This is a genomic window from Mycobacterium sp. 852002-51057_SCH5723018 (assembly GCF_001667035.1).
Taxonomy (GTDB): Bacteria; Actinomycetota; Actinomycetes; order Mycobacteriales; family Mycobacteriaceae; genus Mycobacterium.
This window is the reverse complement of record NZ_LZIR01000098.1, coordinates 1-56,190: the sequence shown is the minus strand read 5'-3', so window position 1 is coordinate 56,190 and position 56,190 is coordinate 1. Positions and strand designations below refer to the sequence as shown.

The window sequence follows — 56,190 nt, the reverse complement described above, 5'->3', positions numbered from 1 at the left end:
CGCCTTCAGCGCACTAAGAGTGTCGTCATCGCCGGCGTCGCGGGCGGCCTGAAGCAGGTCGGCCTTGTTCGCCGGAAAATCCACGTCACTGAGGGACTGCTCGAGTTGCTTGCGGGTGGTGGACGCGACCATGGCCCTCGGAATGCCCAACGGGCCTCGATCCAAACGGGCCTGAACGCCCCCACGCCTTCGCGCGTCAGCGGCCCCGGACCCGCCGGTTTTCTTTCTTGATGGCCTCGACCAACTCCGACTTGCTCATCGTCGACCTGCCGCGCACGTCGAGCCGGCGCGCCACGTCGAGCAGATGCTTCTTGCTGGCGTTGGCGTCGACACCCTCGGCCGACCGGCCGCTGCTGCGCGGGCCGCCGCCCTCGGCCAGCTCGTCCGACGGACCCTTCTGCTCTTTGGGCTCCCAGTGATTGCCGACCTTTTCGAAGCTGTGCTTGACCGCGGAGTAGGCGACCCGGTGGGCGCGCTCCTCGCTGCCGTACTGTTCGGCGGCCGAGTCATGTGCCTTGGCGAACGTGCGTTGCGCCTTGGCCTCGGAACGCTGCAGGGTGCTCGGCAATTCGCTTTGCTTGGGCTTGCCGCCTTTGGTTGTCTTGGGCATCGAACCTCCTCGCTTTGTCAGCCCTCGGCCATCTGCTGCGCCTTGGCGTAGGCGAGCTGCAGAAAGTCCGCGCCGGCCAGGGCGGTAAAGGTGCCCGCGACCAGGCGGGTGAACCTGGGCACGAAGATCAGGCCGATCACAAATCCCGTGGCCACCCACATGTCCAGGCAGAAGGGGCAGGTCAACAGCTCGCCCACGCTGTGGCGTAGCGCGCTGCCCTGCCGGGTTTCCTCCATCACCTCGGCCGGACCGCCCGTTCCCGAGTAGTGGGCGAACGGCGCCCGCAACGGACTGGTCACCGCGTCCTTGGAGATCGTGCGCGCCAACTTGTGGGTGCCGATGGTGACGGTCAAAAGATCCTGGATGCCCCACCGCTGGGGCAGCTTTCGTCCGGTGGCCGCGACGACCATGCCCGTCAGCGCGACCAAGAGGCCGTAGATCGCCAGGACGACCGAATAGCCCTCCAACGGCCGTGGGTTGTCGCCGCGGTATGCGTCGGCTTCGCGCCGCGCACGCTCTGTCACCCCTTCGGTGAGTTGCGTTGCTTCGCCCATGGGCGCTCCTTTACGTCTGGATCCCTTGTGGGTTACCCCTTCGGGCGCTTGGAAATCATGACGGCCGGCCAAACGAGGGGGCCGCGCCGCCGGAGGTGCACCTGCAAGGGCCCCGGATATGTCAAGATCGTTGACATGATTCAGGCTGCAGACCCTCCCCTCGGTTACCTGCTGTACCGGGTGGCAGCCGTTTTGCGACCGGAGGTTTCGGCCGCGTTGAGCCCGCTGGGCCTGACGCTGCCCGAATTCGTGTGCCTGCGCATTCTTTCCGCCTTCCCGGGACTGTCCAGCGCCGAACTGGCGCGGCACACCAACGTCACGCCGCAGGCGATGAACACGGTGCTGCGCAAGCTGGAAGACGTCGGCGCGGTGGAACGGCCCGCATCGGTGTCCTCCGGGCGCGCGCTACCGGCCACGCTGACCGGTCAGGGCCGCGCCCTGCTGAAGCGGGCCGAGGCCGCCGTGCGGACGGCCGATGCCCGCATCCTGAGCAAGCTGACCGCAGCACAGCAGCGCGACTTCAAACGCATGCTCGACAAGCTGGGATCCGACTGACGGATCAGCTCGCGGCTTGGATCCGCGCCCACGGCCGGGCCGCTTCCAGCTCAAAGGCCAGTTCGAGCAGCAGCGATTCCTGCCCGAGGTCGGTAGAGAGCATCATGCCCACCGGCATGCCGGTCGCGGATTGGGCCACGGGCAGCGAGATCGCCGGCTCGCCGGTGACGTTCTGCAGCGGGGTGAACGCCACCCAATCGATCAGCCGGTCCATCACCTGCCGGTAGTCGGTCGGCGCCAGGTACCCGATCCGCGGCGTCTCGTCCGCCAGCGTCGGGGTGAGCACCGCGTCGTAGGTGCGGAAGAACTCCGCGGTGCGCCGCCGCAGCCTGCGCAGCCGCATGATTGCCATAGGCAGGTGGTGGATGTTGCGGCCGCTGTATCGCTCCAGGCCGAGAGTCAGGCTGTCCAGCCGGGTGCGGTCGAAGGTATTGCCGAACAGGCGCCGGCCGCCCCGCACCTGGGCCAACGCCAGGAAGCCCCAATACAGCACGAAGTCATCGACGAAGCTGGCCGGCACGGGGGGCTCGTCGAGGTGTTCGACGCGGTGGCCCAGCTCCTCGAGGAGCCCGGCCGATTTCAAGGCCAGTTCGCGCACCGCGGGGCTGCATTCGCGCTGGACCGAGCGGGTGAGGACGGCGATCCGCAGCCGCTGCCTGCCGGGGCCCGTCACGTCGCCGATGGGCGCCAGCTTGGGATTGCGCCAGATTCGCTCGGCCTCCCGGTAGAACGCCGCGGTGTCGCGCACCGAACGGGTCAGCACGCCGTTGGCGACGATGCCCACGGGCATCCGGCGGTGCGCCGGGTCCAGGGGCAACCGGCCGCGCGACGGCTTGAGTCCCACCAGCCCGTTGCAGGACGCCGGAATCCGGATCGAGCCGCCGCCGTCGTTGGCGTGGGCGATCGGGACCACGCCGGCGGCGACGAACGCCCCGGATCCCGACGACGACGCCCCCGCGGTGTATTCGGTGTCCCACGGGTTGCGGACCGGCCCGAGCCGCGGGTGCTCGGCGGACGCGCTGAAGCCGAACTCCGACAGCTGCGTCTTGCCGAGCGAGGTCAGGCCGGTGCCGAGATACAGCGTGGTGAAGACGCCGTCGGCGGGGGCGTCAAAGGGCGCCCACGCGTCGGCGCCGTGCATGCTGGGCTGCCCGGCGACGTCGATGTTGTCCTTGACGAACGTCGGGACGCCGCCAAAAAAACCGTTCGCGGGGGCCGAGGCGGCGGACCGCGCCTGATCGAACGCGGCGTGAGCCAAGCCGTTGAGGGCCGGGGTGACCGCCTCGGCGCGCGCGATGGCCGCCTCGACCAGGTCGGCCCTGCCAACCGAACCGGCCCGGATGGCGCCGGCCAGGCCGACGGCGTCGAGGTCACCGAGGGCATCGTCGCCGAAAGCGTGCACGCGTCGCATAACTGTGACGCTAGCCGCTTCCGGGGTAGGCCGGGGCTAGGCCTGGCCCACCTCGAAGCGAACGAACCGCGTCACCGTCACACCGGCCTCGTCGAGCAGGGCCTTGACGGTCTTCTTGCTGTCGGACACCGACGGCTGCTCGAGCAGCACCGTGTCCTTGAAGAAGCCGTTCAGCCGGCCCTCGACGATCTTGGGCAGCGCCTGCTCGGGCTTGCCCTCCGCCTTGGCGGTTTCCTCGGCGATGCGGCGCTCAGTCGCCACCACGTCCTCGGGCACGTCCTCGCGGGACAGGTAACGGGCCTTGAGCGCGGCGATCTGCAGCGCGGCGGCGTGCGCCGCGTTCTTGTCGTCACCGGTGAACTCGACCAGCACCCCGACGGCCGGCGGCAGGTCGGCAGCGCGCTTGTGCAGGTAGGTCTCGACGTTGCCGTCGAAGTACTGCACGCGGCGCAGTTCCAGCTTCTCGCCGATCTTGGCCGACAGGTCGGCGATGGCCTGCTCGACCGTGGTAGTCGCCGAATCTTGGCTAATAGGGGAAGCCTTGAGGCTGTCGACGTCGGTGGCCTTGGCGGCCAGGGCGGCGTCGACGACCTGGTCGGCCAGGGCCTGGAACTCGGCATTCTTGGCGACGAAGTCGGTCTCGGAGTTCAGCTCGATCAGCGCGCCGTCCTTGGCCGCGACCAGGCCTTCGGCGGTGGCCCGCTCGGCGCGCTTGCCGACGTCCTTGGCGCCCTTGATCCGCAGCGCCTCGACGGCCTTGTCGAAGTCGCCGTCGGTTTCGGCCAGCGCGTTCTTGCAGTCGAGCATGCCGGCACCGGTGAGTTCCCGAAGCCGCTTGACGTCGGCGGCGGTGAAGTTCGCCAATGGTCAGCCTTCCTAAGAGGGGTCAGTGGTCGATTCGGATGCGCCCAATGCGGCGTCTTGAACAGGGGAGCCAGCAGCGGGGGCGGCACCGGCGGCGACGGGAGTTGTTGCAGCGGCCAGCAGTTCCTGCTCCCATTCGGCGAGCGGCTCGGCGGCCTCGACCTCGGGCTTGCCGTCGCCGCGGCCCAACCCGGCGCGGGCCTGCAGGCCCTCGGCGACCGCGGAGGCGATCACTTTGGTCAGCAGCGCGGCCGAACGGATTGCGTCGTCGTTGCCCGGGATCGGGTAGTCGACCTCGTCGGGGTCGCAGTTGGTGTCCAGGATCGCGATGACCGGGATGCCCAGCTTGCGGGCCTCGCCGACGGCGATGTGCTCCTTGTTGGTGTCGACGACCCAGATGGCCGACGGCACCTTGTTCATGTCCCGGATGCCGCCGAGGCTGCGTTCCAGCTTGTTCTTCTCGCGGGTCAGGCCCAGGATCTCCTTCTTGGTGCGCCCCTCGAAGCCGCCGGTCTGCTCCATCGCCTCGAGCTCCTTGAGGCGCTGCAGCCGCTTGTGCACCGTGGAGAAGTTGGTGAGCATGCCGCCCAGCCAGCGCTGGTTGACATACGGCATGCCGACGCGGGTCGCCTCGGCGGCGACGGATTCCTGCGCCTGCTTCTTGGTGCCGACGAACAGCACCGTGCCGCCGTGGGCGACGGTCTCCTTGACGAACTCGTACGCCTTGTCGATGAAGGTCAGGGTCTGCTGCAGGTCGATGATGTAGATGCCGTTGCGGTCGGTGAAGATGAACCGCTTCATCTTGGGATTCCAGCGACGGGTCTGGTGCCCGAAGTGGGTGCCGCTGTCGAGCAGCTGTTTCATGGTTACAACAGCCATGGTCGGCCATTCCTTTGTTGTCGGTTGTCGCCCGGCGTCGGGTGAAGCCGGGCCCTGGCGTCTGCCGATGCCGCGCCCGGCTCGGACTCCCCGAAGGGAAACCCGGACACGGGACCGCACGGCAATCGGTTGGCTGCAGACGCGCGAAGTCAGCCCGCTAGCGAGCTGCGACCAGCAGTTTACACCGACTCAGCAGGTGGTTTTTCCACAGCACCGGCGGTGGTGAGTGGTGAGGGCGTCGGCGTGCCACTGAACTGAACCGGTGCGATGGGCGGGGCTGATTCTGTGCTTGACGCTGGCCGGCGCGGCCCCGGCGGCCGCCGACGACGTGCGGTTGGACTGGCCGATGCGGCCGGCCCCGGCCGTGACCCGACGGTTCGACGCCCCCGCACCCGACTGGAATCCCGGCCATCGGGGCGTTGACCTGCCCGGCTCCCCCGGTCAGCGCGTGTATGCGGCGGGCGCGGCGACGGTGGTGTTCGCCGGGCTGCTGGCCGGGCGGCCCGTGGTGTCGCTGGCCCATCCGGGTGGATTGCACACCAGCTACGAGCCGGTCCGGGCGGCGGTGCGGGTCGGTGAGGCGGTGACGGCCGGGACGGTGATCGGCGAGCTGGTGGCCGGGCATCCCGGCTGCCCGGCCGCGGCGTGCTTGCACTGGGGCGCGATGTGGGGCCCGGCGTCGCGCGCCGAGTATGTCGACCCGCTGGGGCTGCTGAGGTCGACGCCGATCCGGCTCAAGCCGCTGTACGGGTGAGGCGCACCGCGTGTGCATCCATGGCGATCTCCCACGGCGTGTCGTCACCCAGGCTGCACACTCAAGGCCCTGACTGCACACCCCGCGGAATTCAGGCCCGCGGGTGGGCCTGGTCGTGCACCGCGCGCAACCGGGACACCGCGACGTGCGTGTAGAGCTGAGTGGTCGCCAGGCTGGAGTGGCCGAGCAATTCCTGGACCACCCGCAGGTCGGCCCCGCCCTCCAGCAGGTGCGTGGCCGCGCTGTGCCGCAGCCCGTGCGGCCCCATGTCGGGCGCACCGTCGACCGCGGCGACGGTCTGGTGCACGACGGTGCGCGCCTGGCGCACGTCGAGCCGGCGGCCGCGGGCACCCAGCAGCAGCGCCGGGCCCGACTCCGCGGTCACCAGGGCGGGACGACCGTCGGCCAGCCAGGCGCTCAGCGCTTCGGCCGCCGGCGTCCCGAACGGCGCGGTGCGCTGCTTGTTGCCCTTGCCCAGCACCCGCACCAGCCGATGCCCGGTGTCCACGTCGTCGACGTCCAGGCCGCACAGCTCGCTCACCCGGATGCCGGTGGCATACAGCAGCTCGACGATCAACCGGTCCCGCAAGGCCAGCGGATCACCTTGCTGCGCACCGGATTTCGCCGCGGCCATGGCCTGCAGCGCCTGGTCCTGGCGCAGCACGGACGGAAGGGTGCGGTGGGCCTTCGGCACCTGCAGCCGGGCGGCCGGGTCGTCGGTGAGCAGCCCCCGCCGCGCCGCCCACGCGGTGAAAGCCTTGACCGCCGAGGTGCGCCGGGCCAGCGTGGTGCGGGCCGCACCGGCGCCGGCCGCCGTCGCCAGCCACGCCCGCAGGACCGGCACGCTCAGTCCGTCGAGGCCGATCCCGCGGGACTCGAGAAAGGCGAACAGCGAGCGCAGGTCGCCCAGATACGCCCGGCGGGTGTGCGCGGAACGGCCGCACTGCAGGTTCAGGTACTGGTCGAACTCGGCGAGGATCGCGTCCACGCCCTTACGTTGGCAGGAGCCGCAGGGCCGGCTCAGTCGACGCGCCGAAGCGTGTCCGGGGTGAGATCTTTGAGCGCGGGATAGCCGTCGACGGCCATGATCAGGTCCGCTTCGGCGAGCAGCATGCGCAGCACGTGGACGATGCCGTCGACGCCGCCGAGCGCCAGGCCGTAGGCGTACGGACGGCCCACACCGACCGCGGTCGCGCCCAGCGCCAGCGCCTTGATGACGTCGGCGCCGCTGCGGATGCCCGAGTCGAAGAGCACGGGCAGCCCGTCGGCCGCCTCCACCACCGCGGGCAGGCAGTCGATCGCGGGCAGGCCGCCGTTGGCCTGCCGGCCGCCGTGATTGGAGCAGTAGATGCCGTCGACGCCGCCGTCCCTGGCGCGCCGGGCGTCGTCGGGGTGGCAGATGCCCTTGACCAGCAGGGGCAGGTCGGTCAACGAGCGCAGCCAGGGCAGGTCGTCCCAGGTGAGGGCGTTACCGAAGACCTGCACCCAGCGCAGCACGGCGGATTGCGGGTCCTCTTCCGGCGGGCGTGCCAGGCCGGCGCGGAAGACGGGGTCGCTGGTGTAGTTGGCCAGGCAGTGCCCGCGCAGCTGGGGGAAGTTCGACGTGCCCAGGTCGCGCGGGCGCCAGCCGGTGACCCAGGTGTCGAGGGTGACGACGATGCCCTTGAAGCCGGCCGCCTCGGCGCGGTGCACGAGGCTGGCGGCCAGATCGCGGTCGTTCGGCGTGTACAGCTGGAAGAACCCCGGCGTGTCGCCCAGGGCGGCGGCGACGTCTTCCATCGGATCCACGGTCAACGTGGAGGCCACCATCGGAACGCCGGTGCGCGCGGCCGCGCGGGCGGTGGCCAAATCGCCGTGGCCGTCCTGGGCGCAGATGCCGATGACGCCGATCGGCGCCATGAAGATCGGCGACGGCAGGGTCATTCCGAACAGGTCGATGGAAAGGTCGCGCTGCGCGGCGCCGACGAACATGCGCGGGATGAGGCCCCACCGCTCGAAGGCCGTGCAATTGGCCCGCTGCGTGCGCTCGTCACCGGCCCCGCCCGCGACGTAGGACCAGACCGACGGCGGCAGCGCCGTGGCGGCCTTGGCCTCCAGCTCAGTGAAGGCCATCGGCCACGGCGGCACCACCCCTGCGAGTCCCTGCAGGTAGATCTCGTTCTGGTAGTCCCCAAAATGAGCCATGCGACGAGCATGCCAGCCGGGCGAAGGTCGGCCCCTAAGAAGCCCCGGCAGCCCCGGTCTCCGCCTCGGCCAGTTCCTTCTTCCACTGCCGGAAAGTCTCTTCGGTGCGGCCGCGCCGCCAGTAGCCCGAGATGGACGACGCCCACTTCGCGTCCACGCCGCGCTCCTTGCGGATGTACGGCCGCAGGTTGTGCATGACGGCCTGCGCCTCGCCGTGGATGAAAACGTGCACCTGCCCGGGCAACCACAGGGTGGTGGTGACGGCCTCGATCAGCGGCGCGAAGTCGCCCGCGCGGTCCTCGGGAACGAGGTCCGCGCGGCCACCCCGATAGACCCAGTTCACCTGCACCGATTCCGGTGCGGTCAGGGGGATTTCGTCGGCGGGGCCGGCCACCTCGATGAACGCCTTGCCGACAGCGTTGGGGGGCAACGCTTCGAGCGCCGCGGCAATGGCCGGCAGCGCCGACTCGTCGCCGGCCAGCAGGTGCCAGTCGGCGGCCGGGTCGGGGGTGTAGGCGCCGCCGGGGCCCATCAGGTAGATCGGCTGGCCGGGCTCGGCCTCCGTGGCCCAGATGCCCGCGATCCCGTGCTCGCCGTGCACGACGATGTCGAGGGTGAGCTCGCCGGCCGCGGGGTCGACGTGGCGGACCGTCATGGTCCGCACCGAAGGCCTTTTCTCCGGGGCGAGATCGGCGAAGCTGTCCAGCGTCAACGGCTGGGGCAGCCCGGCGACGTCCACGTCGTCCGGGACGAAAACCAGCTTGACGTAAGAGTCGGTGAATTTGCTCGGCACGAAGGTGTCGAATTGACTGCTCCCGAGCACGACTCGGACCATGTGGGGTGCGAGTTGCTTGGTGCGGACAACTTCGAAGAACTGCAGAGGTCGACCGGCCACTTATCCTCCTGTCCAGACCCGACCCCCCGTCGACTATACGAGCTTCCCCGATTGCGCAGTTTTGCGCGTTGGGCGGTGCGGCGAATCCGATACGGGAGAATGAACGAATGAGTGAGGCCGAGGGCTTGGCTGTTCCACCGTTGGCGCCATCGTCGCGGCCGTTGTCACCGGGCATCAAACCGCTGCTGGTTTTGGTGAAGATCCGCGGCATCATGGACGCATTCACGCTGTCGGAGCCCGAGTTGACCCTCGGCGAGATTCGTGCGCGCACCGGCTATCCGACGTCGACGGTGCAGCGGCTGGTGGCCAATTTGGTGGCCGAGGAGTTCCTCGACCGGGTCGGCGACCGCTTTCGGATCGGCGCCCGCGTCGCCTACTGGGCGGCCCCCGTCGCGAGCAGCATGGACATCTTGCAGGCGGTGTCGCCGGCGCTGGAGTCGCTGCGCGACGCCAGCGGTGAGACGGCGTGCTTCTTCCGCCGGGAGGGCCCGTTCCGGGTGTGCGTCGCCATTGCCGAGACGCGCCATGCGATCCGGCGTGAGATGCACGTGGGAAAGGTGGTCCCGCTGCACGTCGGGTCGGCGGGCCGGGTGTTGATGGCCTGGGACGACGAGGCCTTGGACGACGTGCTGTCGGAGGGCCTGGACCGGTTCACCGATGCGACCATCACCGATCCAGACTTGTTGCGCGCCAAGGTAGAAGACACGCGGCGCATGGGGTTCGCCGTTACCTCCGGGGAGCGTGACGAGGGCGCTACGGGGGTCGCAGCGCCGGTGTTCGATTCTCGCGGCAGGGTGGCCGGTGCGCTGATGATCAGCGGACCGAGCTTTCGTCTGCCACACGAGCGCGCCGAGCTGTGGGCCGAAAACGTGGTCGGGGCCGCCGATCAGGTGACGCGGACACTCGGCGGCCGCCTTCCCTATTGAGGCGGCGCGAGGGCGCTACCCGGCGGCCGGTGGGCGGGGCATGACGGTGAGACGCATGCCGTATCGGGGTCCCCTGCCGGCGCCTCCGTCACCTGCCCCGGCCAGCGGCATGCCGCCGAACATGTTTCCCGCCCGTGCGTCCGGGGCTTCCCTGATATTGCTGACCGGCAGAACCGCCCCGTGGTGTGGCTGCCCCAGCATGTTCTCGCCCCAGACCGGCGGGACCGACAAACGACCGACGGAGGTCGCGTGGCCCAACGCTCCCGCAACCGAAGCCCCGCCATGGGCCAGCCCTAGCCCGAGTGCCGGTGGGGCTACGACCGCCAAATGAGCCCGCGGTTTTCGCGATCGTCATAAAGGTGTTGGCGATGCCAGCGGAGAAGAAGGGCAGGCCCTCAGTGTTGTAGAACGTGGTGGAAAACGGTGCGTAGAAGGTGAAAATGTCACCGAGGTATCCCACCAACCCCGAGGACAGCACGCTCTTCACCGGATCCGCCGGCGGGGCCGCCGCTTCGGCGGCCACCACACCGGTGGACAGCTTTCCCAGCGCCGAGGTGACGTTGCTCATAGCATTGTGCAACGTGTTTTGCGCCGTGCCCGCCGAGGTACCCGTGGCCGCGGTGACCGAGGCGGTCTGATGGGCCATACCTGCGGGGTTGGTCGTGTGGGGTGCCGAGGCGAAGGGTTTGACCGCCGAGATGCTCGCCGATCGGCCCGCATAGTTATACATCGTGGCCGAGTCGATTGCCCACATTTCCCCATACTGGGCTTCCAAAGCTGCTATCGCCGCGGTGTTTTGGCCCAGCACGTTGGTGGACAGCAGCTGCGCCAGATTGAGACGGTTGGCCGCGATCACGGGCGGCGGCACGATCGTGGCAAGCGCCGTTTCGAAAGCTGTCACAGCGGACATGGCTTGACTGGCCGCATGCTCAGCCGCAGCGGCAGTGGTTCTCATCCATTCCACATAAGGGGTGACGGCCTCCGCCATCGCTGCCGAGGCCGGCCCTAACCACTCCTCGCTGGACAAGGTGTTCACCACCCTGTCGTAGGCTACGGCGGCCGAATTGAGCTCAGCGGCAAGGATATTCCACCCAGAAGCCGCCCCCATCATCGAAGTTGAGCCTGGACCCGCATACATCAGCCCCGAGTTGATCTCCGGTGGTAACGCCCCAAAGTCGAGCATCACGGGCCCCTTAACCTGCCGCGATCGCATTAGCAGCCTCAGTGGCCGCATACGATCCCGAGCTGAAATCCAATGCGTTGACAAACATCTCGTGAATAGCCGTGGCTTGCTCACTGACCTGCTGATACAGGTGTGCATGGACTGCGAACTGCGCCGCGGTCAGTATTGACACTTGGTCTGCTGCGGCGGGCACCACCCCCGTCGTCGGCGCCGCCGCCGCCGCGTTCTGAGCCGCAAGCGCTGCGCCGATAGCCCGCAATGCGCCGGCCGCTGCCGCCAACGCTTCTGGTTTCGCAGTAACAAAGGACATATGGTTCTCCTTTCTCATAACCTTCCGGCTCAAGAGCCTCGAGGCTTTCGGTACCGACAACGATGGGATCGCACTCTGGACGATCACATTTGAAGGCTTTGATGTTCGAATTGTGTTCGGGCCATTGCGCTATCCGGCCGATGGTGGACGAGCAGTAAAGCGGGGGCGAAATCCGTATTCGCGGGGCGGCCAGCCGCTGCGGTCACGTCTGCCGCGACCCGGCGGTATTTGGCGGAGCAGTGTCTCTGGTCCGTCCGACGGGGCGCCGGCACCCTCGATGCCGATCCCCTCGACGAGTGACTTTTGTGCCGCATTCGGTGCTGTCGCGGCCCAGCTCCTTGGAACTGATAGCGGACCGATCTTGGTGGACGAAGCCAAGTTTGCCGAGAACAGCCCACTGCCGAGGTTGGCCGGCGCCGCGAGGGCGGGCGGCGCGGATAACGCAGCTGCGGCCCCGCCGGCGAGATGCTCGGGCCACAGCGCACCCATCTGCGCAAAAATCAGAGATCCCACATAGATCATCGGCCAGTAAATAACGTCCAGGGGACTGAACAGGATTCCTTTTACCTGACTGGCCAAGTTGTTGACGATGTCGTTGATCGCTGCCTGCGTCGCCGACGGTGCGGCCGCGGCCTGAGCGACCGCAGCTTGCTGTTGAGCCAGTCCGGCTTGGTCGGTGGTCTGGGTCGGCTCGGTGAACGGGGTCAATTGCGAAGCGGTCGCAGCGGAACCTACATAGGTGTACATGGCGACGGCGTCTTGGGCCCACATTTCGGCATATTGGACCTCGGTTGCCGCGATCGCGGGGGTGTTCTGGCCGAAGAAGTTCGTCGCGATCAGCGCCATCAACAACGTGCGATTGGAAGCGATCACCGGCGGCGGAACACTCATCGCGAACGCGGCCTCGTAGGCCGCCGCGGCCGCCCTGGCCTGCATGCCGGATTGCTCGGCCACTGCGCCCGCCGCGCTGAGCCACGAGATGTAGGGCGTGGCCGCGGCCACCATAGACTGCGCCGAGGGACCCATCCACGAGCTGGTCAGCTCCGAAATCGCTGACATATAGCCCGACGCGGTCGAACTCAATTCTGCCGCCAGCCCGTCCCACGCCGCCGCGGCTGCCATCATCGATCCCGACCCCGCCCCGGCATATATCCGGCCCGAATTGATCTCCGGCGGTAACGCCCCGAAGTCGAACACCACCACTCCTCAGCCGATTGTGTGCGCATCAGGCATCTGGATCCGTCGAGCCGTCATGCCGGGTTGATCTCCTCGAGGCTGCGGCGCGACGTCCGCGGCCCCAGGGCCAGTACCGCGACGACCACTACGACCAGTGCCACTGCAACCACGCCGAACATCGCGCCCGCACCATAGGTGTGCAGGACGGGAATCAAGATGAACGGCGAGGCGCCGCTGGAAAGCCGCGACAACGAGTAGGTCCAGCCGACCGCCGTCGCGCGCACGGCCGTTGGGAAGATCTCGGCCTGGTACACGTGGTAGACGTTGGAGAAGACATTGCCGGTCGCGGTGGTCAAGAAGCCGAACGAAACGATCAACGGAACCGACGACTGGGTTGCGAACATCAAGCCGAACACGGCGATCGCCACCGTCGAGCCGACGAGCAGAAACTTGCGCTCGAATCGCGCCATCAGGGGGATCGCCAGCGCGGACCCGATCGGATATCCGAGAAACGACAGCGCACTGAACAGCATCGACGAGGCGACGTCGTAGCCGCGGCTGACCAGGACCAGCGCGGCGAGCGTGCCGAAGCCGTAATAGCCGAACGTCTGGAACAGGTGGAACAACGCCAGCATCACCATTCGGCGGTGGTAAGGGGCGCGCCGAAGGCGGGTCAGCGCGGGCTCGTGGGGATCGGGCCGCGCCGCGCCGTTGCGCTGTGCGTCGACAGCGGAATTGATCGGTAGCGCAGGGACATTCGACCCGGCCGCGAATCGCTCCAGTGCCCGCTGCGCCTCCTCGGCCCGTCCCGTGTCGGCGAGCCAGCGCGGTGACTCCGGCAACCATCGGTTCAGCAGAAAGACGATCACGGCGCCCGAGGCGCCGATGGCCAATAGCCAGCGCCAGCCGGCGACGCCCAGCGGCGAATGCTGGGTCAACCACACCGCGAGAAACCCCGCGAACGGTACGGCGAGGTACGAGCACGTGTAGGCGTAGGAGGCCAGCCGGCCGCGGCGTTCCTTGGGTAGGACATCGGCCAGGTACGTGTCGGCCACCGGATATACGGCTCCCACGCCGACGCCGGCCAGGAAACGCGCGACCACCAGCAACCCGGGCGACGGTGCGAACGCGCCGGCCAGTGAGCACACCGAGAACCAGGTGAGACCCAGCAGGAACGCTTTGCGGCGTCCTATCCGGTCGGCGAGCCGGCCGAAAAGCGCTGCGCCAAAAAACATTCCGACGAACGACGAGGCCAGCACCAGCTTGAGCCCGGTGCCATGCACGCCGAAATCGTGTCGAAGCGCGGTGCTCATGGTACTGGCCAAGAAGATCTCGTACATCTCGAAGAAGAGGCCGAGCCCGACCGCCACGATCACCTTGCGGTGCACCGTCCCTACCGGCATGCGATCCAGTTGCTCGCCGACAGAGGTGGTCGTTACGGGCATGGCTGCTGATGTTGTCATTCCTGCTCTCTCGTCCCCGCGGGTCCGCAGACCTCGCCTACTGAGTAATCTGTCGCTTGCAATGTGAGTTTCACGACACCTGGCCGACTGTAGCGGTTCGCGTCACAGCTGTGAAGACCTTCTTGCCATATTGTGGGTATAGATGCACGATGTGGGTAAAGAGAGGGGATTCGGTGGACAGGTTCAACGGCGGCCCACTCGACGGTGTGCGCGTCCTCGAGCTGGGCAATTACATCGCGGCGCCAACGGGGTCGCGGCTCTTGGCGGACTTCGGCGCCGAGGTCATCAAGATCGAAAGGCCCGGCACCGGCGACGAATTGCGCACCTGGCGTCTCTACTCCGGCACGACCTCGATGCTCTTTCACACGATCAACCGCAACAAGAAGTCCGTCGTCCTGGATCTCAAGACCGAAGAGGGTCAGGCCGCGGTGCGTGAGTTGGCGCGCTCCTGCGACATCGTGATGGAGAATTTCCGGCCGGGAACCCTGGAACGGTGGGGCATCGGCCCTGCCGAGCTGAGCGCGCAGAACCCGGATCTGATCATCGTGCGCGTCTCGGCCTTCGGGCAGACCGGACCGCGTGCCCACCAACCGGGCTTCGCCGCCGTTGCCGAGGCGATGGCGGGCCTTCGTGGCCTGACCGGCGAACCGGACCGTCCGCCGTCACGGGTGGGTGTGTCCATCGGCGACTCCATCGCCGGTATTTACGCCGCCTTCGGCGCGCTGCTGGCCTTGCAGCAACGCCAAAAGGACCGTGCCGCAGGTCGATCCACGCCATTGCCCGACCGTACCGTCGACGTCGCGCTGACCGAGGCGATCTTCTCGGTGATGGAATCGTTGGTCCCCGAGTACGACGCTTATCAGGTCACCCGAACCCGCACCGGCGGCCGCATGGAGGGCATCGCGCCGTCGAATGCCTACCTGTGCGCGGACGGCCGGTGGGTGGTCATCGCTGGCAACGGCGACGCCATCTACCGCCGGTTCATGAGTGCGATCGGGCGGCCCGACCTGGGCGACGATCCACGGCTGGCCAACAATACGCAGCGCTGGCAGGCGCGCGACGAGCTCGATGAAGCGATCGGCGCGTGGGCCGCGACGATGCCCGCCGCCGAAGCGCTGGCCGCCCTCGAGGCCGCCTCGGTTCCGGCCGGGCCCATCAACACCGCCGCCGACATCAAGACCGACGAACAGTTCCTGGCGCGCGGCATGATTCAGCGCCTGCCGGTCTCCACCGGCACCGAGATCCTGCCCGACGTAGCGTTCCCCGGCATAGTCCCGCGCATAGGCGACGCCGCGCGCGCGATCGGAAGCCTCGGACCGGAGCTCGGTGCGCACACCGAGGAAATACTCGGCCCGTTCCCAGGCCGGCACCCCGACCCCCTCGACATCAAGGAGCTCATCGGATGACGCCCTCGGTACACCTGCGCGACGTGACCCTGCGCGACGGCTTGCAGCTCACCGGCAAAATGCTCGATACGGCCCGCAAGGTCGAGTTGGCGCGGCGGCTGCTGGGCCTGGGTGTGGACGCGGTGGAAATCGGAGCGATGGCCCGGCCCGACCTGGTGCCGCCGATGGCCAACACGCTGGACGTCATCGCGGCGCTGACTCCCGAAGAGCTGCAACGCTGCTGGGTGTGGGCGGCTACGCCGCGGGGCATCGTCCGGGCGATCGAGGCCGGGGCCCGCAATTTCCAATACTGCCTGTCGGTCAGCGACCAGCACAACATGGCCAACGTCGGGCGCACCACCGCCGAGAGCATGGCGGCCCTCCCCAATGTGGTCGACCTCGTCATGATCGCCGGTGGCCGCCTGGAACTGACCCTGGCGACCGCCTTCACCTGCCCGTACAGCGGTCCCGTCGACCCACAGCGCGTCATCGACCTGATCACCGACGGCCATGCTGGGGCCGTCTCGAGCGTGGTGCTGTGCGACACGCTCGGGCAGGCCACGCCCCAACAGGTGCGGGGGCTCATCGAGCGGGTACGCACCGTCGCGCCCGACCATGAGATCGTCTTCCACGGCCACGACACCTGGGGCTTGGGGGTCGCCAACACCCTCACCGCCATCCAGGCCGGCGCCACCATGGTCGATGGGGCGCTCGGCGGCCTCGGCGGCTGCCCCTTCGCGCCGGGGGCGAGCGGCAACACCGCCACCGAGGATCTGCTGTTCGCGCTGCAACCCCGCTGGCTGACCCCCGGGGTGTTCGCCGACATCGTGCGCGCCGGGGAACAAGTCCTGGCCGTGCTCGGCGAGCCGAACCGGTCCAAGGCTGCCCAAGGCGCACGGTCCACCGCGCACGCGCTGGAATGGCTGATCGGCGAGCGGCTTCCCGCCTGACCCGGCTCATCGGGCACCGGCGCGGACGATGCGCCACCGCCCGTCGTCGCGCCTCGCCAACCCGGCCAGCTCCAGCATCGCCAGCGGCCCGAGGACGTGTTCGGGCGGCAATGCCGATGAGATCGCGATCTCGTCGACCGTGGCGGCGCCGCGCCCCGGCAGCGCCTCGTATACCCGGCGCTCGGCGTCGCTCAACCCGTCCAGCTCGGTGGTCGGCCGCGGTTGTTCGGGCGCGAATTCGCCGATGCGGCCGACCAATTCGACGATGTCGTCGGCGCGCGTGACGAGCTCGGCGCCATTGCGCAGCAGCGCGTGACACCCTGCCGACGCCGACGACATCACCGGTCCGGGCACGGCGGCCACCACCCGCCCCAGGGCCCGCGCCCAGGCGGCGGTGTTGGCCGCGCCGCTGCGTAGCCCCGCCTCCACCACCACGGCGGCCCCCGCGACGGCGGCCACCAGGCGGTTGCGGGTCAAGAAGCGGTGCCGGGCCGGGCGCACCCCGGGCGGGTATTCGCTGAACAACAGCCCATGCCTGCCGATGCGGTGCAGCAATGTGGCATGGCCGGCCGGATAAGGAATGTCGATCCCGCCCGCGAGGACGGCCACCGTGATGCCGTCGCATTCCAGCGCGGCTCGGTGCGCCGCGCCGTCGATTCCGTAGGCGCCGCCGGAGACCACCGCGACCTCGCGCTCGACCAGACCGGTCGCCAAGTCGGTGGCCACCTGCTCGCCGTACACCGTGGAAGCCCGCGTTCCCACCACGGCCGCCGCGCGCCGTGCCACGTCGTCGAGGCGTTGAGGACCCTGCGCCCACAACACCATCGGAGGCCCCCCGCGAGCCTTGACCTCGGCTCCGGCGAACGCGGTGAAAGCAAGCAGCGGCCACTCGTCGCCGTCGGGGGTGATCAATCGGCCGCCGCTATGCGCGAGCAGCTCGAGATCGGCTGCGGCCCTGTCTATTCCACGCCTTGCTTCGGTGTGCCGCGCCACGGTGTCGTCAACTGCGCCGCGCCGGACCCGGTCGGCCGCCTCCACCGGCCCGACCCGAGCCACCAGGTCTGACAGCTCCGCGCACGGTGGTTCGGCCACCCGGGACAGGTATGCCCACGCCAGCGCCACGGGATCCGCCGGCGTCATCGCTGCGCTCCCGGCTGCCGGAAGCTCAACGCGGCGGCGACCTCGCCGGGGCCCGGCGCCACCCGGCCGGCCAGGTCGGCCAGGCTCCACGCGACCCGTAGCGTGCGGTCCAGGCCGCGGATGCTGAGCAACCCGTTGTCCAGCGCTTTACGCAGCGGGTCCATCGCGGCGTCGCCGGGACGAAACTTACGCCGCAGCAGCGTGCCGCTGACCTCGGCGTTGGTGCGAACCCCGTATGGCCGCCAGCGCTCGGCGGCCGCGTCGCGCGCCGCGGCCACCCGTCGGCGGACCTGCGCCGTCGATTCGCCGGCGGTGACCGAGATCGCGCCCGCACGCACCGGGTTCATCTGCACCCGCAGGTCCACCCGGTCCATCAAGGGCCCCGACAGCTTGCCCAGGTAGCGCCGCTTGACCGCCGCCGCACAGACGCAGTCGCGCGGGTTGCCCGGCGCGCACGGGCACGGGTTGGCCGCCAGCACCAGCTGGAAGCGGGCCGGGTAGGTGGCCACCCCGTCGCGGCGGGCCAGCCGAATTTCCCCGTCCTCCAACGGAGTTCGTAACGCCTCCAGCGCGCGAACGCTGATCTCGGCGCATTCGTCGAGGAACAGCACGCCGCGATGGGCGCGGCTGACGGCGCCCGGACGGGCCATCCCAGAGCCGCCGCCGACCAGCGCCGCGACGCTGGAACTATGGTGTGGCGCCACAAACGGCGGCCTGGTGATCAACGGGGTATCGGCCGTCAGCAGCCCGGCCACCGAGTGGATCGCGGTCACCGCCAGCGATTCATCGTCCGTCAGCGGCGGCAGCAGGCCCGGAAGGCGTTGGGCCAGCATCGTTTTGCCCACCCCGGGCGGACCGGTCAGCATCAGGTGATGCGCCCCGGCGGCGGCTACCTCCACCGCGAACCGCGCCTGCGACTGCCCGACCACGTCGGCCAGATCGGCCGCCGGCTCGGGCTCGGGGGCGCGCGCGCTGATCCTGGGTTCCAGGCCGCCCGCGCCGCCGAGCCAGGCCTGCAGCTGACGTAGCGTGCGCACGCCCCAGACGTCGATCCCGTCGACCAGGCCGGCCTCGGCCAGGTTGTCGACGGGGACGACGACGGCCGGCCAGCCCTCCCGCTTGGCGGCCAGCACGGCGGGCAGCACTCCACGTACCGGCCGCACCCGTCCGTCCAGCGACAGCTCCCCCAGCAGCACCGTCTTCTCCAGGCGCTCCCACGGGTGCTTTCGCTGCGCCGACAGCACGGCCGCCGCCAGGGCGATGTCGTAGACGGACCCCACCTTCGGCAGCGTCGCCGGCGACAGGGCGAGCGTCAGCCGGGACATCGGCCAGTCGTTGCGGCAGTTGGTGACCGCCGCCCGCACCCGGTCGCGAGACTCCTGCAGGGCTGCGTCGGGCAGGCCGACCAGGTGCACGCCCGGCAGGCCGGAGCTGATGTCGGCCTCGATCTCGACGATCTGGCCGTCCAGCCCGCACACCGCGACCGAGAAGGCACGCCCCAGCGCCATCAGCCGATCCCCTGCAGGTGAGTGAGCTCCGGGGTGCGGCCCGAATTTTTAGGCCGCACGCGCACGCCGATCACGTCGAGCCGCAACGCCGCCCAACGCCGGTCCTGCCCCGCGAGCCACAGCCCGGCCAGCCGGCGCAGCCGCTGGACCTTGCGTGGCGTCACCGCGTGCGCCAGACCGCCATAACCGTCGCCGGTGCGCGTCTTCACCTCGACGAACACCACCGTGCCGGTGGCCTCGTCGCAGGCGATCACGTCCAGTTCGCCGTAGCGGCACCGCCAATTGCGGCCCAGGATCCGCAATCCCATCCGCGTCAGGTAATCAACGGCGAGTGCCTCGCCCATCGCCCCCAGCTGGACCCGGGTCATCGTCGTTTGGGTCGTCATGCCGGCAACCGTGCCCGGCAACCCCGACACGGCGCTGCGTCGTCGAGGCCGAAGGGCGGCCGAAACAAGCGGTTATCCCCAGACGGGGGTTCGTCCACAACCGGGATCAGGTGATGCGGTCGGCCCTGGTGTAGACGTTCATCGAGTCCTGCCGCAGGAACGCCACCAGCGTCATCCCGGAGTCCTCGGCCAGCGACACGGCCAGCGACGACGGCGCGGACACCGCCGCGAGCACGGGGATCCCGGCCATCACCGCCTTCTGCGTCAACTCGAATGACGCCCGCCCGCTGACCAGCAGCACCGAAGCGCGCAGCGGCACCCGCTCGCGTTCCAGCGCCCAACCGATGACCTTGTCGACGGCGTTGTGCCGGCCGATGTCCTCGCGCACCACGAGCATCGTCCCGTCGACGCCGAACAACGCCGCGGCGTGCAGCCCGCCGGTGGTGTCGAACACCTTTTGCGCGGCGCGCAGCTGGGCCGGCATCGCCTTGAGCGTGGCCGCGGCGACGCTCGCCGGATCCGAACCGGGCGAGAAGCGGCTGATCAGCCGGACCGCTTCGAGCGATGCCTTGCCGCAGACCCCGCACGACGAGGTGGTGTAGAAGTTTCGCGTGACGTCGAGGCCGGGCGGGTCGACGCCGGGGGCCAGGGTCACGTCGAGGACGTTGTAGCTGTTTGCGTCGTCGTCGCCGCGGCCGCCGCAGTAGCGAATGGTCAGCACGTCCTCGCGGGCTCCGATCACCCCCTCGGTGAGCAAAAAGCCCTGCGCCAGTTCGATATCCGAGCCGGGCGTGCGCATGGTGACCGTGACCGGCGCCCCGTTGACTCTGATCTCGAGCGGCTCCTCGACGGCCAGGGTCTCGGGCCGCGTGACCGCGCGGTCCGCGCTGAGATGGTGTGCGCTCCGGCGCGCCGTGACATGACCCACGCAGGCCAAACTACCTTCGTTGGCGCCCGTCACACCGCCTGAGCCAGCGCCGCCAGGGTGTCCGCCGAGGAGTGGACCGGTCGCCAGCCGAGTTGGTTGCGCGCCTTGCTGGTGTCCATCACCACCGACGTCCGCGCGACGTGCAGCCATTCGAGCATCGACGGAACGAACGGCACCTTCGAGATCGCCGCCGACGCCGCGGAGGCGGCCACGGCCGGAACCCGTACCGGCCGGCCACCCAGCGCCCTGGCCACCTCCGAAACCGTGACCAGCCCGTCGCCGGCGATGTTGTAGGCGCCCGGCGGGGCGGGTGCCGTCGCGGCCAGCGCGACCGCCTCGGCGACGTCGTCGTGATGGACCAGTTGCAGCGGGAAACCGGGGTCCGGCACCACCGGCTTCAACACCGGCGCCACCTTGGCGACCGCGCGCAGCGGCCCGGGCAGCTGGTTCCACGGCATCGCGTCGGCCAAGGCGGTTGCCTTGGGCCCGGCGACGATGCAGGGCCGCAGGACGAACACCTCGAGCGATGAATCCTTGGTGATCTCGGCGAGCAGCGCCTCGCACTCCGCCTTCTGCGCGGAGTAGTAATGCTCGGCGGAACCCCGCGTCGGCACGTCCTCGGTGAGCGGCACGGGATTGTCGGCGTGGTAGCCGTACGCCGCCACCGACGAGGTGTACACCAGGCGCCGCGGCCGCTCGGCGGCGACGGTGGCCTCGAACACGTTTCGTGTGCCCTGCAGGTTGATGCGCGAGCTCTCCTCGCGCGAGCCCATGATGATGAACGCCAAGTGGATCACCACGTCGGCCTGGGCCACCAAGGCGTCGACGGCCTCGCGGTCCAGGATGTCGCCCTCCTGGTAACGGGTCTTCACCCAGCCGCGTGAAGACGGGTCGAACGGCCGGCGGGCCATCCCGATGATGCTGTCGACCGTCGGTTCGCCCTCCAGTGCCGTCACCGCGGAGATGCCGATCTCTCCGGTTGGCCCGGTCACCGCCACGGTCAGTCCCACCTCGATGTCCTTCCCTCCCGCCCCCCGTCGGAAACAACGATCGCAGAAGTCCCGCGGTACCGCTTGATCCGTGGTGGTCCATGCCGTCGGGAATCTTTCGGCAAATAAGGAGGAGATACCGTATACGTCCAGTGGTGGCGACCGATAATCTACGGCGATTGCACGCGGGTCTAACTATCGACACCGCAGAAATGGGGCACCACATGGCAGACGAATCGATCGCCGACGCCGGCGGTTCGATACCCGGCGGTGAGACGGCCGACCCGGCCACCGTCTTCGCCGCCCTGGCCGAGATCATCTACCAGGGGTCGGACGCCAAACAAATGTATGCGGCGATCTGCGTCGCGGCGACCCTGACCGTGCGGGGCTGTGACCACGCCAGCCTGATGGTGCGCGAAAACGACCGTTACATCACCGTCGGCGCCAGCGACCGGCTGGCACAGCAAATCGACGAGCTGGAGCGGCGCGCCGGCGACGGCCCGTGCATCGACGCGATCGAGGAGGAGACCCCCCAGATCGACACGGACCTGACCACGCCGTCGCTGTGGCCGAAGTTGGCGTCCATCCTCGTTGAGGAGACACCGGTACGCGGGGCCATGGGCTTCCGCCTCCTGGTCGACAAGCGAAAGGGGGCCGCGCTCAACCTCTTCAGCGACACGTCGAACATGTTCGACGCCGAGTCGGCCGGGCGGGCCGCGGTGCTGGCTTCGTTTGCCAGCGTGGCCATCAACGCTGTCGCGAAGGGCGAGGACGCGGCGAGCCTGCGGCGCGGGCTGCTCAGCAACCGCGAGATCGGCAAGGCGGTCGGCATGCTGATGCTGCTGCACGACATGGGCGAAGACCACGCGTTCGACCTGCTGCGGCGACACTCCCAGGCCCTGAACATCAAACTGGCCGACGTGGCGCGGGCCGTCATCGAAAACCGCGGGCAACTGCCCGCCAATGACGACGACCAGCCGCTGGCGGCCACCTAGGGCTCCGACCCGTCCGGGTTATTCCGGCAGCCGCAGCTCGGGCTTTTCGACTTCTTCGATGTTGACGTCCTTGAAGGTGACCACCCGCACGTGCTTGACGAACCGCGCCGGCCGGTACATGTCCCACACCCAGGCGTCGGACAGCCGCAGCTCGAAGTAGACCTCGCCGTCGGCGTTGCGCGGCATCATCTCCACGCTGTTGGCCAGATAGAAGCGCCGCTCGGTTTCCACGACGTAGCTGAACTGGCCGACGATGTCCTTGTATTCGCGGTACAGCGAGAGCTCCATCTCGGTTTCGTACTTTTCGAGATCTTCTGCACTCATCTGCCACTCATCTGCTCAGACGTCCTTCTCCCCTAGAACCTGGTCCCATCTTTCCTCACGGGTATCCGGAACGCTCGGCCGGAGGGTCCGGTTTGCATTCGGCCACCAGCCGCGCGCCCGCGCCGGTAGCCACCCGCCGCACGTTGATGAACGAATAGCGGTGTGCGGGCGAGGGCCCCAGCCGGGTCAGCGCGGTCGAGTGCGCCGGCGTGCTGTAGCCCTTGTGTTCGGCGAAGCCGTAGCCGGGGTGCTCGGCGTCCATCGCGACCATCAGCCGGTCGCGGCTGACCTTCGCGAGCACGCTGGCCGCCGCGATGCAGGCGGCAACCGCATCTCCCCCGATCACGGGCAGCGACGGCATCGGCAGGCCGGGCACGCGGAAGCCATCGCTCAGCACATAACCCGGGCGCACCGACAGCCCGGCCACCGCGCGGCGCATGCCTTCGATGTTGGCCACGTGCACCCCGCGCCGGTCGACCTCTTCGGACGGGATGAACAGCACGTGGTAGGCCAGGGCATAGCGCCGGATCAAGGGGAACAGCTTCTCCCGCACCTTCTCGGTGAGCTTTTTCGAATCATCAAGGGCCGCAAGGCTTTCGAATCGGCCAGGTCCCAGGACGCAGGCCGCCACCACCAGCGGGCCCGCGCAGGCGCCGCGGCCCACTTCGTCCACACCGGCCACCGGGCCCAGGCCGCTGCGGTACAGCGCCGACTCCAGGGTGCGCAACCCCCCAGCCTTGCGGATCACCGTCCGCGGCGGCCACGTCGTGGCCATGGCTACTGGCTCTGCTGGGGGTTCACCGAGCCCACGCCACCCCACCGCGAGGGCGGCCAGACGATGAACCTCGCCTTACCGATGACATTGGATACCGGCACCGTCCCCGACATCGGGTCGCCGGTGCACAGGATCCCCTTGAGCGCCTCGGCCGGGACGCTGGTGCAGTGGGCCCGCGAGTCCGCGGAGTGCGTCCGGTTGTCGCCCATCACCCACAGCCGGCCGGCGGGCACGGTAACCGGCCCGAACTCGCTGCCCAGGCACGGGTACACCGACGGGTCGGCCATCATGGTGGCCGGGTCCAGGTAGGGCTCCTTGAGCGGCTTGCCGTTGACCGTCAGCCCGGTGTCGGCCCGGCACTGCACGGTCTGTCCCCCGACCGCGATCACGCGCTTGACCAGGTCGTTCTCGTCGGGTGGCACGAAACCGATGAACGACAGACCGTTCTGCATCCAGCGCAGCGCGGTGTTGTTCGAGCGGATGGACTTGTACCCGAGGTTCCACGAGGGGGGTCCCTTGAAGACGATCACGTCGCCGGGATGCGGTGAGCCGAAGCGGTAGGTGATCTTGTCCACCATGATCCGGTCGCCGACGCAGCCGGCGCACCCGTGCAGCGTGGGCTCCATGGATTCCGAGGGGATCAGGTAGGGGCGGGCGACGAACGTGAGCATCACGTAATAGAGCACCACCGCGATGAGCGCCAAGATCGCGAGCTCGCGCAGCGTCGACTTCTTCTTGGGCTCCGGCTCGACCGCTTCGGGCGGCACGGGGGGCTCGACCGTTTCTGGGGGCTGCAGCCCGTCGGCGGGCACCCCGGTGTCCCTGGGGTCGCGGGTGGAAACCTTCGGCTCTGACTGGCCAGCGTCGGACGGGGGCTCAGGTGAGTCCGGGTTGTCGGTCACGAGATCAGCGTAGCCAGCACGGTATGTGGCTTTGGCAGACCTAGCCCGACGGCGTGCGCCGATGCGGCGCGAACAAGGAGTCGGGCGATCAGACCTAGCCCGACGACGCCGAGCGCCGATGCGGCGCGAACAAGGAGTCGGGCGATCAGACCTACGCGCACCGGGTCAGCGCTTTTCCTTGATCTTGGCCTTCTTGCCGCGCAGTTCACGCAGGTAGTACAGCTTGGCGCGCCGGACGTCGCCACGAGTCACCACCTCGATGCGGTCGATGTTCGGCGAGTGCACCGGGAAGGTCCGCTCGACGCCGACGCCATAGCTCTCCTTGCGCACGGTGAACGTCTCGCGGATGCCTCCGCCCTGACGGCGGATCACCACGCCCTTGAACACCTGGATACGCTCCTTGGCGCCCTCGATGACCTTGACGTGCACGTTGATGGTGTCACCCGGGTTGAAGGCCGGGATGTCGTCGCGCAGCGACGCCTGGTCGACGAAGTCCAGCCGGTTCATTTCTAAGAACTTCCTTGCGGTCGCGGCTTGCGGCAGCTGCCCACACGCAGGCGTGGGACGTGGTCAAGCCGATGGGTTTCGGGCTTCTAGCGCGTATCTCGCAGCAGGCGGGAAGCTGCCCGGCCCGCTGACACGTTGGAGACAACTGACCAATTGTGCCAGACGGCCCGGGTGCTTTGAAAATCACATGTAAACGTCGCGGTTCGGAGCGCGCCGAAAGCGCTGGTGGATGGTACACATGACTCGGGTCAAAACGCGCTGGTCGGGCCCGGAAAACTCGGGTGCCCGGGCAGCTGGCGATGCGGCCCGCCCACATGCACGTTCGGCGTCGGAGGAGATCGAGGAATGCGCGCCCGCCCGCTTACCATGCTCGCCGCCATGGCGGTGGTCACGCTGGTGCTGGCCGGGTGCGACGAGGCACTGATCGAGCCGCAGCTCCAGGCGAAGGAATCCAGCAAGCCGGTACGCAACACGCCCGCGCGCCTGCTGCCGGCGCAACAGGAGACGGTCCAGCTGCTGCTCGACGCCGTCAAGGCACCCGCGCCGCCGCAGGCACTGTCGGGCCCGATCGGCGGCCTACCGGCACGGATCCAGCAGGCGATCGACGAAGCCGCCGCCGGCGGGGCCGCGCTCTCGGTGGCCGTGCTCGATCGCAAGACCCACGAGCTGGTCTCCAACGGCAACACCCAGATCATCGGCACCGCCTCGGTGGCCAAGCTCTTCATCGCCGACGACCTGCTGCTGCACCAAGCCGGGGGCAAGACCACCCTGTCTGCCGAGGACCGCCAGGCCTTCGATGCCATGCTGCAGTCGTCCGACGACGGGGCGGCCGAGAAGTTCTGGGATCAGGGCGGTGGCGGCGCCATCATCACCCAGGTCGCGACCCGCTACGGGCTGTCGTCGACCACCCCGCCCAGCGACGGGCGCTGGTGGAACACCACCAGCACGCTGACCGATCTGATCCGCTACTACGACGAGCTGCTCGACGGGTCGGGCGGGCTGTCGGCGGAGCGGGCGCTGTCCATCGTCAACGACCTGGCCCAGTCCACCCCGACCGGCGTCGACGGCTACCCGCAGCGGTTCGGCATTCCCGAGGGCCTGTTCGCCGAACCGGTGGCGGTCAAGCAGGGCTGGATGTGCTGCATCGGCGCCGACTGGATGCACCTGTCGACCGGCGTGATCGGCGCCGACCACCGCTACGTCATGGTGGTGCAGTCGCTGCAGACCACCGACGACGCGACCGCGCGGCAGACCATCACCCAGGCCGTCAAGACGATATTTCCCAACGGCCGCATCTGAGCTGGGCCGGTTCCTGCGCGAGCAGACGGGGCATTAGTCCAGCAGATCGGGGCGGCGTTCGCGGGTGCGCTGCAGCGAGACCTCGCGGCGCCAGGCGGCGATTCGCGCGTGATCACCCGACAGCAGGACGTCGGGGACGTCGAGCCCGCGCCAGCTCGGCGGCCGGGTGTAGCTGGGCCCCTCCAGCAGCCGGTCCAGCGCCGGCGAGTGGGAATCGTCGCGATGCGACGCGGGATTGCCGAGAACGCCGTCGAGCAGCCGCAGCACGGCCTCGATCATCACCACGGCCGCCGACTCGCCGCCCGGCAACACGTAGTCGCCGATCGAGACCTCCTCGACCCGCATCCGCCGCGCGGCGTCGTCGATGACCCGCTGGTCGATGCCCTCGTAGCGGCCGCACGCGAACACCAGGTGCTGCTCGCCGGTCCAGCGCTGCGCGGTCGCCTGCGTGAACAGCGCCCCGGCCGGGGTGGGAATAACCAAAAGGGTTTCGCCGGAACAGATTTCGTCCAGCGCCTCACCCCAGACCGGCGCCTTCATCACCATCCCGGGGCCGCCGCCGTAGGGCGCGTCGTCCACCGAGTGGTGCACGTCGTAGGTCCACCGGCGCAGGTCGTGCACCTGCAAATCGACCAGGCCCGACGCAATCGCCTTGCCGGGCAAGGATTGCCGCAGGGGATCCAGATAGGACGGGAAGATCGTGACGACGTCGATTCTCATGCCAAATCCAGCAGGCCGTCCGGCGGGTCGATCTCGACCAGCCGGTCGTCCAGCGACACCGAGGTGACGATCGCGCTGACGAACGGCACCAACACCTCGCCGGAATCGCTTCGCACGGCCAGCAACTCGCCGGCCGCGGTGTGCAGCACCTCGGCAACGACGCCGACGTCCTGCCCCGCCGTTGTCCGGACCTGCAGGCCCTCGAGCTGGTGGTCGTAGTAGGTGTCCGGCTCGTCGATGGGCGGCAGGTCGTCGGAGTCGACGACGAACACACTGCCCCGCAGCGCCTCGGCGCTGTCTCTGTCGTCGACCCCGGCCAGTCGCAGCAGCAGCCGCCCACCGTGCTCGCGCGCATCGGCGACGACGTAGCTGCCTTCAGCGCCGGTGCGAAAGTTCTTGGTGCGCAACGTGTTACCGGGCGCGAACCGGGCGGCGGGATCGTCGGTGCGGATTTCCACCACCACCTCGCCGCTGATGCCGTGCGCTTTGACCACGCGCCCGACGGTCAACTCCAAGGGAGCCCCATGATCAGCTATTGGTCGGTGTCCACCACGTCGACGCGGATGCCGCGGCCGCCGATCCCGGCGACCAGTGTGCGCAACGCGGTCGCGGTGCGTCCCCCGCGACCGATCACCTTGCCCAGGTCGTCGGGATGGACGTGCACCTCCACGGTCCGCCCGCGCCGGTTGGTGACGAGGTCCACCCGGACATCGTCGGGGTTGTCGACGATCCCGCGGACCAGATGCTCGACAGCGTCGACGACGACCGTGCTCATGTCGGTCAGCCCTCGGTCGCCGGCTCGGACTGCTCGCCACCCGCCGCCGGTGCGGCGTCGGTGGTTTCAGTCGCTTCGGTGGCGGCTTCGGCACCGGCCTCTTCGGCCTTGGCGGCCTTCTTGGCCCCTGAAGTTGAAGCCTTCTTCTTCGGCTTGGCCGCCTCGGTGGTGGGCGCGCCGTCGGCCTCGGCCAGCGCGGCGTTGAACAGCTCCAGCTTGGAGGGCTTCGGCGCGGCGACCTTCAGGCTGCCCTCGGCGCCGGGCAGGCCCTTGAACTTCTGCCAGTCGCCGGTGATCTTCAGCAGCTTGAGGACGGGCTCGGTGGGCTGAGCCCCCACCGAAAGCCAGTACTGAGCGCGCTCGGAGTTGATCTCGATGAGGCTCGGCTCTTCCTTCGGGTGGTACCGGCCGATGACCTCGATCGAGCGGCCGTCGCGCCGGTTACGAGCGTCGGCGACGGCGATGCGGTACTGGGGATTGCGGATCTTGCCAAGCCGGGTGAGCTTGATCTTGACAGCCATGGTTAAGCGATTTCTCCTGCGGGTGTCACGCTGCAATTCAGCGATCCGGGCGGGTTGCCCGGGTCCGGTTTTGCCTCGCGTGTGTGACCGGGCGAACGAGCACCCGAATCACGGGTGGGTCGCTCGGCGGACAGCCGCCCATTGTGCCAGAGCCAGGCTCATCGGCGGAAATTGCGGCGATCGCAAGCGCGGTGGAGCCGGGCGCCGCGGGTCGCCGCTATCTATCCGCACCGCCTCACATCACCTTCTGGAAGACCTTCGTCTCGACGCGCCGCGTCATCCGCCAGCCCTGGGGGGTGCGCACGAATTCGTCGTCGTACCACAGGCCGCAAAAAAGCACTTGGTCTTTGTTACTGGGTGAGCCGCCGGGCAGCACCATCGGGTTGAAGCAGATGACCCGCGAGGACGCGGAGTCGCCGTCGATGCGCACCGAGAAGTTGCCGAGCATGTGGGCGTAGACCGGGAAGCCGGGCAGCACCTCCGACAACCACTTCTTGACCTCCGGATAGCGGCCTTCGATCCCGCCTAGCGCCGTGTAGTCGATGTACGCGTCCTCGGTGAACACCTTGTCCAGGTCGTCGAATCGGCGGTTGTCGATGGCGGTGGAGTAGTCCACCAGCAGCTGCTGGATCTCCAATCGGTCCGAGATTTCCTCCAGGCTCAACATGCGTCGATTCAACACGATGAGTTTCGTCGGCCGGGTCGGTCTATCCCGTCATGACGCAAAGCATCCGCGGAAGGGAGCGCGCATGACCGGGGTTCGGTTGCTGGTGGGCACGCGCAAAGGCGCGTTCGTGCTCACGGCCGACGGCACCAGGCAGGACTGGCGGGTCTGCGGGCCCTACTTCGCGGGGTGGGAGATCTACCACATGGCCGGCTCGCCGGCCGACCCCGACCGGCTGTACGCGTCGCAGTCGACCAGTTGGTTCGGGCAGCTCATCCAGCGTTCCGACGACGGCGGCGCGACGTGGCGGCCGATGGGCAACGAGTTCCGCTACGACGGGACGCCCGGCACCCACCAGTGGTACGACGGCACCCCGCATCCCTGGGAGTTCGCCCGTGTCTGGCACCTCGAGCCGTCGCCCACCGATCCGGACACGGTGTATGCGGGCGTCGAAGACGCCGGCCTGTTCCGCACCACCGACGGCGCCCACAGCTGGCAGGAGCTGCCCGCCTTGCGGAGCCACGCGTCGGCGCCGTCCTGGCAGCCCGGCGCCGGCGGGATGTGCCTGCACACGATCGTCCTGGACCCGAAAGACCCGCTGCGCATGTTCACGGCGATCTCGGCGGCCGGCGCGTTCCGCAGCGACGACGGCGGCACCACTTGGCGGCCGATCAACCGGGGCCTGCATTCCGACGGCATCCCCGACCCCGACGCCGAGGTCGGCCACTGCGTGCATCGCATCGCGATGCATCCCTCCCGGCCGCAGGTGCTGTTCATGCAGAAGCACTGGGACGTGATGCGCAGCGACGACGCCGGCGAGTCCTGGCGCGAGGTCAGCGGCAACCTGCCCACCGACTTCGGATTCCCGATCGCGGTGCACGCCCACGAGCCCGACACCGCGTACGTCGTCCCGATCACCAGCGATTCGCTGCACTATCCGCCCGACGGCCGGCTGCGCGTGTACCGCAGCAGGACGGGCGGGGACGAGTGGGAGGCGCTGACCGAGGGCCTGCCGCAGAGCCACTGCTACGTCAACGTGCTGCGCGACGCGATGGCGGTCGACGCGCTGGACTCCTGCGGCGTGTACTTCGGCACCACGGGTGGCCAGGTGTATGGCTCCGCGGACGCCGGGGAAACGTGGGCGCCCATCGTGCGCGACCTTCCGGCCGTGCTCTCGATCGAGGCGCAGACCCTTGAGTGACGCCGCGGTGCGCGTGCTGCTGCCGTATCACCTGCGAAACCTCGCCCACGTCGACGGCGCGGTGACGGTTCCGGTCGGCACGCCCGTCACGCAGCGGGCCGTCTTCGACGCGCTGGAGCGCCGCTATCCCGTGCTGTGCGGCACCATCCGGGACCGTTCGACGGGTCGGCGGCGCGCGTTCGTCCGCTTGTTCGCCTGCGAGCAGGACCTGTCCCACGACGCGCCGGACGACCCGCTGCCCGACGCCGTGGCCATGGGCCTCGAGCCGTTGCTGGTCGTCGGGGCGATGGCCGGCGGCTGACCGGTGGCCCGAAGTTGGGATCGGTAGCGCTGCGGGCGGGGTTGACTTGCCTCTGGACCGCCAGCAACGAAGGAGCCCCACGTGAACCGAGCGCGACGATTCCGGCCGAGGAAAGCTGTGATCGCGGGATTGGCGACGACGCTGCTGATGTTCGGCGGCTCGGCGCTGGCCGCGCCTTCCGCGCAGGCCGACCCGTGCCCGGCCGGAAAATCCTGCCAGCACTGGTGCCCGGGCGACCCCAACCCGGCTGGCAGGCCCGTCCCGTGGGACGGCAATGTCTGCCACGACTTCTTCTGGGACTATTACGGCGTCCACGACATCGGCACCGGCGCCTTCTACTCCTGGCGGGACATGCCCTGGCGGTAGCGGCCTCGACGTAGTCGTCACGCGGGTGCGGAAGTTAAACTGTGCGCCCATGCGAAAGCTCATGGCCGCCCTCGCCGCCGCGCTGGCGTTCGGCGCCAGCGCCACCGTCGGCGTGGCAACCGCCCCCGCTTCCCGCGCCGACAGTGCGCAGCCCGCCGGCTCGGTCCCCATTCCCGACGGTCCGGCCCAGACCTGGATCGTCGCCGACCTCGACAGCGGCCAGGTGCTGGCCGGTCGCGACCAGAACGTGCCCCACCCGCCGGCGAGCACCATCAAGGTGCTGTTGGCGCTGGTGGCCCTGGACGAGGTCAGCCTGGACTCCACCGTCGTCGCCGACGTCTCCGACACCCAGGTCGAGTGCAACTGCGTAGGCATCAAGCCGGGTCGCACCTACACCGCCCGCCAGCTGCTGGACGCACTGTTGCTGGTCTCGGGCAACGACGCCGCCAACACGCTGGCGCACCTGCTGGGCGGCGCCGACGCCACGGTGGCCAAGATGAACGCCAAGGCCGCGTCCCTGGGGGCGACGAGCACCCAGGCCGCGACCCCGTCCGGGCTGGACGGGCCTGGCGGTTCGGGGGCGTCGACGGCGCACGACCTGGCCGTGATCTTCCGGGCCGCGATGGCCAACCCGGTGTTCGCACAGATCACCGCCGAGCCGTCGGCGATGTTCCCCGGCGATAGCGGCGATCACCCGATTACCAACCAGGACGAGCTGTTAGCGCGCTACCCCGGCGCCATCGGCGGCAAGACGGGCTTCACCAACGCGGCCCGCAAGACGTTCGTCGGCGCTGCCGCTCGCGGTGGCCGCCGGCTGGTGATCGCGATGATGTACGGGCTGGTCAAGGGGGGCGGTCCGAGCTACTGGGACCAGGCCGGCAGCCTGTTCGACTGGGGTTTCGCCCTCAATCCCGAGACGAGTATCGGCTCGCTATAGCTCAGCCGTGCTCGGCAGTGCCGCCGTCAGCAGCGCCGTCAGGACCGGAATCCGCCGCTCGGCGATCTCGGGCTGCGGCAGCACGCTTTCCACCACGGCTGCCCCGTCGAACACGTTGGTCAACAACGCCACGACGACCGGGAACGTCTCCGCCGGGAAGCCCTCGGCGCCGGGCAGCGCGCGGGCGGCCTCGTGGATCTTCGCCGAGTACTGCCCGAGCTCGTGTTGCAAAGTCTCCCTGAGCTTTTCGTCGGTGCGCGCGGCGACCAACAGCTCGTAGAGGACGGCGTTGGTGGGGCCGCTGGTGATGTCGCGCAGGATGGCCAGCGCCGCCTCCAGCGCCGGCCGGGAGGCCGGCATTGCTGGTATTTCGGTGACCCGCTTGGTGAACGACTCCAGCTGGCGGCGCAACACCTCCGACGCCGTGGCCGTCATGAAGTCGCCCATGGTTTCGAAGTGGCGGAACAGGGCGCCGACGGACACCCCGGCGCGCTTGGTGATCATGGCGGCCGACGCTCGCGCGTAGCCGACCTCGACGATGGTGGCGATGCAGGCCTCGAGGAGCCGCCCGACGGTCTCCTCGCGACGCTGCTGCTGAGTTCGGGCCATGTCAGGTGCCGACTTTGACGGCGCTGCGGCCCCGGTGCCGCTCGCCCGCCCGCAGGTACCGGCCCGACTTCACGGTGTCGCCGTAGCCGTCCCGGAAGTGGCCCCCGCGGAAGACGACGGCGCCACCGACGCCGGTCGCGACGACGGCGTGGTCGTTGCGATTGACCATGCGCCGCAGGCCGCCGTAGAACGGCACCTCTTCCTCGTAGTAGCCGTTTACCGACTCGTCGAGGCCGGCCGGGTCGATCACGACGAAGTCCGCCCGATCGCCCTCCCGCAAGGTGCCGGCGTCGATGCCGAACCATTCCGCCAGCTCCCCGGTCAGCCGATGCACCGCGCGTTCGGTGGACAGGAACGGCGCGCCGGCACGGTGCGCGTCGCGGGCGCGCTTGAGCAGCTTCAACGGGAAGTTGTAAAAGGCCATGTTGCGCAGGTGCGCGCCGGCGTCCGAGAAGCCCATGTGGATGCTCGGCTCGGTGGCGAGCTTGTTCAGTTGCTTGGGCCGGTGGTTGGCCACGATGGTCGTCCACCGGACGTTGCGCTCTCCGTTTTCGACGAGCACGTCGAGGAAGGCGTCGAGCGGGTGCAGCCCGCGCTGGTCGGCGATCGCGCCAAAGCTCTTGCCGATCAACGAGGAATCCGGGCATTCGACGATGACGGCGTCGTGGAAGTCGCGGTGCCACAACGACGGTCCCAGCTTGACGCGGTCGAACTCGCGCCGGAACCGCCGGCGGTAGCCCTCGTCGGCCAGCAGCTCGTTGCGCTGCAGCTGGTCGCGCAGGTGCAGGGCGGCAGTTCCCGCGCCGAACTCTTCGAAGACCGGCAGGTCGATCCCGTCGGAGTACAGCTCGAAGGGCACCGGCAGGTGCTGGAACCGCACCTGGGAGCCCAGGATCTTGTTCAGCAGGCGGGTGCCGAGCCCGAAGGTGTGCACGGCCAGCGGCATCGACTTGGCGTCGGCCGACACCAGTAGGCTCATCCGAACCCCGTTGCGCCACCCCAACATCCGGCTGCTGGCCAGGAAGAACAGCAGCCCGGACGTCGGGTTGTCCACGTCGGGGGCGCTCTGCAGGATGCGGCGGCGCTTGCGCAGCACCTTGATCAGCCGGCGCCGCTCTCGCCACGTCGCGAAGGTGGACGGCAGCGCGCGCGACCGGAACCGGTCGCCGTCGAGCTTGTCGATGGCCGCGTCCATCCCGGACATGCCCAGCATCCCGGCCTCGAGCGCCTCGTCGAGCAATGCGGCCATCTTCTCCAGTTCGGCGCCGGTGGGCTCGACGGTGGGGTCGGTGGCGCGATCGAGTCCGAGCACCGCGGTCCGCAGGTCCGAATGGCCAACCAGCGAACCGATATTGGGCCCGAGCGGCAGGGAGTCGATCGCCTCGATGTATTCGGCGGCCGTGGACCACGTCTTGTTGGATTGCAAAGCGCCATGGACGTATTCGCGCGGCACGGCCTCGACCCGGCTGAACAGGTCGGCGGCGTCCTCGGCCGCGGCGTAGACCGTCGACAGCGAGCAGTTGCCCAGCAGCAACGTGGTGACACCGTGGCGCACCGACTCGCGCAGCCCCGGGTCCAGCAGCACCTCGGCGTCGTAGTGGGTGTGCACGTCGATGAAGCCGGGAACGATCCACTTGCCGGCGGCGTCGATGACGTCGGGGCAACCGGTCTCGTCCAGCGGCCCGTCGGAAGGTCCCGCGACCGCGGCGACCACGCCGTCGCGGATGCCGAGCGTGCGGGTCTTCGGCGCACCGCCGGTCCCGTCGAACCACAATCCCTGGCGAATGATCACGTCGTAGGCCACCGTTTTTCCTCCACGTCATTGGGTAGCCACGAGCCTAACCAAGATAGCAAGTACTCGCAATCTTTTGCTTTGCACGCGTCGGTTCATGCAAAGTGCTGGTCAGCCAGCTCAGCGAGCGGGCCCGACCGGTGCGGCCGGGTCGGGCACCACGACGTCCGGCGGTGTGTCGCCGCTGCGGCTGGCCACCGCCGGCGCCCGCAAGACCGCCCCGCGCTGGCCGCACTCGTCGCTTTGCGCGGTGACCGTCAGCTCGCCCACCAACTCCCCTTGGGGCCGGGGTCGCAGCGACAGCACCTGCGTGGTGGCGTGCGTCGCTTCCACCCCGTTGCGTCCGACGCAGGGGAACGTCGACTGTTCCGGCCGGGAGAGCCAACGACCCTCGCGGAAGTCCAGCACGACGGACTGGCCGCCGGGCGACTGCGGCCGTGCGTGTTCGGTGTCGTCCAGCAGCACGCCGACGGCCGCGCACGAGCCGGGCGCGCAGGACGACCGGAAGGCCCACCAGGTGGTCACGTCGGGCGGCTGAGGATCGGGCTGGGAGTCGAACGTCTGCTGGGTGCGCTGCACCTCGAGGCGGTAGGTGCCCTGGAGCGGGACCGGCGGAACCGGCGGGGCGACCGCACCGCCGGGCGCCTCCGTCGGGCTCGTCGTCGGCCGGGCGGCCGGGCCAGCGGTGGTGCCGGCCTTGCGGCCGGCGACGAGGGCCACGGCGAACAGCGCGACGACGACCGCGACCGCCGCGGCGCCCAGCAGGATTTTGCGCCGGCGCCGCCCCCTCGGCGCGCGCACCGCGGGCACCCGCGGGTGGGCGGGCGCCACCGAAACGCCTTGGGACACGGGTCGACTGAGCGCGCGCCGGACCTTGGCGGCGACCCTGCGGTCGTCGATGTCCTCCCGGGAGGGCCAAGCGTAGGCCTGATTTTCGGCCACCAAGACGGGTTCGGGACTGTGGTCGCCGCCGGCGACGCCCGCTTGCTCGTTGGCCGCCTCGGCGAAGTCGCCGCAGGTCTCGAACCGATCGGCCGGTCGTTCCGCAAGCGCCCGGGCGAACACACCGTCCAGGCGCGCCAGCTCCGGACGTTGGTCGCTGAGCCTGGGCGGCCCATCGTCGAACGGCGGCGGCGCACCGGTCAACAGGTGAAAGGCGGTGGCCGCCAGCCCATACTGGTCGGCGCGCCCGTCGGCGTCTGCGCCCAGCAATCGTTCGGGCGCGGCGTAGCCGAACGTGCCGGCCTGGCGGGCTATCCCGAAGTCGGACAACAGGATCCGCTGCTCGCGCTCCCCCCAGTCCGGCAACAAGATGTTGGCCGGCTTGACGTCGCCGTGCAGCACTCCGCGGTGGTGGGCGTAGTCGAGGGCTCCCGCGACGGCCGTCACGATGGAAAGCACGTCGCCCACCGGTGCAACCGCCGGGAATCGATCGGTGATGAGCCGCGCGGCGTTGATCCCATCGACGTAGTCCATGACCACGTACAGCTGGTCGTCGAATTCGCCGCGGTCACTCCCCCCGACGATGTGCGGGTGGCAAAGATTTGCCGCGATCGGTGCCTCGGCCAGGAATCGCCGTCGGAATTCGCCGTCCGCGGAAAGCGCAGGCGAAAGAACCTTCAGCGCCTGCCAGCGCGACGATCGGGGGTCCTGGACGAGGTAGACCGCACCGGTCCCTCCAGAACCCAGCCTCCGCGCGACGATGCATCCGGCAAACGTCGCGCCGCTGGCCAACGCCATTCGAGCAATCCTATCCGCGATCGCGACGCCGCGCCCGTCTAAGCCTGCGGCCGAAAGACCTTGCCGCGCAGTATCACAAGATCCGGCCGGTTCAGCACCGCGGGACCCAACCGCGGGTCCTGCGAGTAGCACAACAGGTCGGCCGACGCGCCGTATTCCAGGCAGGGCCGGCCCAGCCAGCGGCGGGCATCCCAGCACGCCGCGCCCAGCGCCTCCGTCGGGCTCATCCCGATGCCCTTGAGGGCCTCGACCTCGTCGGCGATCCGCCCGTGGACGACCATGCTGCCGGCGTCGCTGCCGGCATACAGGGGCACGCCGGCATCGCGCGCGGCGGCGATCCGCTCCGCGCTGCGCGCGTACAGGTCGCGCATGTGGGCGGCGTAGGTCGGGTAGCGCGCCGCGGCCTCGGCGATGCCCGGAAAGTTCTCGGTGATGTTGACCAGCGTGGGCACCAGCGCGGTCTTGTGCTCGACCATCAGGGCGATGGTGTCGTCGGTGAGCCCGGTGCCGTGCTCGATGCAGTCGATGCCGGCGTTGATCAGGCCGGGCAGCGCGTCCTCGCTGAACACGTGGGCGGTGACGCGGGCGCCGTGGGCGTGCGCGGTGTCGATGGCGGCCTTGAGCACCTCGTCGGACCACAGCGGCGCCAGGTCGCCGACGCTGCGGTCGATCCAGTCGCCGACCAGCTTGACCCAGCCGTCGCCGCGCTTCGCCTCCTCTGCGACGGCGGCAGGCAGTTGGGATTCGTCGTCGAGCTCGCGGGAGAAGCCCGGTGAGTACCGCTTGGGCCGGGCCAGGTGCGTTCCGGCGCGGATGATGCGGGGCAGGTCGTCGTGGTCGTCGAGGCTGCGGGTGTCGGTCGGTGAACCGCAGTCCCGCAACAGCAGCGCGCCCACGTCGCGTTCGGTCTCGGCCTGGGCGATCGCCTCGTCCAGCGGGATCTCGCCGTGGTCGCCGAGCCCGACGTGGCAGTGGGCGTCGACCAGCCCGGGCAGGATCCAGCCTTGAAAACCAGATGAGCCAAAAACGGTGTCGGCCCCCGCGACCGGTTCGGGGCTGATGCGGCCGTCGACGATCCACAGCTCGATCTCGGTTCCGTCGGGCAGCGCCCGACCTCGCACATGCAGGCGCACCGTGCGGCTAGTTTCTTCCAGGGTTGCCCGGGAACTTGAGCTTGGACAGGTCGAAGTCGGCCAGCCCGGGCGGCAGTTCGTTGAGGCCTTCGGGCATCTGCGACAGGTCCGGGAACCCCGCCGGCATGCCCGGCATCCCCGCGCCGAGCGGATTGCGAGCCTTCGGTGGCGTCGGGCCGCGGGCGCCCTTCTTGCCCTTCTTGCCCTTCGCGCCTTTGGCTTTGCGCGAGGAGGACTTGCGGCCAAACCCGGGCAGGCCCATCGATCCCATCATCGACGACATCATCTTGCGGGCCTCGAAGAAGCGGTCGACCAGCTGGTTGACCTCCGACACCGTCACCCCCGAGCCGTTGGCGATGCGCAGCCGGCGCGACGCGTTGATGATCTTCGGGTCGGCTCGCTCCGCGGGCGTCATCCCCCGGATGATGGCCTGCAGCCGGTCGAGTTGCTTGTCGTCGACCTGGGCCAGCGCGTCCTTCATCTGGCCGGCGCCGGGCAGCATGCCCAGCAGGTTGCCGATCGGACCCATCTTGCGGATGGCGAGCATCTGTTCGAGGAAGTCCTCGAGTGTCAGCTCGCCGGTGCCGATCTTGGCGGCGGCCTCCTCGGCGCGCTGGGCGTCGAAGACCTGCTCGGCCTGCTCGATCAGCGTCAGCACGTCGCCCATGCCCAGGATGCGGCCGGCCATCCGGTCGGGGTGGAAGACGTCGAAGTCCTCCAGCTTCTCGCCGCTGGAGGCGAAAAGGATTGGCACGCCGGTCACCTCGCGGACCGAGAGCGCCGCGCCGCCGCGGGCGTCGCCGTCGAGCTTGGTCAACACCACGCCGGTGAAGCCGACGCCCTGGCCGAACGCCTCGGCGGTGGTGACGGCGTCCTGGCCGATCATCGCGTCCAGGACGAACAAGACCTCGTCGGGGTTGACGGCGTCGCGGATGGCCGCGGCCTGTGCCATCAGCTCCTCGTCGATGCCCAGCCGGCCGGCGGTGTCGACGATGACGACGTCGAAGTGCTTGGCGCGCGCCTCGGCAAGCCCCGCCGCGGCGACGGCCACCGGGTCTGGGGGCCCGGGGTCGGGCCCCGGTGCCCCAGCGCCCGGATGCGGCGCGAACACCGGCACCCCGGCGCGCTCGCCGACGACCTGCAGCTGGTTGACCGCGGCGGGCCGCTGCAGGTCGCAGGCCACCAGCAGCGGCGTGTGCCCCTGGCCGCGTAGCCAGGCGGCCAGCTTGCCGGCCAGCGTGGTCTTACCGGAACCCTGCAGGCCGGCGAGCATCACGACCGTCGGCGGGGTCTTCGCGAAGGCGAGCTGACGGGTCTCACCGCCGAGGATGCCGATGAGTTCCTCGTTGACGATCTTGACGACCTGTTGGGCCGGGTTCAGCGCACCCGAGACCTCGGCGCCCCTGGCGCGGTCCTTGATCCGGCCGACGAACGCGCGCACCACGGGCAGCGAAACGTCGGCTTCCAGCAGCGCCAGCCGGATCTCGCGGGTGGTGGCCTCGATATCGGCGTCGGTCAGTCGACCCTTGCCGCGCAGTCCCTGTAGGGCACCGGTCAACCGGTCAGACAGCGATTCAAACACCCCGCCAGCCTAGTGGTGCCGGCGAGCCGCTTAGCCAGCGCGGGCTCCGCGACACATAAATCGCGCACAAGACACGCCGACGAGCGTCGCTGTCGTTTATGTTTCGGCGAGGCCGATAGCGAAGAGGGGTTAGCTCATGCTCGAGGTGATCGAGAAGGGGTCGCGTAGCGACGCGCATGCCGTGCCGCTGCTCTTCGTCCACGGCGGTTGGCATGCCGCGTGGTGCTGGGAGAACTTCCTCGACTATTTCGCCGACGCCGGCTATCGCGCCGCCGCGATGAGCCTGCGCGGGCATGGCACCAGCCCCACCGACAAGCCATTGCCGAAGGTTTCCGTCGCCGACTACATCGACGACGTGCGTTCGGTGGTCGACGAGCTGGGGGGCGCGGCCGTGCTGATCGGCCATTCCCTCGGCGGCTACGTGCTCCAGCGCTATCTCGAGGACCGAACCGCCCCGGCCGCGGTCCTGGTGGGCTCCCTGCCGCCGTCCGGGGTGCTCGGGACGGCGCTGCGCGTCTGGCGCCGCCGCCCGCAGATGACGGTGAAGTCGTTCAACGACCCCACCTTGGTCAAATTCCTCAGCTCCTCGGCGCTCGCCCGCCAATACCTCTTCTGCGCCGACACGCCCGAGGCCATCGTCGAATCCTGCTGGGAACGCGCCGGGGCCGAGAGCATCCGCGCGGCGATGACCGAGCCGATGTTCCGCCGGGTCAAAACCCGGCAGGTGACGACCCCGATGCTGGTCCTCGGCGCCGTGCACGACGGCTTCGTCAGCGTGGGCGCGGTGCGCGCCACGGCGCGTGCCTACCGGACGCGGCCCGAATTCTTCTCCATGGGACACAACATGATGCTCGAGCCCGGATGGGCTGACGTCGCCAGGCGAATCGACGAGTGGCTGAGCGCCCGCGACCTGGCGAGCCACGCACGCTAGTCGCTGCTGCACCGAAAAGCATTGGCGTGCTACATTTTACCGCCGCCACTCAACGGAGCCGGCCGCGTCGGAGACGCTACTACGGGGGGAGCCCAAGTCGATGCAGTCGGGCAGCGACATGGGCCTGCCGTTGCGGGGCTGGCAGCGCCGGGCGCTGGTGCGCTACCTCGCCGCCCAGCCGCGCGACTTCCTCGCGGTGGCCACCCCGGGTTCCGGGAAGACGACGCTTGCGCTCCGCGTGGCGGCCGAACTGCTCGGCCAGCGAGCCGTCGATCAGATCACGGTCGTGGTGCCCACCGAGCACCTCAAGATCCAGTGGGCGCTGGCGGCCCAGCGGCACGGCCTGGCCCTGGATCCGAGATTCTCCAACACCAGCCCCCAGACGTCACCGGAATACCACGGCGTGATGGTCACCTACGCCCAGGTCGCCGCGCATCCGACGCTGCACCGGGTGCGCACCGAGCAGCGCAAGACGCTGGTCATCTTCGACGAGATCCATCACGGCGGCGACGCCAAGACCTGGGGCGAGGCCATCCGCGAGGCCTTCAGCGACGCGACGCGCCGACTTGCCTTGACGGGCACGCCCTTTCGCAGCGACGACAGCCCGATCCCGTTCGTCACCTACGAGGGCGGCGCCGACGGGGTGCTGCGGTCGCGGGCCGATCACACCTACGGCTACGCCGAGGCGCTGGCCGACGGCGTGGTCCGGCCGGTGGTCTTCCTCGCCTACTCCGGTGAGGCGCGCTGGCGGGACAGCGCCGGCGAGGAGCACACCGCGCGACTGGGCGAGCCGCTGTCGGCCGAGCAGACCGCGCGGGCGTGGCGCACGGCGCTGGACCCGGCAGGCGAGTGGATGCCGGCGGTGATCGCCGCCGCCGATGAGCGACTACGCCAAAAACGGGCGCACGTGCCCGACGCCGGCGGCATGATCATCGCTTCGGACCGAACGGCCGCGCGCGCCTACGCGGCCCTGCTGAAAAGGCTGACCTCCGAGGCGCCGACGGTCGTGCTGTCCGACGATCCGGGTTCGTCGGCGCGCATCACCGAGTTCGCCGAGGGCACCGGCCGCTGGCTGGTCGCGGTGCGCATGGTCTCCGAGGGCGTCGACGTGCCCCGGTTGTCGGTCGGAATTTACGCCACCAGCGCCTCCACGCCGCTGTTCTTCGCGCAGGCCATCGGCCGGTTCGTGCGGTCGCGCCGGCCCGGGGAAACCGCGAGCATCTTCGTCCCGTCGGTGCCCACCCTGCTGCAGCTGGCCAGCGAGCTCGAGGCCCAGCGCAACCACGTGCTCGGTCAGCCGCACCGCGACGCCGAGGACCCCCTGGACGGCGAACCGGCCGTCCGGACGCAAACCGAGAAGACCGACACCGACAAGGCCTTCACCGCGCTCGGGGCCGACGCCGAGCTGGATCAGGTCATCTTCGACGGATCGTCGTTCGGCACCGCCACCCCGGCCGGAAGCGACGAGGAGGCCGACTACCTCGGTCTGCCCGGGTTGCTCGACGCCGAGCAGATGCGCGCCCTGCTACACCGGCGCCAGGACGAACAGCTCCGGAAGCGGGCTCTGCTTAACGACCGGGCGGGCCACGGGGCCCCGGCTGCGGCGCCGTCCATGCATGGCCAGCTGCGCGAGCTGCGGCGCGAGCTCAACACCCTGGTCTCGGCCACCCATCACCGCACCGGCAAACCGCACGGCTGGATTCACAGCGAACTTCGCCGCCGCTGCGGCGGCCCGCCGATCGCCGCGGCGTCTCGCGAGCAGATCCAGGCCCGCATCGAGGCGTTGCGCCAGCTGAACTCCGAGCAGGCCAAATGGGCCTAGCCCGTCTAGCTCAAATGGTGGCGACCCGCCGCGCCCGGCTACGCCGCGCTTGCGATCACCGCTAGCCCAAATGGTGGTGACCCGCCGCGCCCGGCTACGCCGCGCTTGCGATCACCGCTAGCCGAAGGTCACCTCGCCGGGCTCGCCCAACACGGCCAGCAGCTGCTTTTCCACCGCCGCCTGCGCCCCTCGCTCTTCGGGGACCTCGGTGGGCAGCTCGACGCAGAACACGTCGGCGGCCGTCGACCCGAACGTGTGGACCTTCGCCCACCCGATGTCGGCTCCGGCGCGCTCCAGCGCCCGGGTCAGCAGCGCCAGCAGGCCGGGCCGGTCCGTGGCGCGGACCTCCAAGATCAGCCGGCCTTCGGCGGCGCTGTCGAGCCACACGATGTGGGGCGGCGCGGTCGAGCGCGTCACGGGGACCCCCGCCTGCACCTCCCCCGCGCGAGAACCGGCGGCCTCGCCGGAACGCTTCTCCACCATGGCCAGGACGTCGATATCGCCGGCGAGCGCCCCGACGAACTGCTGGCGCAGCAGCTCGACCGCGGCCGGGGAACCGAAGTGCGGTGACACCACGAATTCGGTGATCGCGACGCCTTCATCGCTGTTCACCGTCGCCGAATGGACCCGCAGCGAGTTCAGCGCCAGCACGGCGGCGGCCTTCGACACCAGTCCCCGTTGGTCCGGGGCGACCATGACGACGCGATACGTGCGCGCGCTGTCACCCGGCGTGATCTCCACGTGCACGCCGTGGTCGGCGGCCAGCGAAAGGTAGTGCGGCGCAGTCGGATCCGCCTGCGGCAGCGGCTCACCGGCCATCACCATCCGGCAGCGCCGCACCAGGTCGTCGATCAGCAACGCCTTCCATTCGCTCCATACCCCGGGCCCGGTCGCCTTCGAGTCCGCCTCGGTCAGCGCGTGCAACACCTCGAGCACGAGCGGGTCGCCGCCCAGGGCCTCCGATACCCCCTCGATGGTTTTGGGATCGTTCAGATCGCTTCGGGTGGCCACGATCGGCAGCAGCAGGTGGTGGCGGACCAGCTTGGACAGCAGCTCGACGTCCTTGGGCGCGACGCCCAGCCGGGGACCGATTTCGTGGGTCATCTTCGCCCCCAGCACGCTGTGGTCGACGCCCCGGCCCTTGCCGATGTCGTGCAGCAGCGCGCCGAGCGCAAGCAGGTCGGGTCGCGCCACGCGGGTGGCCAGCGGCGCCGCGTTGACGGCGGTCTCGACCACGTGGCGGTCCACCGTCCACGTGTGCGCGATGTCGCGGGGCGGCAAGTCGCGGATGGCAGCCCATTCGGGCAACAACCGGCCCCACAGCCCGGTGCGGTCGAGCGCTTCGATCGTCGCCACCGCGGTGGGGCCGGCGGACAGCACCACCAGCAGGTCGTCCAATGCCTCACTGGGCCACGGGGTGGGCATGTCGGGTGCGCTGGCGGCCAGGCGGTTCAGCGTCCCGGCGCTGATGGGCAACCCCGTGCCGGCCGATGCGGCGGCCACCCGCAGCACCAGACCGACGTCGGTCTCGGGCGCGACGTCGCGGGCGAGCACGATTTCGCCGGCATATTCGACGACGCCCTCGTCGAGCGGTCGCCGCTTGGGCCGGCGCACCAAGGCTGTCACCCCCCGCCGGGGCAGCGCATTCTGGGCGGTGCGCAGCCCGGCTTCGGCGTGGTAGGCGATGGTGCGCCCGGCGCCGGACAGCTTGCGCGATAGGTCGAACCGGTCGCCCAAGTGCAAGGCCGCGCTGATCTCGTCGGCGTATTGGGCCAGCAGCAGGTCACGCCCGCGGCCCGACACCCGGTGCAGCTCGGTGCGCACGTCGAGCAGCGTCAGATAGGCGTCATCCAGTGAACCCCCCGGCGCTTCCGGGCGGGCCATGCCGTGCCGGTCGATGAGCTGTGCCACCCCCAGCGCGTCGAGCAGTTGCACATCGCGAAGCCCGCCGCGACCGGATTTCAGATCGGGCTCGGCCCGTTGCGAGATCCGGCCGCAGCGCCGCCAGCGGGCATTCGTGATGTCGACGAGCTCGTCCATTCGTGAGCGAATCGCGCTGCGCCACTGCCTTCTTGCGCCGGTGATCAATTCCTCCGACAGCCGCGTATCGCCGGCGACATGGCGCGAGTCCAACATGCCCAGAGCCGCGATCAGGTCCGAGTTGGCGACACCGAGCGCCCCGGCGACGGTTCGCACGCTGTGGTCAAGCCGAACGTTGGCGTCCCACAAGGGATACCAGAGTTTGTCGGCGACCCGCTGCAGCTCGTCGTCAGACTTGTTGTCGTGCAACAGCATCAGGTCCAGATCGGAATACGGCAGCAGCTCGTGGCGCCCCAGCCCGCCGATCCCTACGACGGCGAAGCCACTGCTATCGGTGATCCCGATCTCGGCCGCCTTGGCGGTCAACCACGATAGGTGCAGATCCAGCCACGCGTGCCGCAGCTCCGCCGCGTGCAGCCCGGCGCCATCGGACAGCAGAGCGCGCCGGGCGGCAGCCAAATCGATTGCCGCGCCGGCGCTTTCCGTTCCCGTCAGATCCCCGGACGGGTCGGGTGGGTCTGGATTCATACCCTCCCGGCCCGCCGGGGCTCGCTCAGCAATTTTCGATCAGCGTCATAGCGCATCGGTCCCGCGTTCACCGGTGCGCACTCGCACAATGGTTTCCACGGGGCTGACCCAGACCTTGCCGTCACCGATCTTGCCGGTGCGCGCCGCCCGGACGATGCTGTCCACGACCTTGTCAACGATCGAGTCGTCGACGACGACCTCGATGCGGACCTTCGGCACGAAGTCGACGGAGTACTCCGCACCGCGGTAAACCTCGGTGTGGCCCTTCTGCCGCCCGTAGCCCTGGACTTCGCTGACCGTCATCCCAAGGACGCCCGCCTCCTCGAGGCTGGTCTTGACGTCATCGAGGGTGAACGGCTTCACGATCGCCGTGACTAGCTTCATGACTGCTCTGCCTCCACTTTGTCGGCCATCCGGTCGTCGAGACCGTTACGGTCATCCACGGGAATCCGCGCCGCCGGAAGAACCGACCCTTGCCCGCCGATCACGCCAAAATCGTAACTGCTCTCAGCGTGCTCAGCCTCATCGATACCGGTGGATTCCGCCTCGGGGTTGAGCCGCAGCCCGATGGTGTACTTCAGGATCAAGGCCAATATGAGAGTGACGATGCCGGAGTAGAAGAGGACGGCGAACGCACCGACCGCCTGCCGCTCCAGCTGCGCCCAGCCGCCGCCATAGAACAATCCCTTCGACACACCGGTCACGCCGCTGATCGCCGTGCTCTCCGGCGCGGCGAGCAGACCGACCAGCAGCGTGCCCGCCAAGCCGCCGACCAGGTGCACCCCGACCACGTCGAGCGAGTCGTCGAAGCCCAACTTGAATTTCAGACCGACCGCCAGCGCGCACACCACGCCGGCCACAGCGCCGACCACGATCGCGCCCAGGATGTTGACCGACGAGCACGACGGGGTGATGGCCACCAGCCCGGCGACAATGCCCGACGCCGCTCCCAGCGTCGTGGGTTTCCCGTCGCGGATGCGCTCGGTCAGCAGCCACGCGAGCATGCCGGTGGCCGTGGCGACCGTGGTCGTCATGAACGTCGATCCGGCGGAGCCGTTGGAGCTGGTCGCCGACCCGGCGTTGAACCCGAACCAGCCGAACCACAGCAGCCCGGCGCCGAGCATCACGAACGGCAGGTTGTGCGGGCGGAACAGCGTCGTCGGCCAGCCCCTGCGCTTGCCCAGCACGATCGCCAGCATCAGGCCCGCCACACCGGAGTTGATATGGACCGCGGTTCCACCTGCGAAGTCGATGGCGTGCAGCTTGTTGTTGATCCAGCCGCCGTGCTCCGAGGCGAATCCGTCCGCCGCGAAGACCCAGTGTGCGACCGGGAAGTAGACCAGCGTCGCCCATAGTCCGGCGAACACCAGCCACGCGGTGAACTTCAGCCGGTCCGCCACGGCGCCCGAGATCAGGGCGACGGTGATGATCGCGAACATCAGCTGGAAGGCCACGAAGACGGTGGCGGGCATGGTGCCGGCCAGGGGGATGTCGACCTGAGCGGTGCCCTTGGACGGATCCGCCTTGACGGCATTCCCGCCGATGAGTTTGGCCAGGCCCCAGTAGTCGGTCGGGTTGCCGACGACGCCACCTTTGTCGTCACCAAACGACATCGAGTAGCCGTACAGCACCCACAGCACCGTCACCACGCCCATCGCGCTGATGCTCATCATGATCATGTTGAGCACGCTTCTGGTCCGGACCATCCCGCCGTAGAAGAAGGCAAGACCGGGCGTCATCAACAGCACCAGCGCGGAACTTGCCAACATCCAGGCGGTATCGCCGGTATCGGGTTGGCCCAATTGCGGGAAACTCACTCGCTTTCACCTCCGGTCGGCATGCGCAGGCCGACAGGCAGGTGCCTGTGGCCTGCGAGAACCATGCTCAATTGTTGTTTCGGCAATGGGGCCGCCATGTTTCGGCGTTATTAACGTCGCGCGCGCCCTGTAAGGGGTGTTCAGCCCAGCAGGGCGTCCACGAAGGCGGCGGGTTCGAAGGGCGCCAGGTCGTCGGGGCCCTCGCCGAGACCGACCAGTTTCACTGGCACCCCCAGCTCCTGCTGGACGCGGAAAACGATGCCGCCCTTGGCCGTTCCGTCCAGCTTGGTCAACACCGCGCCGGTGATGTCGACGACGTCGGCGAACACCCGGGCCTGGGCGAGCCCGTTCTGCCCGATGGTCGCGTCGAGCACCAGCAACACCTCGTCGACTTCGGCGCGCCGGGTCACCACGCGCTTGACCTTGTCGAGCTCGTCCATCAGCCCGACCTTGGTGTGCAGCCGTCCGGCGGTGTCGATGACCACGACGTCGGCGCCGCACGCGATGCCCTTGTCGACGGCGTCGAACGCCACCGACGCCGGGTCGGCGCCTTCGGCGCCGCGCACCACCTCGGCGCCCACCCGCGAAGCCCAGGTCTGCAGCTGATCGGCGGCCGCGGCCCGGAACGTGTCGGCGGCGCCCAGCACGACGCGCCGCCCGTCGGCCACCAGCACCCGCGCCAGCTTGCCGACGGTGGTGGTCTTGCCGGTGCCGTTCACGCCGACGACCAGCAGCACCGAGGGATGATCGGGGTGCGGCAGGGCGCGGATCGAGCGGTCCATGCCGGGATGCAGCTCGGTGATCAGCACGTCGCGCAGCACGGCCTTGGCGTCGGCCTCGGTGCGGACGTTGGCGCTGGCCAGCCGGCTGCGCAGCTGAGCGATCACCGACTCGGTCACCACGGGACCCAGGTCGGCGACCAGCAGCGTGTCCTCGACGTCCTGCCAGGAGTCCTCGTCCAGGTCGCCGCCGCCGAGCAGGCCCAGCACGCTGCGCCCGAGCGCGTTCTGCGAGCGGGCCAGCCGGCCGCGCAGCCGCTCCAGCCGGCCGTCGGGCGGGGCGATGGCCTCGATCTCGGCGGCCAACGGTGCCCCCGCGGCCACGGAGGTCTCGGCGACCTCGGCGGGAGCCGGGGCCGGTGGGACCGCCGTGGGTGGTTCCGGCGGCGCGATCGTCTCGGGTTCCGGCAGCTGAACGTCGGCGATCGTGCGCCGCGGCGCGTCCCGGGGAACTGCAGCGTCGTCGCCTACCCCCGGCAGCCCGGCGGTGTCGAGCCGATCTTCGGTCGGGGTTCGGCTGAACGCGATGCCCGACGACGCGGTGTAACCGCCGGAACGGTCGAGCGCGCTTGACTCGGGCCGGGCCAGCCTGATCCGGCGCCGTCGGTACCGCACCAGGCCTCCGACCAGCGCGGCGATGACGACCAGAGTGGCTAGAACGATCAGGACCGCGAGGACAATCCAAAGACCTTGGGACACGCTGACATTCTTTCAAGCGGCCCGGCGCCGGTCTGACCGGCCCTAGTTAGATGGAGCTGGACACCAGCTGCTCCACCTGCTGGCCGCGCATCCGCTGGGAGATCACCGCGGTGATGCCGTCGCCCTGCATGGTGACGCCGTACAGCGCGTCGGCGACCTCCATCGTCGGCTTCTGGTGGGTGATGATGATGATCTGCGACTGGGCGCGTAGCAGCTCGAACAGGCCGATCAGGCGGCGCAGGTTGGTGTCGTCGAGCGCGGCCTCCACCTCGTCCATGATGTAGAACGGCGAAGGGCGGGCCCGGAAGATCGCCACCAGCATCGCCACCGCCGTCAGCGCCTTTTCGCCGCCGGACAGCAACGAAAGCCGGGTCACCTTTTTGCCGGGCGGCCGGGCCTCCACCTCGATGCCGGTGGCCAGCATGTCGTCGGGTTGGGTCAGCCGCAGCCGGCCCTCGCCGCCGGGGAACAGCGACGTGAACACCGTCCGGAATTCGCGTTCTACGTCGGTGAACGCGTCGCTGAACACCTGCAGGATGCGGGCGTCGACGTCGGCGACGACGTCCAGCAGATCCTTGCGGGCAGCCTTGACGTCCTCGAGCTGGGTGGACAGGAAGTTGTAGCGCTCCTCCAGCGCGGCAAACTCTTCGAGCGCGAGCGGATTGACCCTGCCCAGCTCGGCGAGCTCGCGCTCGGCGCGCTTGGCGCGGCGCTCCTGGGTGGCCCGGTCGTAAGGAATCGGGGCGGGCGCGTACACCTGCTCGCCGCGCTCGCGGGCCTGGGAGTATTCGGTCATTTCCAGCTCGGTCGGCGGCAGCGCGACCTGAGGGCCGTACTCGGCGACCAGGTCGGCCGGCGCCATCCCGAACTGCTCGAGCACCAGCTGCTCGAGCTGCTCGATGCGCAGGGCCGCCTGGGCATTGGCCACCTCGTCGCGGTGCAGCGCGTCGGTCAGCGTGGCCACCCGGGCGCCCAACGCGTTCACCTCGTCGCGCACCGCAGCCATCGCCGCCGAACGCTCCTGGCGCTCGGCGATCAGGGCGTCGCGGATCGCCGACGCCGCGTCAACCACCCGGCCCAGCCGCGCCGCCAGCAGCCGCCCGGCGTCGGCGACCGCCGCGGCCACCGTGGCCGCGCGCAGCCGCGCCGCGTGCGCCTGCTGGGCCCGCAGCCGCGTCTCGCGTTCGGCGGCGGCCGCGCGACGCAGCGAGTCAGCGCGCCCGCGCACCGCGTTGGCGCGCTCCTCGGCGGTCCGCACGGCGAGCCGGGCCTCCACCTCGACGCGCCGGGCGTTTTCGGCCGCGGCGGCGATCTGCTGGCGCCCCATTGCCGGGTCCGGTTCGCCCGCGTCTGTCGGCCGGGTCTCCTGGGCGTTGCGCAGCCGGGTTTCCAGCTCGGTGACCTCTTCGACGGTCTGCGCGCGCCCCGCCTCCAGCTCCTCGCGCTGGTGCAGCAACCGGCTCCAGTCGTCGTCGGCAGCGCGGGCATCCTGCCCGATCCGGCCCAGCTGCTCGTACATCGCCGAGATCGCGGTGTCGGACTCGTTGAGGGCGGCCAGCGCCTGCTCGGCCGAATCCTGGCGGGCGGCCTGCTCGGTCAGCGCCCCGGACAGCGCCGCGCTCAGCTGAGCCACCTGCGCCTCGGCGGCGGCCAGCTCGGTGGCGGCCCGGTCGATTTCGGAGGTGAGCTCCAGCGTCGACAGCTTGCGGTCGGAACCCCCGCTGACCCAGCCGGCGCCGACGAGATCGCCGTCGAGCGTGACGGCGCGCAACTCGGGACGGGCGGCCACCAGGTCCAGCGCGGCGCCCAGGTGGTCGACCACCGCGACGCCCGAAAGCATGGCGATGATCGCGCCACGCAGCCGCGGCGGCGCCTCGACCAGGTCGAGCGCCCACAACGCGCCGTCGGGCAGCGCCGCGGCATGCGCGGGCGGTTCGGCCGGCCAGTCGCCCAACACCAGGGCCGCCCGGCCGCCGTCGGCTTCCTTCAGCGCGGCGACGGCCGAGCGGGCCGCGCCGAAACTCTCGGCGGCCAGGGCGTCGGCCGCCGACCCGAGCACTGCGGCCAGCGCCGCCTCGTACCCGGACCGGACCTTGACCAGCTTGGCGATCGGCCCGAAAAGGCCTGCCCCAGCACGGTTTTCGGTGAGCCAGGCCGCGCCGTCCTTGCGCTCCAGCCCCACCGAGAGGGCGTCGATGCGGGCCCGCAGCGACGCCACTTCCCGTTCGGCGCCCCGCTCGGCCGACTGCAGTTCGGCGACGCGTTCGTCGGCCAGCCGCAGCGCGGCGACGGTCCGCTCGTGGTGCTCGTCGAGGCCCACCTCGCCCTGATCGAGCTCGGCGACGCGGGCCTGCACTGTTTCGAATTCCGCCCGGGTCTGCTGGGCCCGGGTGGCGGCCTGCTCGATGCGCTCGGACAGGCGCGCGACGCTGTCGTCGATCGATTCGACGCGCGCCCGCATGGTCTCCACCTGGCCGGCCAGCCGCGCCAGGCCCTCGCGCCGGTCCGCCTCGGCCCGCACCGCCGCCAGGTGCGCCCGGTCCGCCTCGGCGGCCTCGCGGTCTCGTTCGGCGAGATCGGCGCGGGCGGCGTCCAGCCGGTTGCGCGCCGCGGCCAGCTCCGCCAGCAGCTGCTGCTCGGCCGCTTCCACCCGCTGGGCCTCGGCTTCCAGCGCGTCTGGATCCGTATCGCCGGTGGTCACGGGCTCGACGTCGAGATGCTGGGCGCGTTCGCTGGCGATGCGCACCGTGGCGCCCACGCGTTCGGCCAGGGCCGACAACCCGAACCAGGTCTGTTGCACGGATTCGGCCCGAACAGACAGGTCGGCCAGCGCGGTCTCGTGCGCGGTCAGTTCCTCGGAGGCCACCGCCAGGCGGGCGGCGGCCTCGTCGTGCTCACGGCGCAGGGTGGCCTCGGCCTCGAAGATCGCGTCGCGCTCGGTCTGCCGGTTGACCAGGTCGTCGGCGGCCAGCCGCAATTTGGCGTCACGCAGGTCGGCCTGGATGGTCTGCGCACGCCGGGCAACCTCGGCCTGACGGCCCAACGGTTTGAGCTGGCGGCGCAGTTCGGTGGTCAGGTCGCTGAGCCGGGCCAGGTTCGCCTGCATCGCGTCGAGTTTGCGCAGCGCCTTTTCCTTGCGCTTGCGGTGCTTGAGCACGCCCGCGGCCTCTTCGATGAACGCGCGGCGGTCCTCCGGCCGCGACTGCAGGATCTCGTCGAGCTTGCCCTGCCCGACGATGACGTGCATCTCACGGCCGATCCCGGAGTCGCTCAGCAGTTCCTGGACATCCATCAAACGGCAACTGGCGCCGTTGATTTCGTATTCGCTGGCCCCGTCGCGGAACATCCGGCGGGTGATCGACACCTCGGAGTACTCGATCGGCAGCGCGTTGTCGGAGTTGTCGATGGTGACGGTGACCTCGGCGCGGCCCAGCGGGGCCCGCGAGGAGGTGCCGGCGAAGATGACGTCTTCCATCTTGCCGCCGCGCAGCGTCTTTGCCCCCTGCTCCCCCATCACCCACGCCAGGGCGTCGACGACGTTGGACTTGCCCGACCCGTTGGGTCCGACGACGGCGGTGATGCCGGGCTCGAAGCGCAGAGTCGTCGGCGATGCGAAGGACTTGAAGCCCTTCAGCGTCAGACTCTTGAGGTACACGGCCAGCCAGACTACCGCTCAAATCGGCCCCGCCCGGCGCACCGAGGGGTGTCGGGCTGCCTGAAATTCGCTTGCCGTTCACAGTCCGACGCACTGGCCACAGCGGCCACATCAGTCACTGGAGATGGGGCGTTGGTTGCTCCTGAGACTTGCTAGCGCCGGCGCTACCGCTCGACGAAACCCTCGAACCGCTCCTGCGGCTGCGACCAGTCGGCGACCACCCTGTCGACCCGGCCGGGGGCGTCGCCGCCGTCCAACAGCTGCAGCAGTTTCTCGCCCGCCTCGCGCGGTCCCTGCGCGACCACCAGCACGCGGCCGTCGGCCTGGTTGGCCGCGTACCCGGTGAGGCCGAGCTCCAGCGCACGGCAGCGGGTCCACCAGCGGAAGCCGACCCCCTGGACCCTCCCGTGCACCCAGGCGGTCAGCCGGACGTCAGGCTCCGACATCGGCGACCTCGAAGTTGACCTTCGTCCCGGACTGCAGCGTGCGCCCGACGGTGCAGACCAGCTCGACGGCCCGGCTGACCACCACCAGCACGCGTTGCTTCTCGTCGTCGGAGAGCCCGGACAAGTCCAGCTCGAGCGTCTCCTCGAGTAGCGGATAGCGTTCCTGCTCGCGGTCGGCGGGGCCAGACACTTTGACCACCGCCTTGTAGTCCTCGCCGAGCCGGCGGGCCAGCGGCTCGTCAGTGGACATGCCGCTGCAGGCGGCGAGCGCGATCTTGAGCAGCTCGCCGGGCGTGAAGACCCCGTCGACGTCCTCGGAGCCGACGAGTACCTGCGCGCCGCGCGAGCTATACCCGGTGTAGCGGCGGGATCCCGTGCGTTCCACCCACAGTTCGGTCATGGCTCATTTCTACCGGTGTGAATCCTGGGTGGCGTGGCTCGGCGTGTCGCCACCGTGTCCGCACACTCAACGCCCTGAGCTCACACTCGAAGCCCGCGGCCGGGGCTGGCATCTCGGGCAGTAGAACGACGAGCGGTTCATGAACTTCTCCCGGCGCATCACCGCGCCGCAACGCCGGCAGGGTTTGCCTTCGCGACCGTAGGCGTCCAGGGACCGGTCGAAGTACCCCGACTCGCCGTTGACGTTGACATACAGCGAGTCGAACGACGTCCCGCCCTGCGCCAGCGCGTCGCGCATCACGTCCGCGGCGGCCTCCAGCACGGCGGTCAGCTGGCGGCGGCTCAGCGTCGCGGCGATCCGCGCACCGTGCAGCTTGGCGCGCCACAGCGCCTCGTCGGCGTAGATGTTGCCGATCCCCGACACCACCTGCTGATCGAGCAGTTGCCGCTTCAGCTCGGAATGCTTGCGGCGCAACGCTTTTACCACCGCGTCCACGTCAAACCGGGGATCCAGCGGGTCGCGCGCCAGGTGGGCGACGGGCGCCGGCACCACGCTCCCGTCCACGTCCACCAGGTCGGCCAGCATCCACCCGCCGAAGGTGCGTTGGTCGGCGAAGCTCAGCACGGTGCCGTCATCGAGCAGCGCCGAGATGCGAACGTGGTCGGCGCGCGGCACCTCGCCGAGCAGCATCTGCCCGCTCATGCCGAGGTGAATGACGAGCGCCGTGTCGGCGTCCAGCAGCAGCCACAGGTACTTGCCGCGGCGACCCGTGCCGGTGATCTTCGCCTCGAGCAGCCGGGCGGTGAGGTCCGCGGGCCCGGCCTCGTGGCGGCGCACCGCGCGGGGATGGTGCACCCGCACCGCGGTGATCGTCTTGCCCACCACGTGGGCGTCCAAGCCGCGGCGCACCACCTCGACTTCGGGCAGCTCGGGCATCCAGTGATGATCGCAAGCGCGGCGAAGCCGGGCGCAGCGGGTCATCACCATCGATCCAGTGATGATCGCAAGCGCGGCGAAGCCGGGCGCAGCGGGTCATCACCATCGATTCAGACGGAAGTTTTCCCCGCGGTGTCGAGCGTCTCCAGCACTTTCCACGTCGCTGCGGCGGCCTTTTGCTCGGCCTCCTTCTTGGAGCGGCCCACCCCGGACCCGTATTCGGTGTCCATCACGACGACCACCGCGGTGAATTCCTTGTCGTGGTCCGGTCCGGTGGAACTCACCATGTAGGACGGTGCGCCCATGCCGCGGGCCGCGGTCAGCTCCTGCAGGCTGGTCTTCCAGTCCAGGCCCGCCCCCAGCGTGGGCGCGGCGTCCAGCAGCGGACCGAACAAGCGCAGGATCACCTCGCGGGCCGTGTCGATCCCGTGCTGCAGGTAAATGGCGCCCAGCAGCGATTCCATGCCGTCGGCCAGGATGCTCGACTTGTCCGCGCCGCCGGTGTTGGCCTCGCCGCGGCCGAGCAACAGGTGAACGCCCAGCCCCTCGTCGGTCAGCTTCCGTGCGACGTCGGCCAGCGCCTGGGTGTTGACCACGCTAGCCCGCAGCTTGGCCAGGTCGCCCTCCGAACGGTCGGGATGACGGTGGTAGAGCTCGTCGGTGATGGTCAACCCGAGGACGGCGTCGCCGAGAAATTCGAGCCGCTCGTTGGTCGGCAGCCCGCCGTGCTCGTAGGCGTAGCTGCGGTGCGTCAGCGCCAGTGACAGCAGCTCCTCTGGCAGGTCGACCCCGAGCGCGTCGAGCAGGGTTTGTCGCGACGTCACCGCTGGTCCCGCGGGGTATCCGGGTCCGGCAGCAGGTCAGCCAACTTGGCCCAGCGCGGGTCGATGCGGTCGTGGTGATGGCCGGGCTCGGCCGCCAGCGAGGCGCCGCATTCGGGGCACAGGCCCGGGCAATCCGGGCTGCACACCGGCGAAAACGGCAGCTCCAGCCCGACGGCGTCGACGATGGACTGCTCGAGGTCGATGGTGTTATCGACGATGTGACCGACCTCGTCTTCCTCGGTGGTCGCCTCGGTCGTGCTGTCCGGGTAGGCGAACAGTTCGGTCAACCCGACCTGCACGTGACCGTTGACCGCGGTCAGGCAACGGGCACATTCGCCGACGATGGGCGCCGCGACAGTCCCGGTCACCAGCACGCCTTCGGACACCGACTCGACCCGCAAGTCCATCTCCAGCGGGGCGCCCTTGTCGATGGCGATCATCGGCAGCCCGATGCGCGACGGGCTCGGCACGGTGTTGCGCAGGGTGACCATCGCCCCCGGACGCCGGCCGAGCCGGGCGATGTCGACCCTCATCGGCGAGGCCGGATGGCGCTGCTTGGTGGTGCTGTGCTGCCGCGTCATAGGTGAAATCCTACGGCGCCGGGCGCGTAAGGAAAGGCGCTAGCGGGTCGCGTAGTCGTGCGTGCCGGCCGCCGTGCGGAGCTGGTGGCGACCGCGCCCCACGGACCGCAGCGTGCCGTTGAGGAACTCCTCGAACTCCGCGAGCTTGTTGTCGACGTAGATGTCGCACTCGCCGCGCAGCCGGTCGGCCTCGGCGTGCGCGGTGTCGATGAGGCGGGTGGACTCGGCGTGGGCGGCCTGGACCACCTCGTTCTGTGACACCAGGCGCTGCTGCTCCTTGATGCCCTCCTGGACGGCCTTCTCGTAGGAGATGTTCCCGTTCTCGATCAGCCGGTCGGCCTCGGCCTGGGCCCGGCTGATGCTGGCCTCGTATTCGCGTTTGGCCGCCGTCGCGATGCGAATCGACTCCTCGCGCGCCTCTCCGACCATCCGCTCGCTGTGCTGGCGCGCCTCGCTCACCATCCGGTCTGCCTGGGATTTGGCGTCGGAAAGCAGCCGGTCGGCCTCGGCGCGGGCGTGGTTGAGCATCGACTCCGACTCGGTGGTCGCCGAGGACACCATCGACTCGGCGTGGGTCCTGGCGTCCTGCAGCATCGAATCACGGGCGTCGAGCACGTCCTGGGCGTCGTCCAGCTCTCCGGGGATCGCGTCCTTGATGTCGTCGATCAATTCCAGCACGTCGCCGCGGGGCACGACGCAGCCGGCCGTCATCGGCACGCCACGGGCCTCTTCGACGATGGCGCCCAATTCGTCCAGCGCTTCAAAAACTCGGTACACGGCGATACCCTCCTGGCGTCTTTCAAAAAATCCTGGTTGTTACCAGTGTGCCTGCTGTTACTGCTGTGACGACGGTGGCGGGCCGGTGTGTCGGCCATTCGCCGCCCCGAACCGCCGGTCGTCGCCCCATCGATTTGCCCGATTCACGCCCTTGCCGCGGTCCCGACGCCGCGCGGGGTTGTCCGAGTCCACCTCCTTTGCCGGTCCCCGCGCCGATTGTGCAGCCATTCTAAGGGGGCTTCGCTCGCCCCATCGATTTTGCTATGGCCGGCCGGGGGGCGTCGTGGCCGCGCGGGGTTGGGCGCGCTTGACCCATACCCCGCGGGGGTATAGCTTGTGGGCGAGCGCGGCGAAGCGGAGGACTCGGTGAAAGTGCTGGCAGCGGTCGGTCATGCTTTGGGGCTGGCCGGCTCGATGACGTGGGAGATCCTATGGGCGTTGATCCTGGGCTTCGCTCTGTCGGCGGTGGTGCAGGCCGTGGTGCGTCGCTCGACGATCGTGTCCCTGATGGGCGACGACCGGCCGCGCACACTGGCGGTGTCGGCCGGGCTGGGAGCCGCATCGTCGTCGTGCTCGTACGCCGCGGTGGCCCTGGCGCGCTCTTTGTTCCGCAAGGGCGCCAACTTCACCGCCGCGATGGCGTTCGAGATCGGCTCCACCAACCTGGTGATCGAGTTGGGCATCATCCTGGCCCTGCTGATGGGCTGGCAGTTCACGGCCGCGGAATTCGTCGGCGGCCCGCTGATGATCGTGGTGCTCGCTTTCCTATTCCGGCTGTTCGTGCGGTCCCGGCTCGTCGAGGCCGCCCGGGAACAGGCCGAGCGGGGAATCGCCGGCTCGATGGAAGGCCATGCCGCCATGGACATGTCGATCAATGGGGACGGGTCATTTTGGCAACGGCTCTTTTCCCCGCAGGGCCTTACTTCGGTGTCGCACGTGTTCGTCATGGAGTGGTTGGCGATCCTGCGGGACCTCGTCCTGGGCTTGTTGATCGCGGGCGCCATCGCGGCGTGGGTACCCGAAAGTTTCTGGCGCAGCTTCTTTTTGACCGATCATCCCGGCTTGTCTGCGGTGTGGGGTCCGCTCGTCGGTCCGATCGTGGCGATCGTGTCCTTCGTGTGCTCGATCGGCAACGTGCCGCTGGCCGCGGTGCTATGGAACGGGGGAATCAGCTTCGGCGGCGTCATCGCGTTCATCTACGCCGACCTGGTGATCCTGCCGATCCTCAACATCTATCGCAAGTACTACGGCACCAGGATGATGCTGACGCTGCTGGGCACCTTTTACGTGGCGATGGCCATCGCCGGTTACCTCGTCGAATTTATCTTCGGCACAGCCGGTTTCGTTCCGAAGCAGCGCAATACGACGGTCATGGAAGCGGCGATCTCGTGGAACTACACCACGTGGCTCAACATCGCGTTCCTGGTCGTCGCGGCGATATTGATAGCCCGGTTCGTCACCACGGGGGGAATTCCGATGGCGCGCATGATGGGCGGCTCGCCCACGCCCGGAAACGGGCACCACGATCAGGCCCCCGAATGCCACTAGTGCTGACGGTAATCACAGCGCTGCCCGGAGATCACTTGGACAGCTTTTTGCTTCGGTGATCTCGGGTTTCGCGCACGACACCCCGTTGGAACCGTTGGAATCGACGGGGGGCCCCCAGGGGGGCCCCGGGCTGGGGGAGGAACCCCCCCCGCCGGGCGCCCCCCCCGCCCGGGGGGGCCGGCACCCCCCCCGCCCGCCAGAGTGTCCCGGGGGC

The 56,190-nt window shown here is 69.4% G+C and carries 54 protein-coding genes and 3 pseudogenes (1 of these 57 only partly in view); 14 read left to right on the top strand and 43 right to left on the bottom strand.

The annotated features are described in order from the left end of the window. The 3 genes in view from A5764_RS20990 to A5764_RS20980 are tightly spaced (at most 46 nt apart) and all read right to left on the bottom strand, a layout consistent with a single transcriptional unit that may run on beyond the window. Positions 1–150, bottom strand: partial view of a DUF2795 domain-containing protein gene (locus A5764_RS20990; RefSeq protein ID WP_197501654.1) — the 5' end (the start) only. It extends 189 nt beyond the left edge of the window; only the first 150 of its 339 coding nucleotides appear in the window; it begins with the start codon at positions 148–150; the stop codon falls past the left edge of the window. 46 nt (positions 151–196) lie between these two features. Next, entirely contained in the window at positions 197–610 is a 414-nt protein-coding gene (locus A5764_RS20985) for a ChaB family protein (RefSeq protein ID WP_067116557.1), read from the bottom strand. 17 nt (positions 611–627) lie between these two features. Beyond that, positions 628–1,164 (bottom strand): DUF1360 domain-containing protein, encoded by a 537-nt coding sequence (locus tag A5764_RS20980; protein ID WP_067116555.1) that lies wholly within the window; start codon positions 1,162–1,164, stop codon positions 628–630. 135 nt (positions 1,165–1,299) lie between these two features. Between A5764_RS20980 and A5764_RS20975 the strand changes: the two genes are divergently transcribed. Then, positions 1,300–1,719 carry a MarR family winged helix-turn-helix transcriptional regulator gene (locus A5764_RS20975; RefSeq protein ID WP_067116552.1) on the top strand — a complete coding sequence of 140 codons (420 nt, stop codon included), beginning with the start codon at positions 1,300–1,302 and terminating at the stop codon, positions 1,717–1,719. A 4-nt stretch (positions 1,720–1,723) separates the two neighbouring features. On the opposite strand, the gene A5764_RS20970 is transcribed toward A5764_RS20975, so the two are convergent. From A5764_RS20970 to rpsB, 3 genes are read right to left on the bottom strand one after another with little or no spacing between them, the layout of a single operon-like run. Next, positions 1,724–3,130: an amidase gene (locus A5764_RS20970; RefSeq protein WP_067116549.1), complete on the bottom strand. Its 1,407-nt coding sequence runs from the start codon at positions 3,128–3,130 to the stop codon at positions 1,724–1,726. Positions 3,131–3,166: 36 nt separating this feature from the next. Beyond that, positions 3,167–3,994, bottom strand: coding sequence for a translation elongation factor Ts (gene tsf, locus A5764_RS20965; protein ID WP_067116546.1), 828 nt, complete (start codon positions 3,992–3,994; stop codon positions 3,167–3,169). Positions 3,995–4,006: 12 nt separating this feature from the next. Continuing rightward, positions 4,007–4,873 (bottom strand): 30S ribosomal protein S2, encoded by an 867-nt coding sequence (gene rpsB, locus A5764_RS20960; protein WP_067116543.1) that lies wholly within the window; start codon positions 4,871–4,873, stop codon positions 4,007–4,009. 277 nt (positions 4,874–5,150) lie between these two features. Between rpsB and A5764_RS20955 the strand changes: the two are divergent. Further along, positions 5,151–5,618: pseudogene (locus A5764_RS20955) on the top strand (M23 family metallopeptidase); the annotation flags it as partial. A 100-nt stretch (positions 5,619–5,718) separates the two neighbouring features. Here A5764_RS20955 and A5764_RS20950 read toward each other — a convergent pair. From A5764_RS20950 to A5764_RS20940, 3 genes are read right to left on the bottom strand one after another with little or no spacing between them, the layout of a single operon-like run. Then, positions 5,719–6,615: a tyrosine recombinase XerC gene (locus A5764_RS20950; RefSeq protein WP_067116536.1), complete on the bottom strand. Its 897-nt coding sequence runs from the start codon at positions 6,613–6,615 to the stop codon at positions 5,719–5,721. Positions 6,616–6,647: 32 nt separating this feature from the next. Continuing rightward, positions 6,648–7,811 carry a lactate 2-monooxygenase gene (locus A5764_RS20945; protein ID WP_067116533.1) on the bottom strand — a complete coding sequence of 388 codons (1,164 nt, stop codon included), beginning with the start codon at positions 7,809–7,811 and terminating at the stop codon, positions 6,648–6,650. A gap of 34 nt (positions 7,812–7,845) precedes the next feature. Further along, complete coding sequence (locus A5764_RS20940) at positions 7,846–8,706, bottom strand: siderophore-interacting protein (protein WP_067116530.1); 861 nt, start codon at positions 8,704–8,706, stop codon at positions 7,846–7,848. Between the two features lie 107 nt (positions 8,707–8,813). Between A5764_RS20940 and A5764_RS20935 the strand changes: the two genes are divergently transcribed. Continuing rightward, positions 8,814–9,632: an IclR family transcriptional regulator gene (locus A5764_RS20935; protein ID WP_067116527.1), complete on the top strand. Its 819-nt coding sequence runs from the start codon at positions 8,814–8,816 to the stop codon at positions 9,630–9,632. A 15-nt stretch (positions 9,633–9,647) separates the two neighbouring features. On the opposite strand, the pseudogene A5764_RS27745 reads toward A5764_RS20935, so the two are convergent. The 4 genes and pseudogenes from A5764_RS27745 to A5764_RS20915 all read right to left on the bottom strand — a co-directional run bounded on the left by A5764_RS27745 (position 9,648) and on the right by A5764_RS20915 (position 13,746). Beyond that, positions 9,648–10,815, bottom strand: a pseudogene (locus A5764_RS27745) (PPE family protein). Between the two features lie 10 nt (positions 10,816–10,825). Continuing rightward, the gene (locus tag A5764_RS20925; protein WP_067116710.1) at positions 10,826–11,125 is read right to left on the bottom strand and encodes a PE family protein; all 300 of its coding nucleotides are present in this window, start codon (positions 11,123–11,125) and stop codon (positions 10,826–10,828) included. A gap of 129 nt (positions 11,126–11,254) precedes the next feature. Beyond that, the gene (locus A5764_RS20920; protein ID WP_067116707.1) at positions 11,255–12,322 is read right to left on the bottom strand and encodes a PPE family protein; all 1,068 of its coding nucleotides are present in this window, start codon (positions 12,320–12,322) and stop codon (positions 11,255–11,257) included. A 53-nt stretch (positions 12,323–12,375) separates the two neighbouring features. Continuing rightward, positions 12,376–13,746: an MFS transporter gene (locus A5764_RS20915; protein ID WP_197501652.1), complete on the bottom strand. Its 1,371-nt coding sequence runs from the start codon at positions 13,744–13,746 to the stop codon at positions 12,376–12,378. Positions 13,747–13,937: 191 nt separating this feature from the next. Here A5764_RS20915 and A5764_RS20910 point away from each other — a divergent pair, with 191 nt between their 5' ends. After that, positions 13,938–15,170: a CaiB/BaiF CoA-transferase family protein gene (locus A5764_RS20910; protein ID WP_231989772.1), complete on the top strand. Its 1,233-nt coding sequence runs from the start codon at positions 13,938–13,940 to the stop codon at positions 15,168–15,170. Further along, positions 15,167–16,099 (top strand): hydroxymethylglutaryl-CoA lyase, encoded by a 933-nt coding sequence (locus tag A5764_RS20905; RefSeq protein WP_067116518.1) that lies wholly within the window; start codon positions 15,167–15,169, stop codon positions 16,097–16,099. Before A5764_RS20910 ends, A5764_RS20905 begins: the two co-directional genes overlap by 4 nt. A 6-nt stretch (positions 16,100–16,105) precedes the next feature. On the opposite strand, the gene dprA is transcribed toward A5764_RS20905, so the two are convergent. The 5 genes from dprA to A5764_RS20880 all read right to left on the bottom strand — a co-directional run bounded on the left by dprA (position 16,106) and on the right by A5764_RS20880 (position 21,071). Then, positions 16,106–17,239, bottom strand: a complete 1,134-nt coding sequence (dprA, locus tag A5764_RS20900; protein WP_067116515.1) for a DNA-processing protein DprA — start codon at positions 17,237–17,239, stop codon at positions 16,106–16,108. Then, positions 17,236–18,747 carry a YifB family Mg chelatase-like AAA ATPase gene (locus A5764_RS20895; protein WP_067116512.1) on the bottom strand — a complete coding sequence of 504 codons (1,512 nt, stop codon included), beginning with the start codon at positions 18,745–18,747 and terminating at the stop codon, positions 17,236–17,238. Before A5764_RS20895 ends, dprA begins: the two co-directional genes overlap by 4 nt. After that, positions 18,747–19,133: a YraN family protein gene (locus tag A5764_RS20890; RefSeq protein WP_067116701.1), complete on the bottom strand. Its 387-nt coding sequence runs from the start codon at positions 19,131–19,133 to the stop codon at positions 18,747–18,749. The genes A5764_RS20895 and A5764_RS20890 overlap by 1 nt, the downstream gene beginning before the upstream one ends. Positions 19,134–19,239: 106 nt before the next feature. Then, the gene (gene fdhD, locus A5764_RS20885; RefSeq protein WP_067116699.1) at positions 19,240–20,061 is read right to left on the bottom strand and encodes a formate dehydrogenase accessory sulfurtransferase FdhD; all 822 of its coding nucleotides are present in this window, start codon (positions 20,059–20,061) and stop codon (positions 19,240–19,242) included. A 29-nt stretch (positions 20,062–20,090) separates the two neighbouring features. After that, positions 20,091–21,071 (bottom strand): NAD-dependent epimerase/dehydratase family protein, encoded by a 981-nt coding sequence (locus A5764_RS20880; protein WP_067116509.1) that lies wholly within the window; start codon positions 21,069–21,071, stop codon positions 20,091–20,093. Positions 21,072–21,274: 203 nt separating this feature from the next. On the opposite strand from A5764_RS20880, the gene A5764_RS20875 reads away from it, so the two are divergent. Continuing rightward, complete coding sequence (locus tag A5764_RS20875) at positions 21,275–22,045, top strand: GAF and ANTAR domain-containing protein (protein ID WP_067116507.1); 771 nt, start codon at positions 21,275–21,277, stop codon at positions 22,043–22,045. A gap of 18 nt (positions 22,046–22,063) precedes the next feature. Here the strand turns inward: A5764_RS20875 and A5764_RS20870 are convergent, their stop codons facing one another. From A5764_RS20870 to rplS, 4 genes and pseudogenes are all read right to left on the bottom strand, one after another. Then, positions 22,064–22,369, bottom strand: coding sequence for a DUF2469 domain-containing protein (locus A5764_RS20870; RefSeq protein ID WP_067116504.1), 306 nt, complete (start codon positions 22,367–22,369; stop codon positions 22,064–22,066). 15 nt (positions 22,370–22,384) lie between these two features. Next, positions 22,385–23,144: pseudogene (locus A5764_RS20865) on the bottom strand (ribonuclease HII). Between the two features lie 2 nt (positions 23,145–23,146). Beyond that, positions 23,147–24,046, bottom strand: coding sequence for a signal peptidase I (lepB, locus tag A5764_RS20860; RefSeq protein WP_067116498.1), 900 nt, complete (start codon positions 24,044–24,046; stop codon positions 23,147–23,149). 165 nt (positions 24,047–24,211) lie between these two features. Continuing rightward, positions 24,212–24,553 (bottom strand): 50S ribosomal protein L19, encoded by a 342-nt coding sequence (gene rplS / locus A5764_RS20855; protein ID WP_067116496.1) that lies wholly within the window; start codon positions 24,551–24,553, stop codon positions 24,212–24,214. A 345-nt stretch (positions 24,554–24,898) separates the two neighbouring features. On the opposite strand from rplS, the gene A5764_RS20850 reads away from it, so the two are divergent. Continuing rightward, entirely contained in the window at positions 24,899–25,852 is a 954-nt protein-coding gene (locus tag A5764_RS20850) for a hypothetical protein (protein ID WP_067116493.1), read from the top strand. Positions 25,853–25,885: 33 nt separating this feature from the next. On the opposite strand, the gene trmD is transcribed toward A5764_RS20850, so the two are convergent. The 5 genes from trmD to A5764_RS20825 form a co-directional block, all read right to left on the bottom strand. Next, complete coding sequence (gene trmD / locus A5764_RS20845) at positions 25,886–26,572, bottom strand: tRNA (guanosine(37)-N1)-methyltransferase TrmD (RefSeq protein ID WP_067116490.1); 687 nt, start codon at positions 26,570–26,572, stop codon at positions 25,886–25,888. Then, entirely contained in the window at positions 26,569–27,087 is a 519-nt protein-coding gene (rimM, locus tag A5764_RS20840) for a ribosome maturation factor RimM (RefSeq protein WP_067116487.1), read from the bottom strand. Before rimM ends, trmD begins: the two co-directional genes overlap by 4 nt. A gap of 17 nt (positions 27,088–27,104) precedes the next feature. After that, on the bottom strand, positions 27,105–27,347 hold the full coding sequence (locus A5764_RS20835) for an RNA-binding protein (RefSeq protein ID WP_056548932.1): 243 nt from the start codon (positions 27,345–27,347) through the stop codon (positions 27,105–27,107). A 5-nt stretch (positions 27,348–27,352) separates the two neighbouring features. Beyond that, complete coding sequence (gene rpsP / locus A5764_RS20830; protein ID WP_067116484.1) at positions 27,353–27,868, bottom strand: 30S ribosomal protein S16; 516 nt, start codon at positions 27,866–27,868, stop codon at positions 27,353–27,355. Positions 27,869–28,103: 235 nt separating this feature from the next. Continuing rightward, positions 28,104–28,535: a nuclear transport factor 2 family protein gene (locus tag A5764_RS20825; RefSeq protein WP_067116481.1), complete on the bottom strand. Its 432-nt coding sequence runs from the start codon at positions 28,533–28,535 to the stop codon at positions 28,104–28,106. Positions 28,536–28,617: 82 nt separating this feature from the next. Here A5764_RS20825 and A5764_RS20820 point away from each other — a divergent pair, with 82 nt between their 5' ends. From A5764_RS20820 to A5764_RS20805, 4 genes are all read left to right on the top strand, one after another. Then, a complete protein-coding gene (locus A5764_RS20820; protein ID WP_067116696.1) occupies positions 28,618–29,733 on the top strand; it encodes a hypothetical protein in 1,116 nt (371 codons plus the stop codon). Then, positions 29,726–30,034, top strand: a complete 309-nt coding sequence (locus tag A5764_RS20815; RefSeq protein WP_197501650.1) for a MoaD/ThiS family protein — start codon at positions 29,726–29,728, stop codon at positions 30,032–30,034. The genes A5764_RS20820 and A5764_RS20815 overlap by 8 nt, the downstream gene beginning before the upstream one ends. An 81-nt stretch (positions 30,035–30,115) precedes the next feature. Continuing rightward, on the top strand, positions 30,116–30,400 hold the full coding sequence (locus tag A5764_RS20810) for a hypothetical protein (RefSeq protein ID WP_156664788.1): 285 nt from the start codon (positions 30,116–30,118) through the stop codon (positions 30,398–30,400). 49 nt (positions 30,401–30,449) lie between these two features. After that, positions 30,450–31,337 (top strand): D-alanyl-D-alanine carboxypeptidase family protein, encoded by an 888-nt coding sequence (locus tag A5764_RS20805; RefSeq protein WP_067116472.1) that lies wholly within the window; start codon positions 30,450–30,452, stop codon positions 31,335–31,337. Here A5764_RS20805 and A5764_RS20800 read toward each other — a convergent pair. The 5 genes from A5764_RS20800 to ffh all read right to left on the bottom strand — a co-directional run bounded on the left by A5764_RS20800 (position 31,332) and on the right by ffh (position 38,193). Next, entirely contained in the window at positions 31,332–31,946 is a 615-nt protein-coding gene (locus A5764_RS20800) for a TetR/AcrR family transcriptional regulator (RefSeq protein WP_067116469.1), read from the bottom strand. The two genes, A5764_RS20805 and A5764_RS20800, sit on opposite strands and share 6 nt — an antisense overlap. A 1-nt stretch (position 31,947) precedes the next feature. After that, positions 31,948–33,750 carry an amidohydrolase family protein gene (locus A5764_RS20795; RefSeq protein WP_067116466.1) on the bottom strand — a complete coding sequence of 601 codons (1,803 nt, stop codon included), beginning with the start codon at positions 33,748–33,750 and terminating at the stop codon, positions 31,948–31,950. Between the two features lie 108 nt (positions 33,751–33,858). After that, entirely contained in the window at positions 33,859–35,478 is a 1,620-nt protein-coding gene (locus A5764_RS20790; protein ID WP_067116463.1) for a serine/threonine-protein kinase, read from the bottom strand. A gap of 38 nt (positions 35,479–35,516) precedes the next feature. Further along, entirely contained in the window at positions 35,517–36,632 is a 1,116-nt protein-coding gene (locus A5764_RS20785; protein WP_231989773.1) for an amidohydrolase family protein, read from the bottom strand. Continuing rightward, positions 36,619–38,193, bottom strand: a complete 1,575-nt coding sequence (ffh, locus tag A5764_RS20780) for a signal recognition particle protein (protein ID WP_067116457.1) — start codon at positions 38,191–38,193, stop codon at positions 36,619–36,621. Before ffh ends, A5764_RS20785 begins: the two co-directional genes overlap by 14 nt. Positions 38,194–38,329: 136 nt before the next feature. Between ffh and A5764_RS20775 the strand changes: the two genes are divergently transcribed. Then, the gene (locus A5764_RS20775) at positions 38,330–39,124 is read left to right on the top strand and encodes an alpha/beta hydrolase (RefSeq protein WP_067116454.1); all 795 of its coding nucleotides are present in this window, start codon (positions 38,330–38,332) and stop codon (positions 39,122–39,124) included. Between the two features lie 100 nt (positions 39,125–39,224). Then, a complete protein-coding gene (locus A5764_RS20770; RefSeq protein ID WP_067116451.1) occupies positions 39,225–40,946 on the top strand; it encodes a DEAD/DEAH box helicase in 1,722 nt (573 codons plus the stop codon). 117 nt (positions 40,947–41,063) lie between these two features. Here A5764_RS20770 and A5764_RS20765 read toward each other — a convergent pair whose 3' ends face one another. From A5764_RS20765 to sepIVA, 11 genes are all read right to left on the bottom strand, one after another. Beyond that, positions 41,064–43,514: a [protein-PII] uridylyltransferase gene (locus tag A5764_RS20765; RefSeq protein WP_082951828.1), complete on the bottom strand. Its 2,451-nt coding sequence runs from the start codon at positions 43,512–43,514 to the stop codon at positions 41,064–41,066. Positions 43,515–43,559: 45 nt separating this feature from the next. After that, positions 43,560–43,898, bottom strand: coding sequence for a nitrogen regulatory protein P-II (glnB, locus tag A5764_RS20760; protein WP_067116449.1), 339 nt, complete (start codon positions 43,896–43,898; stop codon positions 43,560–43,562). Beyond that, positions 43,895–45,283: an ammonium transporter gene (locus A5764_RS20755; protein WP_067116690.1), complete on the bottom strand. Its 1,389-nt coding sequence runs from the start codon at positions 45,281–45,283 to the stop codon at positions 43,895–43,897. The genes glnB and A5764_RS20755 overlap by 4 nt, the downstream gene beginning before the upstream one ends. A 188-nt stretch (positions 45,284–45,471) precedes the next feature. Continuing rightward, complete coding sequence (ftsY, locus tag A5764_RS20750) at positions 45,472–46,809, bottom strand: signal recognition particle-docking protein FtsY (RefSeq protein ID WP_067116445.1); 1,338 nt, start codon at positions 46,807–46,809, stop codon at positions 45,472–45,474. Between the two features lie 46 nt (positions 46,810–46,855). Next, positions 46,856–50,464: a chromosome segregation protein SMC gene (gene smc, locus A5764_RS20745; protein ID WP_067116442.1), complete on the bottom strand. Its 3,609-nt coding sequence runs from the start codon at positions 50,462–50,464 to the stop codon at positions 46,856–46,858. A gap of 164 nt (positions 50,465–50,628) precedes the next feature. After that, complete coding sequence (locus A5764_RS20740) at positions 50,629–50,910, bottom strand: acylphosphatase (RefSeq protein ID WP_067116439.1); 282 nt, start codon at positions 50,908–50,910, stop codon at positions 50,629–50,631. Continuing rightward, complete coding sequence (locus A5764_RS20735; protein WP_067116437.1) at positions 50,897–51,310, bottom strand: OsmC family protein; 414 nt, start codon at positions 51,308–51,310, stop codon at positions 50,897–50,899. The genes A5764_RS20740 and A5764_RS20735 overlap by 14 nt, the downstream gene beginning before the upstream one ends. A 66-nt stretch (positions 51,311–51,376) precedes the next feature. After that, on the bottom strand, positions 51,377–52,246 hold the full coding sequence (gene mutM, locus A5764_RS20730) for a DNA-formamidopyrimidine glycosylase (RefSeq protein WP_067116688.1): 870 nt from the start codon (positions 52,244–52,246) through the stop codon (positions 51,377–51,379). 110 nt (positions 52,247–52,356) lie between these two features. Further along, the gene (gene rnc / locus A5764_RS20725) at positions 52,357–53,070 is read right to left on the bottom strand and encodes a ribonuclease III (protein WP_067116434.1); all 714 of its coding nucleotides are present in this window, start codon (positions 53,068–53,070) and stop codon (positions 52,357–52,359) included. Beyond that, entirely contained in the window at positions 53,067–53,651 is a 585-nt protein-coding gene (locus tag A5764_RS20720; RefSeq protein WP_156664787.1) for a DUF177 domain-containing protein, read from the bottom strand. The genes rnc and A5764_RS20720 overlap by 4 nt, the downstream gene beginning before the upstream one ends. Positions 53,652–53,690: 39 nt before the next feature. Next, positions 53,691–54,428, bottom strand: a complete 738-nt coding sequence (gene sepIVA / locus A5764_RS20715) for a cell division protein SepIVA (RefSeq protein WP_067116430.1) — start codon at positions 54,426–54,428, stop codon at positions 53,691–53,693. A gap of 336 nt (positions 54,429–54,764) precedes the next feature. Here sepIVA and A5764_RS20710 point away from each other — a divergent pair, with 336 nt between their 5' ends. Continuing rightward, positions 54,765–55,976 (top strand): permease, encoded by a 1,212-nt coding sequence (locus tag A5764_RS20710; protein WP_369807349.1) that lies wholly within the window; start codon positions 54,765–54,767, stop codon positions 55,974–55,976. The last annotated feature ends 214 nt before the right edge of the window (positions 55,977–56,190 follow it).

What these genes read in the sequence shown, in the direction of transcription:
- A5764_RS20775 (WP_067116454.1), top strand. Translation starts at nt 38,330, where the DNA reads ATGCTCGAGGTGATCGAGAAGGGGTCGCGTAGCGACGCGCATGCCGTG.
- glnB (WP_067116449.1), bottom strand. Translation starts at nt 43,898, where the DNA reads ATGAAGCTAGTCACGGCGATCGTGAAGCCGTTCACCCTCGATGACGTC.
- A5764_RS20800 (WP_067116469.1), bottom strand. Translation starts at nt 31,946, where the DNA reads ATGGCCCGAACTCAGCAGCAGCGTCGCGAGGAGACCGTCGGGCGGCTC.
- A5764_RS20790 (WP_067116463.1), bottom strand. Translation starts at nt 35,478, where the DNA reads ATGGCGTTGGCCAGCGGCGCGACGTTTGCCGGATGCATCGTCGCGCGG.
- rpsB (WP_067116543.1), bottom strand. Translation starts at nt 4,873, where the DNA reads ATGGCTGTTGTAACCATGAAACAGCTGCTCGACAGCGGCACCCACTTC.
- A5764_RS20975 (WP_067116552.1), top strand. Translation starts at nt 1,300, where the DNA reads ATGATTCAGGCTGCAGACCCTCCCCTCGGTTACCTGCTGTACCGGGTG.
- A5764_RS20895 (WP_067116512.1), bottom strand. Translation starts at nt 18,747, where the DNA reads ATGGCGCTGGGGCGTGCCTTCTCGGTCGCGGTGTGCGGGCTGGACGGC.
- A5764_RS20820 (WP_067116696.1), top strand. Translation starts at nt 28,618, where the DNA reads ATGACCGGGGTTCGGTTGCTGGTGGGCACGCGCAAAGGCGCGTTCGTG.
- A5764_RS20980 (WP_067116555.1), bottom strand. Translation starts at nt 1,164, where the DNA reads ATGGGCGAAGCAACGCAACTCACCGAAGGGGTGACAGAGCGTGCGCGG.
- A5764_RS20915 (WP_197501652.1), bottom strand. Translation starts at nt 13,746, where the DNA reads ATGCCCGTAACGACCACCTCTGTCGGCGAGCAACTGGATCGCATGCCG.
- A5764_RS20755 (WP_067116690.1), bottom strand. Translation starts at nt 45,283, where the DNA reads ATGTTGGCAAGTTCCGCGCTGGTGCTGTTGATGACGCCCGGTCTTGCC.
- A5764_RS20870 (WP_067116504.1), bottom strand. Translation starts at nt 22,369, where the DNA reads ATGAGTGCAGAAGATCTCGAAAAGTACGAAACCGAGATGGAGCTCTCG.
- mutM (WP_067116688.1), bottom strand. Translation starts at nt 52,246, where the DNA reads ATGCCCGAGCTGCCCGAAGTCGAGGTGGTGCGCCGCGGCTTGGACGCC.
- A5764_RS20720 (WP_156664787.1), bottom strand. Translation starts at nt 53,651, where the DNA reads ATGACGCGGCAGCACAGCACCACCAAGCAGCGCCATCCGGCCTCGCCG.
- A5764_RS20970 (WP_067116549.1), bottom strand. Translation starts at nt 3,130, where the DNA reads ATGCGACGCGTGCACGCTTTCGGCGACGATGCCCTCGGTGACCTCGAC.
- A5764_RS20905 (WP_067116518.1), top strand. Translation starts at nt 15,167, where the DNA reads ATGACGCCCTCGGTACACCTGCGCGACGTGACCCTGCGCGACGGCTTG.
- rplS (WP_067116496.1), bottom strand. Translation starts at nt 24,553, where the DNA reads ATGAACCGGCTGGACTTCGTCGACCAGGCGTCGCTGCGCGACGACATC.
- A5764_RS20805 (WP_067116472.1), top strand. Translation starts at nt 30,450, where the DNA reads ATGCGAAAGCTCATGGCCGCCCTCGCCGCCGCGCTGGCGTTCGGCGCC.
- A5764_RS20850 (WP_067116493.1), top strand. Translation starts at nt 24,899, where the DNA reads ATGCGCGCCCGCCCGCTTACCATGCTCGCCGCCATGGCGGTGGTCACG.
- rpsP (WP_067116484.1), bottom strand. Translation starts at nt 27,868, where the DNA reads ATGGCTGTCAAGATCAAGCTCACCCGGCTTGGCAAGATCCGCAATCCC.
- A5764_RS20945 (WP_067116533.1), bottom strand. Translation starts at nt 7,811, where the DNA reads ATGGCTCATTTTGGGGACTACCAGAACGAGATCTACCTGCAGGGACTC.
- A5764_RS20985 (WP_067116557.1), bottom strand. Translation starts at nt 610, where the DNA reads ATGCCCAAGACAACCAAAGGCGGCAAGCCCAAGCAAAGCGAATTGCCG.
- A5764_RS20890 (WP_067116701.1), bottom strand. Translation starts at nt 19,133, where the DNA reads ATGACGACCCAAACGACGATGACCCGGGTCCAGCTGGGGGCGATGGGC.
- A5764_RS20825 (WP_067116481.1), bottom strand. Translation starts at nt 28,535, where the DNA reads ATGTTGAGCCTGGAGGAAATCTCGGACCGATTGGAGATCCAGCAGCTG.
- A5764_RS20835 (WP_056548932.1), bottom strand. Translation starts at nt 27,347, where the DNA reads ATGAGCACGGTCGTCGTCGACGCTGTCGAGCATCTGGTCCGCGGGATC.
- A5764_RS20935 (WP_067116527.1), top strand. Translation starts at nt 8,814, where the DNA reads ATGAGTGAGGCCGAGGGCTTGGCTGTTCCACCGTTGGCGCCATCGTCG.
- A5764_RS20735 (WP_067116437.1), bottom strand. Translation starts at nt 51,310, where the DNA reads ATGACCGAACTGTGGGTGGAACGCACGGGATCCCGCCGCTACACCGGG.
- A5764_RS20875 (WP_067116507.1), top strand. Translation starts at nt 21,275, where the DNA reads ATGGCAGACGAATCGATCGCCGACGCCGGCGGTTCGATACCCGGCGGT.
- trmD (WP_067116490.1), bottom strand. Translation starts at nt 26,572, where the DNA reads ATGAGAATCGACGTCGTCACGATCTTCCCGTCCTATCTGGATCCCCTG.
- A5764_RS20925 (WP_067116710.1), bottom strand. Translation starts at nt 11,125, where the DNA reads ATGTCCTTTGTTACTGCGAAACCAGAAGCGTTGGCGGCAGCGGCCGGC.
- dprA (WP_067116515.1), bottom strand. Translation starts at nt 17,239, where the DNA reads ATGACGCCGGCGGATCCCGTGGCGCTGGCGTGGGCATACCTGTCCCGG.
- A5764_RS20765 (WP_082951828.1), bottom strand. Translation starts at nt 43,514, where the DNA reads ATGAATCCAGACCCACCCGACCCGTCCGGGGATCTGACGGGAACGGAA.
- A5764_RS20770 (WP_067116451.1), top strand. Translation starts at nt 39,225, where the DNA reads ATGCAGTCGGGCAGCGACATGGGCCTGCCGTTGCGGGGCTGGCAGCGC.
- A5764_RS20740 (WP_067116439.1), bottom strand. Translation starts at nt 50,910, where the DNA reads ATGTCGGAGCCTGACGTCCGGCTGACCGCCTGGGTGCACGGGAGGGTC.